The sequence below is a fragment of the Rhizobium sp. NPDC092011 genome, assembly GCF_044756305.1.
Taxonomy (GTDB): domain Bacteria; phylum Pseudomonadota; class Alphaproteobacteria; order Rhizobiales; family Rhizobiaceae; genus Rhizobium.
Genome location: NZ_JBIVSO010000017.1, coordinates 56,988 through 108,263 on the forward strand (window position 1 = coordinate 56,988; position 51,276 = coordinate 108,263).

Annotated in this window: 47 protein-coding genes and 2 pseudogenes (1 of these 49 cut by a window edge); 25 read left to right on the plus strand and 24 right to left on the minus strand. The window is 60.9% G+C overall.

Going from position 1 to position 51,276, the window contains the following annotated elements:
- Positions 1 to 147, minus strand: partial view of a type II toxin-antitoxin system VapB family antitoxin gene (locus tag ACIQJ2_RS33590; protein ID WP_400746710.1) — the 5' portion only. Its footprint begins 96 nt before the window's first position; 147 of the gene's 243 nt are visible here — the first part of the coding sequence; its start codon is at positions 145 to 147; its stop codon lies beyond the left edge, outside the window.
- An 802-nt stretch (positions 148 to 949) separates the two neighbouring features.
- Here ACIQJ2_RS33590 and ACIQJ2_RS33595 point away from each other — a divergent pair.
- Complete coding sequence (locus tag ACIQJ2_RS33595; RefSeq protein WP_400676212.1) at positions 950 to 1,108, plus strand: hypothetical protein; 159 nt, start codon at positions 950 to 952, stop codon at positions 1,106 to 1,108.
- Between the two features lie 156 nt (positions 1,109 to 1,264).
- Here ACIQJ2_RS33595 and ACIQJ2_RS33600 read toward each other — a convergent pair.
- A pseudogene (locus ACIQJ2_RS33600) lies at positions 1,265 to 3,212 on the minus strand (ABC transporter ATP-binding protein/permease).
- A gap of 269 nt (positions 3,213 to 3,481) precedes the next feature.
- Between ACIQJ2_RS33600 and ACIQJ2_RS33605 the strand changes: the two are divergent.
- Positions 3,482 to 3,727 carry a hypothetical protein gene (locus tag ACIQJ2_RS33605; protein ID WP_400676210.1) on the plus strand — a complete coding sequence of 82 codons (246 nt, stop codon included), beginning with the start codon at positions 3,482 to 3,484 and terminating at the stop codon, positions 3,725 to 3,727.
- A gap of 148 nt (positions 3,728 to 3,875) precedes the next feature.
- Here ACIQJ2_RS33605 and ACIQJ2_RS33610 read toward each other — a convergent pair whose 3' ends face one another.
- On the minus strand, positions 3,876 to 4,787 hold the full coding sequence (locus tag ACIQJ2_RS33610) for a 3'-5' exonuclease (RefSeq protein ID WP_400676208.1): 912 nt from the start codon (positions 4,785 to 4,787) through the stop codon (positions 3,876 to 3,878).
- A 336-nt stretch (positions 4,788 to 5,123) separates the two neighbouring features.
- Here ACIQJ2_RS33610 and ACIQJ2_RS33615 point away from each other — a divergent pair, with 336 nt between their 5' ends.
- From ACIQJ2_RS33615 to ACIQJ2_RS33630, 4 genes are all read left to right on the plus strand, one after another.
- Positions 5,124 to 5,630, plus strand: a complete 507-nt coding sequence (locus ACIQJ2_RS33615) for a hypothetical protein (RefSeq protein WP_400676206.1) — start codon at positions 5,124 to 5,126, stop codon at positions 5,628 to 5,630.
- Positions 5,631 to 6,234: 604 nt separating this feature from the next.
- On the plus strand, positions 6,235 to 6,429 hold the full coding sequence (locus ACIQJ2_RS33620; protein WP_400676205.1) for a hypothetical protein: 195 nt from the start codon (positions 6,235 to 6,237) through the stop codon (positions 6,427 to 6,429).
- An 89-nt stretch (positions 6,430 to 6,518) separates the two neighbouring features.
- A complete protein-coding gene (locus tag ACIQJ2_RS33625; RefSeq protein WP_400746712.1) occupies positions 6,519 to 6,959 on the plus strand; it encodes a hypothetical protein in 441 nt (146 codons plus the stop codon).
- Positions 6,960 to 7,007: 48 nt separating this feature from the next.
- Positions 7,008 to 7,742: a hypothetical protein gene (locus ACIQJ2_RS33630; RefSeq protein WP_400676201.1), complete on the plus strand. Its 735-nt coding sequence runs from the start codon at positions 7,008 to 7,010 to the stop codon at positions 7,740 to 7,742.
- Positions 7,743 to 8,112: 370 nt separating this feature from the next.
- Here the strand turns inward: ACIQJ2_RS33630 and ACIQJ2_RS33635 are convergent, their stop codons facing one another.
- From ACIQJ2_RS33635 to traA, 5 genes are all read right to left on the minus strand, one after another.
- On the minus strand, positions 8,113 to 9,006 hold the full coding sequence (locus tag ACIQJ2_RS33635) for an NAD-dependent epimerase/dehydratase family protein (protein WP_400676199.1): 894 nt from the start codon (positions 9,004 to 9,006) through the stop codon (positions 8,113 to 8,115).
- Positions 9,007 to 9,196: 190 nt separating this feature from the next.
- A complete protein-coding gene (locus ACIQJ2_RS33640; protein ID WP_400676197.1) occupies positions 9,197 to 9,811 on the minus strand; it encodes a TraH family protein in 615 nt (204 codons plus the stop codon).
- A gap of 17 nt (positions 9,812 to 9,828) precedes the next feature.
- Positions 9,829 to 10,992: a conjugal transfer protein TraB gene (locus ACIQJ2_RS33645; RefSeq protein ID WP_400676195.1), complete on the minus strand. Its 1,164-nt coding sequence runs from the start codon at positions 10,990 to 10,992 to the stop codon at positions 9,829 to 9,831.
- Positions 10,982 to 11,548, minus strand: coding sequence for a conjugative transfer signal peptidase TraF (traF, locus tag ACIQJ2_RS33650; RefSeq protein ID WP_400676193.1), 567 nt, complete (start codon positions 11,546 to 11,548; stop codon positions 10,982 to 10,984). The genes ACIQJ2_RS33645 and traF overlap by 11 nt, the downstream gene beginning before the upstream one ends.
- Positions 11,545 to 14,856, minus strand: coding sequence for a Ti-type conjugative transfer relaxase TraA (gene traA / locus ACIQJ2_RS33655; RefSeq protein WP_400676191.1), 3,312 nt, complete (start codon positions 14,854 to 14,856; stop codon positions 11,545 to 11,547). The genes traF and traA overlap by 4 nt, the downstream gene beginning before the upstream one ends.
- Before the next feature lie 251 nt (positions 14,857 to 15,107).
- Between traA and traC the strand changes: the two genes are divergently transcribed.
- The 4 genes from traC to ACIQJ2_RS33675 all read left to right on the plus strand — a co-directional run bounded on the left by traC (position 15,108) and on the right by ACIQJ2_RS33675 (position 17,891).
- Complete coding sequence (traC, locus tag ACIQJ2_RS33660; protein WP_400676189.1) at positions 15,108 to 15,410, plus strand: conjugal transfer protein TraC; 303 nt, start codon at positions 15,108 to 15,110, stop codon at positions 15,408 to 15,410.
- Positions 15,411 to 15,414: 4 nt separating this feature from the next.
- The gene (gene traD, locus ACIQJ2_RS33665; protein ID WP_400676187.1) at positions 15,415 to 15,630 is read left to right on the plus strand and encodes a conjugal transfer protein TraD; all 216 of its coding nucleotides are present in this window, start codon (positions 15,415 to 15,417) and stop codon (positions 15,628 to 15,630) included.
- On the plus strand, positions 15,623 to 17,539 hold the full coding sequence (gene traG / locus ACIQJ2_RS33670; protein WP_400676185.1) for a Ti-type conjugative transfer system protein TraG: 1,917 nt from the start codon (positions 15,623 to 15,625) through the stop codon (positions 17,537 to 17,539). Before traD ends, traG begins: the two co-directional genes overlap by 8 nt.
- A gap of 97 nt (positions 17,540 to 17,636) precedes the next feature.
- Positions 17,637 to 17,891: a WGR domain-containing protein gene (locus ACIQJ2_RS33675; RefSeq protein ID WP_400676183.1), complete on the plus strand. Its 255-nt coding sequence runs from the start codon at positions 17,637 to 17,639 to the stop codon at positions 17,889 to 17,891.
- Between the two features lie 299 nt (positions 17,892 to 18,190).
- Here the strand turns inward: ACIQJ2_RS33675 and ACIQJ2_RS33680 are convergent, their stop codons facing one another.
- Together ACIQJ2_RS33680 and ACIQJ2_RS33685 are read right to left on the minus strand one after the other, a co-directional pair.
- Positions 18,191 to 18,427 (minus strand): helix-turn-helix domain-containing protein, encoded by a 237-nt coding sequence (locus ACIQJ2_RS33680; RefSeq protein WP_400676181.1) that lies wholly within the window; start codon positions 18,425 to 18,427, stop codon positions 18,191 to 18,193.
- Between the two features lie 119 nt (positions 18,428 to 18,546).
- Entirely contained in the window at positions 18,547 to 19,314 is a 768-nt protein-coding gene (locus ACIQJ2_RS33685) for a GntR family transcriptional regulator (RefSeq protein ID WP_400676179.1), read from the minus strand.
- Positions 19,315 to 19,596: 282 nt separating this feature from the next.
- Here ACIQJ2_RS33685 and aepX point away from each other — a divergent pair, with 282 nt between their 5' ends.
- The 6 genes from aepX to ACIQJ2_RS33715 are packed head-to-tail and all read left to right on the plus strand — an operon-like array spanning position 19,597 to position 25,218.
- Positions 19,597 to 20,514: a phosphoenolpyruvate mutase gene (aepX, locus tag ACIQJ2_RS33690; RefSeq protein WP_400676177.1), complete on the plus strand. Its 918-nt coding sequence runs from the start codon at positions 19,597 to 19,599 to the stop codon at positions 20,512 to 20,514.
- A 53-nt stretch (positions 20,515 to 20,567) separates the two neighbouring features.
- Positions 20,568 to 21,788, plus strand: coding sequence for an aminotransferase class I/II-fold pyridoxal phosphate-dependent enzyme (locus ACIQJ2_RS33695; protein WP_400676175.1), 1,221 nt, complete (start codon positions 20,568 to 20,570; stop codon positions 21,786 to 21,788).
- A 12-nt stretch (positions 21,789 to 21,800) separates the two neighbouring features.
- On the plus strand, positions 21,801 to 22,604 hold the full coding sequence (locus ACIQJ2_RS33700; RefSeq protein WP_400676173.1) for a phosphocholine cytidylyltransferase family protein: 804 nt from the start codon (positions 21,801 to 21,803) through the stop codon (positions 22,602 to 22,604).
- Complete coding sequence (locus tag ACIQJ2_RS33705) at positions 22,601 to 23,215, plus strand: CDP-alcohol phosphatidyltransferase family protein (RefSeq protein WP_400676171.1); 615 nt, start codon at positions 22,601 to 22,603, stop codon at positions 23,213 to 23,215. The genes ACIQJ2_RS33700 and ACIQJ2_RS33705 overlap by 4 nt, the downstream gene beginning before the upstream one ends.
- Before the next feature lie 26 nt (positions 23,216 to 23,241).
- The gene (locus ACIQJ2_RS33710; protein ID WP_400676169.1) at positions 23,242 to 24,336 is read left to right on the plus strand and encodes a PLP-dependent aminotransferase family protein; all 1,095 of its coding nucleotides are present in this window, start codon (positions 23,242 to 23,244) and stop codon (positions 24,334 to 24,336) included.
- Between the two features lie 12 nt (positions 24,337 to 24,348).
- Positions 24,349 to 25,218, plus strand: coding sequence for a DMT family transporter (locus ACIQJ2_RS33715; protein ID WP_400676167.1), 870 nt, complete (start codon positions 24,349 to 24,351; stop codon positions 25,216 to 25,218).
- Here ACIQJ2_RS33715 and ACIQJ2_RS33720 read toward each other — a convergent pair.
- The 6 genes from ACIQJ2_RS33720 to ACIQJ2_RS33745 all read right to left on the minus strand — a co-directional run bounded on the left by ACIQJ2_RS33720 (position 25,180) and on the right by ACIQJ2_RS33745 (position 31,863).
- Positions 25,180 to 26,274 carry an aminotransferase class I/II-fold pyridoxal phosphate-dependent enzyme gene (locus tag ACIQJ2_RS33720; RefSeq protein WP_400676165.1) on the minus strand — a complete coding sequence of 365 codons (1,095 nt, stop codon included), beginning with the start codon at positions 26,272 to 26,274 and terminating at the stop codon, positions 25,180 to 25,182. The genes ACIQJ2_RS33715 and ACIQJ2_RS33720 overlap by 39 nt on opposite strands.
- Positions 26,275 to 26,334: 60 nt before the next feature.
- Positions 26,335 to 27,624, minus strand: a complete 1,290-nt coding sequence (locus tag ACIQJ2_RS33725; protein ID WP_400676163.1) for a M24 family metallopeptidase — start codon at positions 27,622 to 27,624, stop codon at positions 26,335 to 26,337.
- Complete coding sequence (locus tag ACIQJ2_RS33730; protein ID WP_400676161.1) at positions 27,617 to 28,828, minus strand: extracellular solute-binding protein; 1,212 nt, start codon at positions 28,826 to 28,828, stop codon at positions 27,617 to 27,619. The genes ACIQJ2_RS33725 and ACIQJ2_RS33730 overlap by 8 nt, the downstream gene beginning before the upstream one ends.
- Before the next feature lie 28 nt (positions 28,829 to 28,856).
- The gene (locus tag ACIQJ2_RS33735; protein WP_400676159.1) at positions 28,857 to 29,705 is read right to left on the minus strand and encodes a carbohydrate ABC transporter permease; all 849 of its coding nucleotides are present in this window, start codon (positions 29,703 to 29,705) and stop codon (positions 28,857 to 28,859) included.
- Positions 29,702 to 30,529, minus strand: a complete 828-nt coding sequence (locus tag ACIQJ2_RS33740; RefSeq protein ID WP_400676157.1) for a carbohydrate ABC transporter permease — start codon at positions 30,527 to 30,529, stop codon at positions 29,702 to 29,704. The genes ACIQJ2_RS33735 and ACIQJ2_RS33740 overlap by 4 nt, the downstream gene beginning before the upstream one ends.
- A gap of 158 nt (positions 30,530 to 30,687) precedes the next feature.
- Positions 30,688 to 31,863, minus strand: a complete 1,176-nt coding sequence (locus tag ACIQJ2_RS33745; RefSeq protein WP_400676155.1) for an ABC transporter ATP-binding protein — start codon at positions 31,861 to 31,863, stop codon at positions 30,688 to 30,690.
- Between the two features lie 283 nt (positions 31,864 to 32,146).
- Here ACIQJ2_RS33745 and ACIQJ2_RS33750 point away from each other — a divergent pair, with 283 nt between their 5' ends.
- On the plus strand, positions 32,147 to 33,055 hold the full coding sequence (locus tag ACIQJ2_RS33750; protein WP_246762313.1) for a LysR family transcriptional regulator: 909 nt from the start codon (positions 32,147 to 32,149) through the stop codon (positions 33,053 to 33,055).
- 93 nt (positions 33,056 to 33,148) lie between these two features.
- Here ACIQJ2_RS33750 and ACIQJ2_RS33755 read toward each other — a convergent pair whose 3' ends face one another.
- Complete coding sequence (locus ACIQJ2_RS33755; protein WP_400676153.1) at positions 33,149 to 33,460, minus strand: DUF736 domain-containing protein; 312 nt, start codon at positions 33,458 to 33,460, stop codon at positions 33,149 to 33,151.
- 456 nt (positions 33,461 to 33,916) lie between these two features.
- On the opposite strand from ACIQJ2_RS33755, the gene ACIQJ2_RS33760 reads away from it, so the two are divergent.
- Complete coding sequence (locus ACIQJ2_RS33760; protein ID WP_400676151.1) at positions 33,917 to 34,093, plus strand: hypothetical protein; 177 nt, start codon at positions 33,917 to 33,919, stop codon at positions 34,091 to 34,093.
- A 153-nt stretch (positions 34,094 to 34,246) separates the two neighbouring features.
- Here ACIQJ2_RS33760 and ACIQJ2_RS33765 read toward each other — a convergent pair whose 3' ends face one another.
- Complete coding sequence (locus ACIQJ2_RS33765; RefSeq protein ID WP_400676308.1) at positions 34,247 to 35,173, minus strand: ArdC family protein; 927 nt, start codon at positions 35,171 to 35,173, stop codon at positions 34,247 to 34,249.
- 273 nt (positions 35,174 to 35,446) lie between these two features.
- Positions 35,447 to 36,034, minus strand: coding sequence for a hypothetical protein (locus ACIQJ2_RS33770; protein WP_400676150.1), 588 nt, complete (start codon positions 36,032 to 36,034; stop codon positions 35,447 to 35,449).
- 489 nt (positions 36,035 to 36,523) lie between these two features.
- Between ACIQJ2_RS33770 and ACIQJ2_RS33775 the strand changes: the two genes are divergently transcribed.
- Complete coding sequence (locus ACIQJ2_RS33775; RefSeq protein WP_400676148.1) at positions 36,524 to 36,739, plus strand: hypothetical protein; 216 nt, start codon at positions 36,524 to 36,526, stop codon at positions 36,737 to 36,739.
- A 167-nt stretch (positions 36,740 to 36,906) separates the two neighbouring features.
- Here the strand turns inward: ACIQJ2_RS33775 and ACIQJ2_RS33780 are convergent, their stop codons facing one another.
- Positions 36,907 to 37,806: a LysR family transcriptional regulator gene (locus ACIQJ2_RS33780; protein WP_400676146.1), complete on the minus strand. Its 900-nt coding sequence runs from the start codon at positions 37,804 to 37,806 to the stop codon at positions 36,907 to 36,909.
- Positions 37,807 to 37,875: 69 nt separating this feature from the next.
- Here ACIQJ2_RS33780 and ACIQJ2_RS33785 point away from each other — a divergent pair, with 69 nt between their 5' ends.
- Positions 37,876 to 38,529: a nitroreductase family protein gene (locus tag ACIQJ2_RS33785; RefSeq protein WP_400676306.1), complete on the plus strand. Its 654-nt coding sequence runs from the start codon at positions 37,876 to 37,878 to the stop codon at positions 38,527 to 38,529.
- A complete protein-coding gene (locus ACIQJ2_RS33790; RefSeq protein WP_400676144.1) occupies positions 38,526 to 39,371 on the plus strand; it encodes an EamA family transporter in 846 nt (281 codons plus the stop codon). Before ACIQJ2_RS33785 ends, ACIQJ2_RS33790 begins: the two co-directional genes overlap by 4 nt.
- A 129-nt stretch (positions 39,372 to 39,500) precedes the next feature.
- On the opposite strand, the gene ACIQJ2_RS33795 is transcribed toward ACIQJ2_RS33790, so the two are convergent.
- From ACIQJ2_RS33795 to ACIQJ2_RS33805, 3 genes and pseudogenes are all read right to left on the minus strand, one after another.
- The gene (locus ACIQJ2_RS33795) at positions 39,501 to 39,932 is read right to left on the minus strand and encodes a L,D-transpeptidase (protein WP_234904948.1); all 432 of its coding nucleotides are present in this window, start codon (positions 39,930 to 39,932) and stop codon (positions 39,501 to 39,503) included.
- Positions 39,933 to 40,269: 337 nt separating this feature from the next.
- Positions 40,270 to 43,986 (minus strand): autotransporter outer membrane beta-barrel domain-containing protein, encoded by a 3,717-nt coding sequence (locus ACIQJ2_RS33800; RefSeq protein ID WP_400676141.1) that lies wholly within the window; start codon positions 43,984 to 43,986, stop codon positions 40,270 to 40,272.
- 176 nt (positions 43,987 to 44,162) lie between these two features.
- Positions 44,163 to 46,375 (minus strand): annotated as a pseudogene (locus tag ACIQJ2_RS33805) (Tn3 family transposase); the annotation flags it as partial.
- A gap of 260 nt (positions 46,376 to 46,635) precedes the next feature.
- Between ACIQJ2_RS33805 and ACIQJ2_RS33810 the strand changes: the two are divergent.
- Positions 46,636 to 46,782, plus strand: a complete 147-nt coding sequence (locus ACIQJ2_RS33810) for a hypothetical protein (RefSeq protein ID WP_400676140.1) — start codon at positions 46,636 to 46,638, stop codon at positions 46,780 to 46,782.
- A 122-nt stretch (positions 46,783 to 46,904) separates the two neighbouring features.
- Here ACIQJ2_RS33810 and ACIQJ2_RS33815 read toward each other — a convergent pair whose 3' ends face one another.
- A complete protein-coding gene (locus tag ACIQJ2_RS33815) occupies positions 46,905 to 48,653 on the minus strand; it encodes a ParB/RepB/Spo0J family partition protein (RefSeq protein WP_400676139.1) in 1,749 nt (582 codons plus the stop codon).
- A 355-nt stretch (positions 48,654 to 49,008) separates the two neighbouring features.
- Here ACIQJ2_RS33815 and ACIQJ2_RS33820 point away from each other — a divergent pair, with 355 nt between their 5' ends.
- The 3 genes from ACIQJ2_RS33820 (at position 49,009) to ACIQJ2_RS33830 (ending at position 51,012) form a co-directional block, all read left to right on the plus strand.
- Positions 49,009 to 49,275, plus strand: a complete 267-nt coding sequence (locus tag ACIQJ2_RS33820; RefSeq protein WP_400676137.1) for a type II toxin-antitoxin system ParD family antitoxin — start codon at positions 49,009 to 49,011, stop codon at positions 49,273 to 49,275.
- Positions 49,272 to 49,556, plus strand: coding sequence for a type II toxin-antitoxin system RelE/ParE family toxin (locus tag ACIQJ2_RS33825; RefSeq protein ID WP_400676135.1), 285 nt, complete (start codon positions 49,272 to 49,274; stop codon positions 49,554 to 49,556). The genes ACIQJ2_RS33820 and ACIQJ2_RS33825 overlap by 4 nt, the downstream gene beginning before the upstream one ends.
- Positions 49,557 to 49,827: 271 nt before the next feature.
- Positions 49,828 to 51,012, plus strand: coding sequence for an ATP-binding protein (locus ACIQJ2_RS33830; RefSeq protein WP_400676133.1), 1,185 nt, complete (start codon positions 49,828 to 49,830; stop codon positions 51,010 to 51,012).
- Positions 51,013 to 51,276 lie beyond the last annotated feature (264 nt).

Here is a 51,276-nt window from a genome sequence, read left to right on the forward strand (position 1 = left end):
GTGCTGTTTCAAGGGCATGGCTTCGTCAGCCCTCTCAATCTCGTGCTGTAACGCAAGCTTGATAGCCGCGGTCAAGTTGGAGGCACCACGTTTGCGCATAACGGCTTCCGCCAAAGTGCGAACTTCCTGATCTCTGATGCTGAGCATGTGACGTCCTCGCTGTCATGACGGCTTCCGTATATACGCACGGACGATTTTTGTCCATACGCAATGGGTGTTCCCGTTCGCCCTTTTTCCTGCACGAGCCGCCGTAGCAGGTCTTCGATACTGCGCTGGCCAAAGCGCAATAGTGCCTGCGTTCTTACCACCGCTCTCATGCTGCGAAGATGCCCAATGGCGTCGAAAGACAATAATCTAGGCCCTGTCGTAGCATCCCCGAGGCCGCCATCCGTACGGCGGCCTACATTCAGCGAGATCGCGGCCGAACGCGGGACCAGCATGATTTCGAGCAGGCGAAGCGGTCGTCGACTACTAAAACGAATCAAACGGGCAACTCTTGTAACGACAGCATCTTGGGTTCACGTCCCGTCAACGGCACGTAATTCAAAAGCTGCGGTCTGTTTCGAGACTGAGCTTGGCGAGCGCACACACGGTAGTTACTGCTCAGTTTCGTGACCTCGCAGCCGGATCTAATACATCGTTCTGTGATAATCGTAACGATCGCGGCTCTGGAGAGCTACTCTCCGGGGATCTGGGAGCGGATGAAGGCATCGGCCCGGGTCCAAGAGAGATACAGCGACGAACAGGAGGTCGAGCAGGGGATGATTGTCGGCGCGCTCGGAAACGTCCCGCCCAGGATGTCCTTTCTCATGGAAGCCGATGATCAATCCAGAGCGGAAGTGCGACTGAGCCTGGAGGTGAGCCGAACTGCCGGCGCGGACATCGATTAAGAAGACGCCAAATTATCGCCCCCCTCCAAAGAACGACTGACCGCTCTAGGAGCACGACAATGACAAAGCCGATTGCGCTTATCGGTTCGGGTTACCTCAGCACGCTGTCCGAACTCGGCGACCTTGGTCGCCGCCTTGCGCCAAGCGACGATGATGACGCCAACGAACGCGCCGTAGCCTGGAATCCTACCAACAGCACAGTCTTGGTGGCACGTTAGTCTTGGATTTCCGAAACCGGGGCGAATACCCATTGATCGAATATCCCGGGCGCCAGCCGCTGCAAAAATTGCATTGGTCCGCCATCTCCACCTGAAGTCGCCAGCTGATCAGTCTCAAGACCGCATCTCCTCACCGGAGCACAGATTGCCTTTTTGTCAGGGCCTTCGCTCATCCAGAAGGCGCAAGAGCAGGTTTCTTTTTCTCGGTCTGTGAACAAGATCAATATCACTGACAAGCTTTGCACCACCCTCGCGACGCTCCAAGGTGATCTTGCGGCTGTGGAAAGCTTCCAGTTCGGCTCTGTGCGCGACACTGATAATGGTGACCTTCGGCAATTCGCGGATGATCATCTCCATCAGCTTGTCCTGGCTGTTCTCATCAAGCGCTGACGTTGCTTCATCCAGCACGATGATATCGGGGGCCTGGAGAAGGAGGCGCGCGAATGCAAGCCTCTGCTTTTCGCCCCCCGACAGCGTTTGGTCCCATGGAAGATCGTCTTCGATTCTATCATTTAGATAGCCGAGGCCGACTTTCTCAACAGCGGCCTTTATTTCGTCGAGGGTCCAGTCGTCTGTCGAACGCGGATAGGCGACGGCTCGGCGAAGCGTCCCCGACGGAACGTAAGGCCGCTGCGGCAACATGAACAATCGGCTGTCGGGATGGACGTTGACGCTGCCATGACCCCACGGCCAGAGCCCGGAAATCGCCCGTATCAGCGTGCTTTTTCCCGAGCCAGACTCTCCGGAGACTAGCACACGTTCGCCGGAATCAATTTCAACCTCCGTTTCCCTGACCACGGAGGTGCCGTCATCGAGCGTCACGGATAGATCTTTGAGGCACAACATCGCCTCGCTTTCAGTTTCATTGTGTTTGATGCGTCCGAGGGTGTCGTTCATTTCCGCCCGCTCAAGACCATCGAGCGATGTCATAAGCGAGGCGACACGACGCGCGGATGCGTTCCAGTCAGCAAGGCGCGGATAGTTATCGACCAACCATCCGAATGCGCTCTGAACGATGGCGAAAGCAGAGGCGGCCTGCATGACTTGACCGAGCGTCATGCTGCCCTCGAGGAATTTCGGTGCGCACAGTAGGACCGGCACCACGGGCGCAATCAACATGGACAGCTGCGACACGAGCGTCGTCCGCATATATTGCCGCGCAAGCAGCTCCCACTGTTTTAGAACATTGCCGAAAGTCCGATCTAAGTCATTGCGCTCTTCTTCTTCCCCGCCGAGCAATGCGATGCTCTCACCGTTTTCGTGGACATGCGTCAGAGTGTAGCGATATTCTGCCTCCACCTGGTTCTTGACCTCGGAGACTTCGACGAAATGCCGGCCGATGACCGCCATGGAGGTGGAGGTAATAGCGGCGTAAAGGACGGCGGTGACGACGAGAAATCCTGGAATCGTGAAGACGGAACCGGCGATTTGGATAGTCAGGGCGCCGCCGATCGTCCAAAGCACCACGATGAAGGTCGCGGCTGACACAAATGCGGAAATAACGCCGGCGATGAAATCGACAGGGGATTCCGTGGCAATGCGCAAATCTTCCGAGAGACGAGCCTCGGGGTTTTTGTGGTCGTCACCGCCGATGAGGTTCAGTTGATAGTAGCGCGAGCCACCGTGCGATCAGAGCAGTCGCGAGCCAAAAGCGCCATCGCCTTTGGATCATCATACGAACATAGACTTGCACAGTGACGAGGACGACACTGCCGAGCACGAGCGGGGGGAACACCGCACTCAGAAAGTAGACGCTGTGGGCGTCGCGCTGCTCGATTGCGTCGAAAATCGCCCGGTTCCAGATATTGATCCCGTACTGGAAACAGACATTGAGCCCGATCAGGGCGAGCAGCCCTATAGAGCATGGCCATGCAAGCCGATCCCCCCGACGACTCCAATAGCCGCGCGCGCTTATCCAGAAACGGGCGAGCAGATATCGTTTGCGGGCCCGTTCGGTTTCCTCGGGGGTCCAGTTCAAGTCGGGTGCAACTATATTTTCCAGGGGCTCGACCTCGACAGTCGAACTCTCTTCTTGATGCGACCTGTCAGGCCCAGGCGACTTGGCGCCGTCGACCGATTTCGAACTGGATTTAGCGTCGGTCATAAGCACGAAACGGCCCATAATACTAAAAGTTTCACACGACGCATGTCCGGCGAGCAATCACTGATTTCTGGGAGAAGAGGCAATAGCGGCGGCGAGGCTGCCGTGACTTGCGGGCTCGCGCGCAAACGCGAAATTGAGGCCCTTATTTTGTCGTATCCAGTCAAGGATGAGCGCGGCCGCCAGCCGCGCTGAAAAGATAGAGCGGCGGTTCCACGTCCTCAGGGAACCGTCGATCGCGAATGGCGTTTCGATATTAGGAGGAATTCACCATGTGCCCGCAAACGCCGAATACAGCACCGATCTTCGCACCTGCGCTTGGGCTACCCAACCCAATCCAATATTTTCCAGAGCAATCACCTCGTCTTCCTGCTTCAGAGAGTGAAAAAGAGGCGTACGAAGAGGGAGTGAAGGCTGGCAAATGCGAGGCAGAGAATAGGAAGAACCCCTATCCCGAAGACAGCGGACAGGCGAAAGCTTACGAACACGGCTACCTCGACGGACAGAAAATCAGGTAAGCAGACATGCAGCCGGCCGAACAAAACCGCGACGGGACTCAGAAGTTCCCCACTTATGCAAAGCTTTCGGCGAAGTGATTATGACGCCGTCAGTGCAACCTATCTGCTTCGCCGCTAGCGCTGCCGTCGAAGCAAATCGACGCGCAACCTACTTTCGACTCCTGAACCGGTCGAATGCCGTAAGCCGCTGGACCGGCGGGTCAGCCTCATCCCAGCGATAGATATCGCTTCGCAGGAACCCTAGTTCCTTCTCCATCGCCTCCTCGCCGATTTCGATCCACCATGATTTTGGGCGGCCGTCGCTGCCATCAGACCAACGATAGCCCCTTGCCTTCAGGCAGTCCTTTTGATCGAAGGGCGCGTTTTCCGCAAAGATGCGCACCCGCGACTGCGTGCTTGCCTCATAAAGCTCGGCGAAGGGCGCGCGATCGCCATCGCCCCTGGAATGAGAAAGCACTTCCAGCAATGCGAAACAGTCGTCGACCGCGCGATGGCCGACATGGAAATAGCCACTCTGATTGATGAGATAGCCGAGCTTGGTGCCTTCATAACCTCTCAACGCCCATTCGATCTCCGAGTTTGAGCACGCCCAGGGCTTGCGGGCGAAGATCGGGGACAGAGCTTCACAGAAGGGGCGATCGAAGCCGGCATTGTGGGCGACGATCAAATCGGCAGGCTCGACCAGCGCCCGCACGACTGCCATGTCGATCATCTGCCCGCGAACCATCGCATCGGTAATGCCGGTCAGCCTGGTGATGTCTTCCGAGATCGGCGCGCTCGGCTGCTGCAGGCCGCCATAGACGGCGGTGACGTCGCCGACCTCGCCTTCCTCGCTAAAGGTGAAGCCGATCAAGCCGATTTCGATGACCTCGTCCTGCCGGGCGTCGAGCCCGGTCGTCTCCGTGTCGAGGATAATGCCCTTGAGCGGATAACCCGGCCTTGCTGCCGCGGCGATCTTGCGGGGCACAAGCTTTCGCAGGATCTGGTAGCGGCCGGTTGCCTCCAGCATGCGAACCATCTCCGCTTCGTCCGGCGTGGCTCCGGCTTTTTGCTGACGCACGCTCGCGGCCTCCGAAGAGCTCGGCGGTTGGTTTCCTGAAAACATGTCGAGTTGTGACGTCATTGCGCTTCCGACCAAAACCATGCGCAAAGTCTAGCGGGCGGGCCGCAGCGTGAAAACCCCATCGCCGGGCAGTCGGATCGATACCCACCGATATCGGCTGACAAACGTCGCAGGCCGCCTCACCTTGTCGCACACATATTTGCGATGGCTCACATTGTTGCCATCCTACGGCTATTCTGTAGAACGATCAGGCAGGCAGGGGCGGTATGGCTGAACGCCATGTCGCACTGCAAATTGGTTTGATGACGAAAACAAACAAAAGAGACGAGCACAATGACGAGTTTTCTGGAAAAATGGTCCGCCAAGAAGTCCGACAAGCCGAAGGCTGGTACACGCAGCGCCGTCGACGCGTTCCGCGCCAGAGTGGCCGAACAGAAGGCCTATCTGACCGAGTTTGAGAGTGACGCCGCCGGCTTCAACAAGTGGCGGTCGACCTGGTTCCAGCGCGCGCCCGGCGGCTTCGGCGTGACCATCGGCCGGGATTCGATCGATGCTGGACACGGACTAAGCTATGTCGTCGTTGAAACCACGACACAGGTTGCTGAGTTCCTCGACGACCTCGCGCAGCATGCCGACCAAGACGTTTCGTTTCAGAAGGCGCTCGAGGAAAACCGTTCGCGCCGGGCAGCACTTCTGAACAACGGCAAGGCTAAGACCAAGGCGCCCGAGGCGAAGGCTGCAACGCGGAAACCGGTGACCGTGAAGGCGACGCAGGCAAGCCAGGTGCCGGGCGAGGCGGCCGCCGAAGAGCCGAAGCGTGGGCGCAAGCCAAAGGCATAAAAATCGAACGCTGAGGGGCCTGCGGACGTGGGCCCCCTCTCTCCGAACGCTCTTTGAACTGCCGCGCCTGTCGACGGATAGGCTGCCGCGATAACGGAATTACAGCGACGGTATGGCCGCGCTTTGCGGTCTCCCTCGGGTCAACAAATGATCTCGATGTCCCGAAGACTTTGCTCCTCGCGTCGCTAAAGCCGTCGGCGACGTCAGGTGAGAACCTGAAATTCACCATCAAACGCCACGACGACAACCGCAGCATTTTTCGTTGTTGGAGAACAGCCGCGAGAGTTGGATTTGCATGTTCGCTTGACTTTGCGCGGTCCTCTGACACCGTGAAGTGTCGCCAGGATTTGGATGACCGTGACCGCAGACCGCTTTTGCGAATGTCTTCCGCATATCCGCTGGACGCCGATCGATCTGGCGAGCACGCTGCAATGCGACCTGTGACCCGTGGAGGCGCTGGGGCCGGAAATGTCGAAGGGCCGACTGGATTGGAGGCGTGCCGACCACCTATCGCGGGTGCGAGCTATCCTTGCGACGTCGCGTTAGGACCGCGAATGTGGGTTTGCGCGCTGCGAATTGTCGACGCGAAGCGGAGGGAGTTGAGATGAATGATGATTTTCGCCTAAGGCTCATCAAAATCAGGGAGGAAAAGATCGCGCATCGCGACGAGCTGCTTGAGATGAAGATGCGAGCCGGGATTGCGAAACAGGTCAACAGTGACATCGATATTGACGGTATGATCGCCCATGAACAACTCGCGATCGACAATCTCGACGACGCGATTGCGCGCCTGAACTGAAGGCGATCACTCGCCACCATTTGGCGAAATCTGGCCATCGACTTTCTCGCGACACCCGCTCATGATGGCGAGGAGCGGGGGAGGTGATGATGAGATTTGCTTTGGTGGTCGGTGCGGTGATTGCTGTCGTTTCTCCGACAGCGAGCCACGCCACTGAGAGGATGAAGCATTCTTCGGCGCACCGAATATGTTACGTGAAGCTTGGCGACGAGCCTGATCATCCATGTCAACGGCTGCTCTACATGCAGAACTTGCCGATCGGCGAGGAAACGGTCATTGCGCAAACAGACCGCGGCGACGTCAGCTTCAGTGGGAGGAAGACGGATTCAAGCACGATCTCGGTCGGGGGCGTTCACATGAGCCACCCGCTAAAGGGACAGGGAAAATGCAAACTGGCGATGACCGCTGTCGGCCGCCTTTCCAAGGTTGATTGTAAAGTCCGAACGGAAGAGGGACTTGCGGTTCTGAAATCGACTGGCGACGATCCAAATGATGTTGATCTCAAACTTGGTGGCCCCATTCGTCACTGAGGCGCCCCCAGGGCATGTAAAGTCCTGATCACAAAGGGAGAATTTGACGTGAGGAGGGCGCAACGGTCGGCTGTGAGGACACAGAAGGCAACCAGGAAGACTCGCAAGAAGAACGCCTCGCACCAGGCTGAGCTGACCTGGTTACATTTCGCCGTCATAATCGCCGCGCCTTGGATCATACTGTTCCTCTTCCCCAGGCATTGGCCGCCATTTCCCTGGGTAGTCGGCCCAATTGCCTGGCTGGCGACCATAGCGGCAGTGATCTCATTCCTGCACGCGCTGATTACGCGAAAAGGTCTGACGGCGGGCTCGTTGGGCAGTTGCATAGCCCTTGCGGCCTTTATCGTTGCCGGGACGGTGTATCTTCTGGCCCCACCGATAGGGCCGCTCGTGTCCGTGTTGCTGACGCAAGTCTCGGCAGCCGCTCTCGTCGTCATGTTGGCTGTCTTTTTGCGAACGATCCAGGTCGGCATGGATCCGCAAAGGCACCTGGAGTTTCGTCCTCTGATCCCCAACCTGGAGCTGTTCCGCCAGTGGATGATACGCGCTGTACCGCTGCTGGTCTTATGGGATGGTATGACGGTGATATTTTACAACACGCCTTGCAGGGGTGGCCGCTGTCAGGGTGGCGAGGCCCTGCTTGGGGTTCAGGGACCTTTCTCGAATATCTACTACGCGGCATATTTCGGGATTATGGCTTTCGCTCTGCCGATTGCGGCCGGCCTTCAGGCCCTGCGGCGCCTTGTGAAGCGTCCTGGCGATAACAATGAGACGTCCCAATGAGCGAAGAGCCGCATGGATATGTCGGACAACCCGAAACGGGGCGAGAACATGATGCAGAACCTCGGTCTCGGACGTCGCCGCCTACAGGACGTTGGAGCCTCCGCAGCCGGGGCAAACACAAAAACCGAGATCGTGAATGACCTCATGGCGGCGCGGATGATCCGGTAACGGCTGGCGAGTAGGCTCGGTCTCGGCCCCGGTTTGCGCTGGCCATCGGCCGAGGCCCGACTATGTCCGCCTCCACTCTACACGCCAGCGCCGGTTTCCACTCCTCAATGGTACGTTCAATATCCTGAGCAGATCGACCGTGCCTACCGCGCCGCCGAACGGCAAGTCGCGCCTTGAGCTTCCCGATCAGTTGATGGGCGCGTCACCCCTTCACGTAGCGCCGCCAGTCATGCTCTTCCTTGAAACCGAGAACCTCGCGAATCTTTCGGTTCGACAACAGACCCTCGAACTCACCGATCTCGCGGGTGAACGGAACATTCGGAAAGTGCTTTGCGGCCAGCTCGCGCGAGGGCGTGTTGGCGGAAACGGTATCATTCGCAGCGTTGAACACCTGAAAGCCGAGCCCGTTCTTTTCGATACAGAGATGGACGATCTGACCGAGGTCGCGAGCATCGATGTAACTCCACGCGATCCGCTTGCGGATGCTGCTGTCGGCGAAATAGTCGGGAAAACGCTCATACTCGTGCGGCTCTATGACGTTTCCGATGCGCAAAGCATAGATATCGATGCCGAAACGCTCGGCAAAAGCGCGAGCCGTCTTTTCATTAACGACCTTGGAGAGACCGTAGGAATCCATTGGATTGACGTCATAATCTTCCTCGAGCGGAAACTGATGAAAATCCCGATGCCCCTCGGCAAAACAGACCCCATAGGTCGTCTCGCTTGAGGCGATAATGATCTTCTTTATGCCGAGTTTTGCCGCCGCCTCGATAACGTTGTAGGTGCTCATCGTATTGATACGAAACGTCTCGTTGTCAGGTTTGAGCAGGATGCTAGGAATAGCGGCGAAGTGCACGACGGCGTCGAAAGGGTGTGCGCCAATGCCGCGGTCAAGATCGGCAAAATCACGATGCATGCTCAAGGCGTTGTAGACCTGCCCTGCGTCCGTCACATCGGCGTGAAGATTGGTGACGCCCGGGCTGTCGAGCGGCACGAGGTCGACATTGTGGACCTCATAGCCCGCGTCGACCAACCACGGAACAGTATGCCGCCCGGCCTTGCCGCTTCCTCCGGTAAACAAAATGCGCTTCGTCATGAAATTCCTCCCAATGATATCCATTGGTTACATAGGCCCACACTCCCGATTCGCAAGATAATCCTTGGCCAAATCCCGTCGCCGCGAAGCCACGCCAGGGCATGCAAGCCGGAAGGCGACTGGATCCCGTTCGTTCGGCGCGGCTTCCGCCGTTCGCTGGCAGCGGAAGGAAACTCGGCCGATTTTTCGTCTACTTACCCTCAATCCGGGAAAGATCGATCCGAATCCCAGATGTGCCAGGTTCATCCGCTTTCGACGATGGCTTGGAGCCGGTTGCATCCGGAGGACCATGGCCAGCCTCGTCTTCCCGCTCCCTTGGTGGCGGCGGTCCGAACGTTGCAGGTGGCCCCGGATCGGCGGCGCGGAATATGTTGATACCCTCGAACTCGCCGGTCTTCCAGGCGTAGATCGCGTCGGCGAGGATTTGCGGCCCGGCCTCGGTGCCTTTCGGACTGCCATACCATTTGGCGACGATCCGCAGGACCTTGGCGAAGATCACAGTGCCGCTTCGCAGGTTCGAACAGGGATCGAAGAGGTCGGGCTTCAGCACCGAGGGATCGGTCACGCCAATTCCGGCCGGCACTTGCGTAAGGCCGACGCGAATGATGGCCCTGCCTGCATATTGCCTTACGATCGCAATCGCCGCCTCCGCTGTTATCGCCTTCGGAACAAGGATCAGCCGACCGGCCTGCCTCACCGTGACCGCAAGCGGGTCAGCGGAGCCGGCGGCATCGACAAATCGCTCGACGATTGCGGGGGGCAGCGAGGGATCGGCGCATTCCTTGATCAGTGCTGCATCGAGCATGGCGGCTCCAACGGTGCTCAGGTGTTGAACGAAAAGACGAGCGGCTTTGAGAACAGTCTCGCCCAGGCGATCGTATTTGCCCGCTGTGTGGCGACGATCGCAGTGCCATCGGTCCACCAGCCATTTCCAACCGCGACGATGAGATCCGGGTCATGGAGCATGGACTGCAAAACCGGCCAGACGATCAGTTGCTCGTAGCAAATCAGCGGAGCGACCCGATGAGAGCCGACGGCGACGACCGGGTTCGCAAAGAAGTGAGCGTGGGCACTATCGCGGGCTCCCGACCACGCGCGCCATGGCTGCCACATCGATCCCGGGACCGGCATGCGCTCGCGATAGATGACCGCGCCGCGAGCGGCCGAAGCCTCGATCAGGACGTTGTCATAACCACCCGGGTCGACGATCGCAGCGCCGGCCACCACGACAAGACTTGTTCCCTGAAGGCCTTCCATCCACGCCCGTTCCGTGGTTGGCGTCCACAACCCCAACGCGGCTTCCGGCAGCACGACGATGCCCTTGCCATCCGGGGCCGCTGCCTTCACCATTGCAATGAGTTCACGATGGCGCCGAAGGCTGGCATCACGACCGAGTGATGCGCCGAGCTTGAGGTCGACACCATGCCAGCGATCGGGTAATGCGGGCGCGGTCCACGACGCGGCGGACCAGAGCCAGAAACCCGCAAGGGCCATGGCGACAGCTGGCCAAAGGCGGGTGACGAGGCCCGCAAGGCCGGCTGTCATGGCAAGAAGCCCCCACCAGCCCCATCCGGGAAACAGCACTCCCGCCGCGGTCACAGGATGCGCCCAACCGGTTATTCCGAAAGGAGGAACGCCCGTGAGGATCATGGCGGTCAAATAGCGAACCGGTCGTTGGGTCGAATGCTGTGTCCAGGCGACTGTATGTACACTGACAAAACTGATGCAGGCGCAGAGCCAGAGCATCACGCCGGCAAGGAGATCGGTGGTGTAATAATTTGCGGCGCCCTGGGGAAGCCCGCGTGAGGTCGCCAGGAAATAGGCGGAGGCGACGATTGCCGCCATCAGTCTCGTCCGCGCATGTGACCATAGAACCGGGAATGCCACCGCGATCGGCAGGAGCAAGACGTCACCGGACCAGCCGAAGACCCCCGCAATCCCGGCCGCCAGAACCAATAGCGGCGAAACAAGGGTGTCACGGCGCATCGGTCAGGATCTCCTCCGCAAGGCCGAGGATGCCCTCGACGGGCAACGGTCCGAAATATCGGGAATCGAAGGAACCGGGGAAAGATGAATAAACGAAGACACTGCCCGTCGGGACCGTCCCGCTCGCGGCGGGTCGAAGCCGACGCCCCTTGCCGTCGACAGGGCAAAGATCGGAGAAGACGAGCGCCTGGCCGTCGATGGTCACGGCGCTGCCGACATCAACCCGTTGGCCGGCAACGGCGACTACCCTTTTGATCAGCGGTGCGTAGTCCCCTTGGCATGGGCCGGAGCGGAAATATCCGCGCGCCTTGGCGTCCTGCGTTTCCGCCGACGGCCGCGGGCATATGAACACCAGATCTCCGACCGCAACGGGTCGGTCAAGCGGATAGATCCGCCAGAGGCCGAGCGGCTCGCTCGGCGTGAAATTGATCCGGTAACCGCGCCAATAGGCTGAGACCGCCAGCAGGCACATGATGGCAACGGCAGCCCACAGCCGAAAGGGGAACGGCATCCGAGCCGGCGCTTCGGCTGGTTCGGGTGAGGCGCCCGGCTTCATTTCAGCGATAACCTCGACGACTTGGTCTGGCCCACACGCTCCGCCTCGTGCGGTCTCATTGTGCTGCTCAGGTGCTGCGCAAGTTGCTGGGCTACGCGCATGCCCTCCCAGGCGGATCGGATCTCGTTCTTCTGTCCCGGCGACATCCCGGACGTGATGGCCTCGAAGATCGGTCCCTTGGCATGCCTTGCCGCGTCTGGCAGAAAGCAGCCCTCGCCGAAACGGGCGGAAACGGCTCGCGCAAATTCCAAGAGTTCGGCCCTCACCATCGTGTCGGAGGGCGCCGACTCAAGTCTTCCGGGCAGATCATGACGGTCGAGCGCGTCGCGCAGGCGCTCGAGCGCCAGTTTGGCATTGGCCGACAGCGCCGGGATCTCGATCAAAGCCCGTCTGCGCGCGTGTCGCTCCTCGACTTCATATCTTTGTCCGGCGTCCGCTCGCAATTGCACGAAGCGCTCAAGCGAACGGGCAAGTGCGGGAATGTTGGCAAGTGATGCCTCGCGATCCTGTCGGTCATTCCTTGCGGCAAACGGGCCGGTCTGCCCCTTGAGCATTCCGAAGGAGGCGGCCCCATTGGCGAGCCTGACGATCGTCGCGGCCGCGGTAGCCCTGTCCTTCAGCATCGCATCGACATCGACGGCTCGAAACGCCGCGTCCGGCCGGGCATAGACGAGACGGAACCGCGCAGAGACGTCCTCCCATTGTCGTTGCAGGACCCGATCCGCAGACAGCCGCTCCTCCACGGCCTGCTCGATCGGTTTCATCGTTATGGTCATGCCAGACACCATGGGCTCTGCTCGCTTGCTTGCACTCTGGTTCAATGACGGCCATTGCGATCTCCGCAAACCGAGCCTGGCTCCGGCTGCGCTCAGCCGCTTGCCAAGCTCTGTCAGCTCCGGGCGCTGTCGCACGGTCCACCGCAGCCGGTCGCGCAGGAGCGTTCGCGCAACATTGACAAGGTGGAGGCCTCGGGCCTCGGCAAAACGCAGAGCCTGGCGATAGAAGCTGCCGCCGGCGTAGTCGAGCGTCGTTTCCTTCGCATTCCTGCGTGAGAGGATCTGCTCGAGGCTGCCGGCCCGTGCAAAGGAGCGCTTGCCAAAATAGAGGCCGAGGTCCTCGCGATGACGGGTCATGGCGACATAGGTCAGATGCCGGTCAAGCGAGAGCGAGGCCAGCACCTTGACGCGATCGACGGTCGCGCCCTGGCTCTTGTGAATGGTCGTCGCGTAGCCGTGGTCGAGGTTGTTGTAGAAGCGCTGCTCTATCGTCACGTGGCGGCGATGATCGCCGGAACCGAGCTCTGCAACCAGACGCCCGGCTTGCGCCTGAACCACCTTCGCCAGCATGCCGTTCTTGACGCCGAGCGATGCCTCGTTTCTCAGGAAGACGATCTGATCGCCGGTTGCGAAGGAACGGGAGCCATCGGCGGTCTTGAACGAAAACCCTCTCGAAATTATCCCGCGTTCGATCAGCGTTTCGCGCGCCAGCTCGTTCAGCAGACGCACGTCACGGCGCAGATGCGCAAGGATGAGGCAGGTCTTTGCAGGGTCATGCTCGCGGCTCCAGTCTGCGATCAGATTGGAGATGGCTTGCTTCTTGTCTTGAGATTCCGACACCCGGCCATTGGCGCGGTAGGCGGAAATCGCCTTTCCAACGTGACCGCGGGCGAGATGGAGCGAGGCCTCACGCATCCATTCCTCACGCTGGCGGTAGATGGTCTCCAATTCAGCGTAACCGATGCGATCGGCAATCGCTCGAAAGGCAGCACCTGCCTCGATCGGTTGCAGCTGTTCCGGATCGCCGATGAGGACAAGCTTGGCGCCGGTCCTGGTCACGGCATCTACGAAGACGGCCATCTGCCGGGACGCCACCATGCCCGCCTCGTCGAGTACGAAGATTGTCCGGTCGTCGGGCCTGTCGCGACCCTGGCTCCAGCGCAGGTCCCAGGAGGAAAGTGTGCGAGAGGCGATGCCCGCCTCCTGCTCCAGTCCCTCGGCCGCCTTGCCGGCAAGGGCGCCGCCGACGACGCGGTAGCCGGCCGTCTCCCATGCCTCGCGCGCCGCCTTCATCATGACAGTCTTGCCGGCGCCGGCGCGGCCGATCACCGCGGCGATCCGGCCGGTTCCGGCAATATGTGCGATCGCCGTCTGCTGTTCGAGCGAAAGGTGCCGATGGCGCGACAATACCGCCTGCAGGACTGCGTCGCGCACGCCATGGGATGGCCGCTGCGACAGCCAGATCGCCTGATGGATCATTCCCGCCTCCAGCCGCAGCATGGCACGGGTCGTGTACTTCGCAGGCGTCCGGATGCCGGTCGCAAGGTCGATCCTCTCTCGGTCGAGACGCAATGCCTGCGGGCTTTGCAGGATCCGCGCCATCAACTCTCGGAAAAGGTTTGCATCGTCGACATGACGGGTGAGAACTCTTGCGACATCCCTGTCGTCAAACACGCTCTTCTCCCGTGTAATCAGGTCGAGCACGATCTCCGGGCGGCGGCAAATGCGGCTGCTATTATCGGCCCGGCATTCTTCCTGCAGTACAAGCTGACCGGGGGTTACCGAGCGGTCAGCCACCCCTTGCTTGCGGCGGATCGCCTTCGTCTCGACGCCAAGATGGAGGGTCGGTTGAAGATCGATCCCTTGTGCCTTGAAGGAGCGGCCATCGACGTGCAGGTCCAGCCCCGCCAATGCGAGATGGCGGTTCTGGCAGGCAAACCAGCCCTCGCGCAGGGCATCGAAGTCGCGCGCGCCGCCGGCCCAGAGTTCATAGAGAATCTTGCCGGCATGATTGCGCAACAAGGCGCTGTCCGGACCGATACGCGCAATCTTCTTTGGGCCGAAGCCTGCCTCCGTCACTGGCCGCAGCGTCGTCATCAGGTGGACGTGCGGATTGCCCGGCGGGTCGTGAAACACCCAGTCCGCCACCATGCCCCTGGCGGTGACGTGCTGCTGCACGAAGTCGCGCACAAGCGCGATGTTCTGCTGTGCGGTAAGCTCGCGAGGAAGGGCAATCGTCATGTCCTTGGCGAGCTGCGCATCCGAGCGTCGCTCGAATAGCTCGACCTTGTTCCAGAACGCTTCCACAGCGCCGGAGATAGAGCGATCTGATATCATCTGCCGCAGCCATTCAGGGGCGTCCGACGGGATAGAGAACTCCTCGTGCAGGAGGCCTTGCTTTCTCGTGTAGTCGACGGTCCGCGCTTCCCGCTCATAGTCCATCTTCGCGCAATGCCGGTAGGCGGCCGACAGGACGGCGCTGCGACCCAGGCTGCGGGCAACGATGCCGACAGAGAAATGCGGAACGGCCACGGCGGCGAAACTCCTCGAAACGGTAGAATTCGGCAGGCTCGAAAGTGCGGCGGCCCCGCCAGGGCAGACAGCATGACGTCGCGTCAGCGACGTATAATTGCGCCCTTCAAAGCCGCTCCTTCGGAACGGCCGGGATGATGCTCAAAGGCGTTGCCTTCGCCAACTCGCAATTCTGGCAGTGGATCACCACGCCGATCTCGACGAATTTCATGCCGATCGCGATTTGAACCGGCATGGAAGGAGCGACCGGAATGAAGAAGCCATCGGCAAAGATCCGCCAGGAGATCACCAAGCTGCAGGAGCAGCTGAAGCAGGTCGAGACGCGGGAGGCGGAGCGCATCGGCAGGCTTGCCCTGAAAGCCGGGCTCGGCGACATCGAAGTGGAGGATACCGACCTGATCGCCGCCTTCGAGGAGCTTGCGCAACGCTTTCGCGGCCAGACCCGCCGAGCGCCGCAGGCCGCAGAGCACGCGCATCGAGGCGACGCCGACAGCGGCAGGCAGGTTCAGGCGCTCACGCCTGGCGCGACTGATCGGAACGCTGCAGAGGCTTGAACGCATGGCACGCACGGCGACCACCGACGCCCGCAAGAAAGATGCGCGCGAGAAGATCGAGCTCGGCGGCCTGATCGTCAAGGCGGGGCTTCGTTACGAAAAACGCGCCCTGCTGTTTGGCGCCCTGCTTGAGCTGAAGGAAAAGCTGATGGACGGCGACAGCGAACGGGTCCGCCTGACCAAAAGGGGCGCCGAGGCATTGGGTCGCGACGATGGCTAGGCTACTCCTCATATGCGTGCCCGTGATCGCAATGACGGCGGCGACGCTCGGTCTCTCCGGCTTCGAGCCGTTCCTGGCGGAGCTCGGAAGGACTGAAACCGCAAAGCATTTCCTTGGCCGGGCTGGAATTGCTCTTCCTTACATGGCCGCATCCGTGGTCGGGATCACGTTCCTCCTGGCCAGTGCCGGCTCGACCAGGATCAAGGTGGCCGGATGGGGCGTTGCGGCGGGTGGTGCGCTTGCTGCGGCGATCGCGATCATTCGCGAGGCCCTGCGCGTTGGCTTGCTTTCCGCCGACATGCCGCAGGATCAAACGATCTACGCCTTTGTCGATGCCGCAACCCTGATCGGTGCGATCACCTCCACACTGGCCGCGTGCTTCGGATTGCGCGTTGCGCTGGTCGGGAATACCGCCTTTGTCAGTTCGGAAGCCAAACGGGTAAGCGGCCGGCGCGCCATCCACGGCTCCGCCAAATGGATGCGGATCGCAGACGCGATGCGGATGTTTCCCCAAACCGCCGGCATGGTCATCGGTGAGGCCTATCGCGTCGATCATGACGATGTTGCCGGCCTGGCGTTCCGCGCCGATCGCCGCGACAGCTGGGGCAAGGGCGGGCGATTGCCGCTTCTGTGTTTCGATGGATCCTTCGGCTCGTCGCATGGCATCGTCTTCGCAGGATCCGGCGGCTTTAAAACGACCTCGGTGACGGTCCCGACGGCGCTCGCCTGGCCCGGCACCCTGATCGTGCTCGACCCGTCGGGCGAGGTCGCGCCCATGGTCGCGGGCCGCAGGCGGATGCTCGGCCATGAGGTCTATGTGCTCGATCCGAAACATCCGACGACGGGTTTTAACGTGCTGGACTGGATCGGCCGGTTCGGCGACACCAAGGAGCAGGATATCGCCGCCATCGCCGCATGGCTTGTCCCCGATCGGGCCCAGGCGGGAAGCGGACGCGACGACTTCTTCAGGAGCTCGGCCCTGCAGTTGCTGACGTCGCTGATTGCCGATGTCTGCCTGTCGGATCGGGAGGGCAACGAGCAGACGCTCCGCCAGGTTCGCGCCAATCTGGCCGAGCCAGAACAGAAATTGCGCGGACGCTTGAAGGAGATTTACGAGAGCTCGTCGTCGGCGTTTCTTCGCCAGAACGTCGCCGCCTTCGTCGAGATGACGCCCGAGACCTTCTCGGGCGTCCACGCCAACGCGATCAAGGAAACGCACTGGCTGTCTTATCCAAACTATGCCGCAATGATCTCGGCTTCGAGCTTTTCAACCGACGAGATTGCCACAGGCGCGATCGACGTGTTCATCACCATCGATCTCAAGACGCTTGAGAACCATGCAGGTTTAGCCCGTGTGGTCATCGGATCGCTCCTCAACGCGATCTACAATCGACACGGCGCGTTCAGGGAGCGCACATTGTTCCTTCTCGACGAGGCAGCCAGGCTTGGCTATATGCGCATTCTCGAAACCGCCCGCGATGTCGGCCGTAAATACGGCATTACACTAATGATGCTGTTTCAGTCGATTGGCCAGATGCGGGAAAGCTATGGCGGCCGCGAAGCAGCCAGCAAGTGGTTTGAAAGCGCCAGCTGGATTTCCTTTGCCGCCATCAACGATCCCGAGACGGCCGACTATATTTCGCAGCGTTGCGGCATGACCACCGTCGAAACCGATCAGGTCAGCCACAGCTCGCAGGCACGGGGATCGTCTCGCACGCGCTCCAAACAGTTAAGCGCCAAACCGCTTATCCAGCCCCACGAGGTGCTGTTGATGCGAACGGATGAGCAGATCATTTTCACGGCGGGCAACCCGCCGCTTCGATGCGGGCGGGCCATTTGGTTTCGGCGCAGGGACATGGTCGGCCGCGTCGGCGCCAATCAATATCACGGGCGCAACGCCAGACGATGAGAGGTACACTTCACACTTCACCGAAATGAATCGGTTGCCGCGGATCGATTCACATCATTCGTTGGACGCAGAATCCTGAAGCGGCGATTCTGTCGGCATGATCAAACAACCATATCAGCTCTATATCGAGCGGACGGATGCCACGAAGAACATGGCCCGCTTCTACACCATGTCGATCGAGCCAACTTTGTTCGGTCAGGCTTGCCTCACCCGCAGCTGGGGTCGGATCGGCGCCTCGGGTCAGTCATTGACCCATCATTTCGATCGCGAGCAGGATGCCGTATTGCTGTTTCTCGATGTCTTGCGTCGCAAGCGCAGGCGTGGCTATCGTCCGCGCATGCCCGCGGCGTAGCAGAGCCCGCGGGCTTGGATAGAGCAAGTGTTGGGGCGCGCGCGGGCATAGTGGGCGCAATCCGCCGAATTTGAGCCCCAGCGCGATAGCAATACGCGCCGCTGAGCGCCGGTCTCGTTGTTTCCCGCGCCGGGGGGAGATTACGGAGCTCGATTGCGCGTTCGTCGAGACTTTCCATCAGCAAAGTCTCGACGGCGTTGGGAGGAAGATCGAATCTGTACGGACGCGCGAGCGTAAGGGCCGCTTCAAGACGGCGGTCGGCGAGCTGAAGCTTGCTTGTGCCGCAGCCGCGTGGCGATCTATGCGGACGCCGGTTTGATGTCCCTCACCAGAACCTCAACCTTCACGTCCAGGGCGTCGGCAAGTTTTGCCAGGATCCCGATGCTCGGATTTCGCGTACCTGCCTCGATGCCGATCAGATAGTGACGGGTGAGACCTGCCCGCGAAGACAGCTGCTCCTGCGTCAGCCCTCGCTTGTTGCGCAGCCTCGTCACGTTCAGGCCCACGACCGCGTGGATGTTGATGGCAGATGTCATGGACGGATGCTCGCTTGTGCGTCAGATGCCAGTCTCTATATTCGTCTCTTGCGTGGTGCTGCAACATCCGGCGTTGCCGCTGAAAAGCACATGCCGCTCGGCGTGGCGCACCGGGCTTGTCATGTCTGCCCACGAACGTCCTCACGCGCAGCCAGGACGGCCTCGAGGGTGAGGTCATCGATCGCAGCCTTGCGCAGCACGCTATGGAGATGATCGGGAATCAATGCGATCTCGGCGGCATTTTGCAGTTCGAGGATCGACGCCGCCTCCGCGATCGCTCCGCTGCCGAGCGCCGCTGCACATCGGTAGAGAGCATCCGCGACCTCTTGAAACCGGTCCGCCTGCGCAAGGTCGTGCGCTGTCAGAAAGCGCGCGGCCTCGATAAATCTGTCGACGAGACGCTGTAGGACGGCATTTTCGGACGCGCGCACGATCCACCGATAGAGCCGCTCACGCCATGCGATCCAGGCCGCTATGTCAGTCGCAACCAGCGGCACGGAGCGAGACGGCCGGCGTTTCGCCGGCGCCGGGCCAAGGTCGGCGGCCACGAGCTTGCTGCCATGCTTGAAAAGAGTGTGGGTCACAGCAATCATCGCCGCTTCATATTCGCCGGCCAGCTCGTCGAGCCGAGGCGGCCTGGAAAAGAACCCCCGCCCTGAAGGTGCCTGCAGGATGATCTCCTCATTCGCGAGCCGGATCAGCGCTTCCCTGACCGGGGTCGGGCTCACCTTCAGGGCAGCGGCGAGCGTGCGGATATTGAGGAAGGTCGAAGGCGGCACCCGGTGCATCAAAAGCACCGATTTGATCCGCTGATAGATGGCTCCGGCCTTGCTGCTGTCCGGTCTGAAGTCCGGCTCGCCAAATGGCGGGCGCCTTTCGTCCTGCATTCCAGGCAATCCCGATGAATGTCTCTTCGACCCCAAGACGCGCATACCGCCCCATGCGGCGGAATTCGAGTGGCGAATCTATCACCATCATCCGATCGGCACCCGCTATATCAATGAAATATTTAAAATATATCCTCGAGTTCTTGGCAGCACTCAACTTAAACCAAATATATTATCGAAACACCCGTAGTATTACAGCGATAAATCGTATGTATAAACCGCTTAAATGTTGATTTCCTACATCGACCGCCTGAGATTGGCGCCGATCAAGGAGAGCAACTCATGGTTCACCCGCAGCCCATATCTGTCGACAGCATTCAAACGCCAGGCAAGGATCGGGCGGGTGCGCTCCGAAATCTCCTGCAATCGGAGGAGCTGAGCTTTCTCATGGAGGCCCATGACGGCGTTTCGGCCGTGATTGCGAGGGGTGCGGGTTTCCGCGCACTCTGGGCGTCGAGCCTGACCATTTCGTCCGCGCTCGGCTACCGGGATGCCAGCGAGACCTCCTGGTCAAACGTCGCCGATATCGTCGAGCGCATGGCCGATGCAAGCGGCCTGCCGATCCTTGTCGATGGTGACACGGGGCATGGCAATTTCAACAATGCAAGGCTCTTTGCACGCAAACTGCAGCGCATCGGTGCCGCCGGCCTTTGCCTCGAGGACAAGCTCTTTCCGAAGACCAACAGCCTTGTCGGACATCGGCATCCACTCGCCGACGAACGCGAATTCTGCGGACGGGTGCGCGCGGTCAAGGAAGCGGCGGGAGACTTCGTGCTTGTCGCACGCACCGAAGCATTGATCGCCGGGCAGGGGATGGATGCCGCGCTATCGCGCGCGTCCGCCTATGTCGACGCCGGCGCCGATGCGATCCTGGTGCATTCGCGCAAGGCGGATGCCGATGAAATCCTTGACTTTGCCGGGCGCTGGCGCGAGGCAGTGCCGCTCGTCATCGTGCCAACCTCCTACTATGTGACCCCGGTTTCAGCCTATCGGCAAGCGGGTATCGCAGCCGTCATCTGGGCCAATCACAATCTGCGGGCTTCGATCGCGGCCATGAGACGGGTCAGCACCCGGCTTGCCAACGACGAAAGTTCTGTTGGCATCGAGCCTGAAATCGCAACCCTCGACGAACTCTTTGCGCTCTTTGGCTATGACGAGCTATCGGCGGCAGAGGAACGCTACCTGCCGATGCCTCCTTAAGCCTTCGATCACGCGCGAAAACCCTCCTTCACACCGTCTGCAGGGCAAAACCAATGTTAGCGGATAGGACCAGGCTGATAGCCGCTTCGGGCACGGCAAAGGCGCGGGCTGCCGCGAAAGCGGCAGGCATTTGCGGACAAGCAACGATCGACCTCACTGCCGGTGAAATCTGGAGCGATCTTTCACCGACGATCCGAGAGGGGGCGCTTGATGCCGTAAGAAGCGGTCTAAACAGATATAGCGATACGATCGGATCGCTCGACCTGCGCCTCGAACTGGCGCGCAAGGTGTCGCACGACACGGGCCAAACCTACGGATGCGACGAGATTGCGGTGACGACCGGCGCCAAGCAGGCGCTTTTCAATGCGGCGATGGTGCTCCTCAACCCGGGTGACGAGGTCATCATTCCCGCGCCCTATTGGAGCACATTTCCGGCGCAGGCTTTGCTTGCCGGCGCAAGGCCTGTCCATGTCGATACGAAACCAACGGGGTTTGTCGCCCACGCCCGCGAGATCGAAGCTGCGGTCACGGACGCCACCCGTGCGATCGTCGTCAACACGCCCAACAATCCGACAGGTGCCGTTTACGACTCCGCGACCCTTTCTGCGATCGCTGACCTTGCGCTTCGCCGTGACCTGTGGATCATTTTCGATGAATGCTACGGCACATTTGTCCATAACGGCCTGACGCATTACTCGATCGTCGCGCTTGTGCCCGAGATGCGCTCGAGGACCGTGATCGTCAACGGGTTTTCCAAGAGCCTTGCGCTAACCGGATGGCGGATCGGCTATCTCGCCGCACCGAAGGCGGTTGTTGCCGCAGTCGCGGCGCTGCAGAGCCACACGACGTCGAACCCGAATGTCATCGCTCAGCAGGCGGTTCTGCGCCACCTCATCCATGATGACGGATCCTTTGAGACGCAGTTGCAGGCTAAGCTAGAGGCGGCGCGCGAAATCGGACTTGAGGAGCTCGCCCGATTGACGCGCATCGCGCCGCCGCGCGCCGATGGCGGATTTTATTTCTATCTCGACCTAGCGCCGCTCCTTGAGACGACGAACGGGACAATCTCCAGTCAAATGGCGCGAGCTGCGGTCGACGGGTTGCTGGCAAGGGCCGGCGTCGCAGCCGTGACAGGGCATGCCTTTGGCGACCCGACAGGCCTTAGGCTGTCATACGGGGTCGACGCACATCTGGTGAAGGAGGGCTGTGCGCGTCTCGTCACCCAAATCGAGCGCTTCGAGGAGGTTTCGATCTCCGAGGCGACCAACTCCTGAAAGGCGCGTGTCATGACGGCATTCGAGACACTGACGAAGGCGATCATTCTAGCTGCCGGCAGGGGTACCCGCCTGCAGCTGCTCACCGAGCTACGCCCGAAACCGCTGGTGGAAGTGAACGGCGTTTCGATCCTCTGCAATGCGCTCGCGCAATTGCAGGCCGTCGGCGTCACCGAGGTGACGATCGTCGTCGGCTATCGCAAGCATGCCATCCAGTATGCCATTGGCGCCCATTACGGCGCGATGGCGGTACGCTATATCGAATCCGAGCGCTTTGCCGAAACAGGCAGCGCCTATTCCCTCTGGCTTGCGCGCAGTGAACTCCTGTCCGGCAGCCTTTTCCTTCTCGAGGGAGACATTGTCTTCGAACGGGCGGTTCTCGACCGCCTGGTATCCGATCCGGCCACGGACGTTGCGGCAGTAGCCATCTTCGATCATCGCATGCAGGGATCCGCGGTGCTGCTCGATGGCGAGCGGCGTATCATCGAGCTGAGGACCGGGCAGACCGCCGCCGACCTTCATGAGGACCGGCCGGTTCTCTTCAAGACCATCAACCTGTTTCGGTTCGGCGCCGCGACCCTTCGCGACCATCTGTTGCCAGAGCTCGATGCGCAGCATGCCGCCGGCGGGACCAACCTTTATCTCGAACAGATCCTGCAGCAGCTCATTGAGCAAGGCAGGCTCGACCTTACCGCTGTGCACTGTGGCGATCTCAAATGGTACGAGATCGACAGTCCCGACGACCTGTCGATCGCCGAGGCGATTTTCGGGACCCATGAGAGGTCGCAACGGAACGACGGGAAGGGGTGCCGATGATCTCCTTTCTTCGCGATCCGGCCAACGCGATCACAGTGGCCGGGATCGCCCTTTCCGCCGCAGCACTCCAGGCGATCCTTGCCGGCAGGATTGAACTTGCAGTCGCGCTTGCGCTCTGGTCGATGCTGGCAGACCAGCTTGACGGCGTCGTCGCGCGACGAACCCGAGATCGCGGTCCCGACATCGCCTCCGTGGGCAAAGGGCTCGACGGCTTCAACGACCTACTCTATGGGGCGGTGGTCCCGGCGCTGGCGCTGATCCAGGCAACCGGCTGGCTGCCTGCGGCCTATCCGATCGGTGCGCTTCTCGTCGTCGTCGGTGCACTCCGGCTTTCCAACTTCAGCGTCTTCGGATTGCAAAGCGGTCGGTTTGAAGGCGTACCGCTCTCCTATGACGTGCCCTTATTGGCGCTCTTGCTTCTGGGCAGGCCGTGGCTCCCCGCTGCGAGTTTCGGCGCCATCGTGACCAGTGGATTTGCCGTCCTCGCCGTTCTCCACATCGCACCCGTTTCCGTACCGGCGCCGCGCGGTCGCAGCTATGCGGTAGTCGTGCTCACGGCCGCCGTCCTATCCGTCGCGCTCGTCGCAAGGAGCTTATCGTCGCCACGCTGAGCAACAGCCATCAAGGGAGACTTGTCATGTCTGATCGCATCATAGACCTCTCGCGCGCCGTTCCGCCAATCGTCGAAAGGCTCGAAGCCTCGCTCGCCGACAGCCTCGCAAGCCGGCTGAACAGCAAGGATGCCGGCGGATTGCTGCGGACGAACCGACCCCGGGGGACCGAGGAGGACCGGCTCGCGGGTGCCGGTTGGATCTCGCAGCGTCTCGGCTTCATGCCCGCAATCGGCCGCATGATCGTCACCAACGGGACGCTCAACATCCTGTTCCTCCTGCTGAACCACCTCGTCGGCCGTCAGGGGACGCTTCTCACGGAAGAGATGACCTATCCCAACATGCAGGCGCTGTCGGGCATCCTCGGTTTTAAGATAGAGGGCATTCGCATGGACCGCGACGGGCTCGACCCTGCCGCTCTGGCGCAGGCGTGCCGCGCAAATCCCGGGATCAAGGTCCTCTATACGATCCCGACATTGCAAAATCCGACGGCGACGGTGATGCCGCTCGAGCGCCGGATGGAGATCTGCACGGTCGCCCGTGAACATGACGTTGTCGTCATCGAGGACGATGCGCAGGCACTGCTGCTCGAGGATGGGCCGCCGCCGCTTTCAACCATCGCGCCGGAGCGCTGCTGGTATGTCATGGGCCTCGCAAAGACGGTCGTGATGGGCATGCGGGTTGCCTACGTCATGGCGCCAAGTGTTGAAGATGCCGAGGCGATCATGACGCGGTTTGGCAGGATGTCGATGTGGTTCGTAGCCGCCCTGCAGGCCGAGCTTGCACAGGCGCTGATCACAACCGGTATCGCGGCCGAGGCAACCAAGGAAATCCGTAGGATAGCGACCGAAAGGCGCGCCATCGTCGGCGAAATCCTGAACCGTCCGGCACTGCTGGAGAGACCCGGCGGCCTGCATGTCTGGATCCCGACCGCGACGGACGCCGAGGAGATCGCGGCCGCCGCCTGCTCGGCCGGAATACTGATCCGTCCCGGCATTCAATTTGCCGCCAGCCCTCAAGCCACACCGGCAATGTCTGGCCTGCGCCTGTCTTTTTGCGAGGTGCGACAAGAGGCAGACCTGCGTCTTGCTGTTTCCCGCCTTGCTTATTTGCTGCGGTAGGAGGCTTGCTCGATGCTTCGGCGTGAAGTGGGTGGGCTTGCCTGGCTCGTCCTGTCGGGGGCGAGCTTCGTCGCCATGTCCTCACTGATGAAGTTGCCGACACTTGACCTGCCGACGTTTGAGGTCGTGTTTTTCCGAAGCACAGTCGCTTGTCTGGTCTATCTCTTGGTGTTGAAGGAATGCCGCACGGCAATTCCCCGGCTTCTCCGCTCGCACCGCCTTATCTGGCGCTCGCTCTTCGGCTTTGCGAGCTTTGGCTGCTATGCGGCCTGTCTCGCGAACATGCGGCTCTCCGACGTCTCCGGCCTGTTCTACACGACCCCCATCTGGTCTTTCCTTCTCGGCTTAATCGTCCTGAAAGAACGACCAGAACGGTTATTGGTCACTGCGCTCCTCCTAGGCTTTTGCGGCATGCTGCTGGTCGTCAGACCCTCCCTGCAGCTTGCAACTCCATGGCTTCTCCTCGCTGTTCTTGGAGCCGGACTCGGCAGCCTCGCAACCATGTCGGTGCGGCTCCTTGTCGTCGATGAGCGCCCGGCCGCGATTGCCGCCGGCTTCATGGCATGGAGTACGATCATGGCCGCGCCGCTTGCGTTCACGAACTGGACCTGGCCGAGCCCGCCTGCGCTCACCCTTCTCGCCGCAATCGGCACGTTTGCCGCCATTTCCCAGCTGAGCCTGACTGAAGGATATCGACGCGCGCGCCTTGTCAGCGGCACGGCGTTCGATTTCGTGCGTCTGCCCATGAGCGTCGCCGTCGGGATCGAGGCTTTCGGGGAACAGCATGGTGGCACGACTTTTCTCGGGCTTGCTCTGGTCGCAGCTGGATCACTTCTTTCAGTGCTAGGTGCCAGCGGGGGGAGAGAGCGCGCCCGAGAGTAGCGTAAGCCCGACAATAAGATCCTCGCGTGAGACATCGGCAAGAGAGACGCGAATGCCAGGCAGGTCTCTATCGCCGTCGACCGAATATTCCGAGGCGCTGCGCACGAGGACGCCGGCGTTGAATGCGGCGGCCCTTGCCTCGTCCCCGCGCACACCCGGATACGAAAGCCAGATGTGCAGGCCGTGCCCGCTCTTGAGGATGGTTGAGGGCAGGAGCCGCGCGGCGACCTCTTGCCGATGCTGCGCCTCGCGCTGGACGGCATCGGTAAGCGCAAATGCGGCACCGCTCTCGATGTGGTGGAGAAGAAGAGCCGCCGACACCGCCGATACATACCAGAAGGCCATGTCCTCAAACGTCGCGATGGTCTCGTGCAGGATCGCCGCGCTCGGCGCCACGACATAGGCGATCCGCAACCCGACGGCGAGGCATTTCGACAGGCCGGTAACCGACCACGTGATGTCGGGCGCAATAGATCCAATCGGCGCCGGCGCATCTCTTGGGATGAGGCCCTGCGCCTCGTCCTCGATGATGGCGACGCCGTGGCGGCGAGCGATGTTTGCAACGACTTGGCGCCGTTCGGCGGACATGATGCTCGCGCTCGGATTCTGTACTGTCGGAATACAATAAAGCACGCTTGGGCGATGCAGCCTGCAGGCCGCCTCGAACGCATCCGGCAAGAGACCGTCCTCGTCAAGAGCGACCGAGACGAGATTGAGGCCGAGCATGGCGGCAACGTCGCGGATCTGACGATAGGTCATTGCTTCCACCAGAACCGTGCCGCCACGCGGGACGAGTGCTGAAAGCAGAAGCAGAAGCGCATTCTGCGTTCCATTGGCAAGCAGGATGCGATCCGGATCGATCTGCTTGCCGTAGCGCGCGGCAAGGAAAGCTGCGGCGGCATGCCGATCGCGCTCGGTGCCGAGCCTGCGATGCTGGCGCAGCTCGGTGGAGGGCTGCCAGCGCTCGCGCAATCCGGCGAGCGTCTGAGACACACCCTCGTCAATCTCAGACAGAAGAGGCGAGGTGACGCGCCTGAGGTCTATCGGCTTTTGCATGTCGGTTTCCTGATTTTTGTGCGACGGTGCCCGTGGTTCGACGACCTGGACCATGGCGGCTCAAATCGCGATGAAGGCGGGGTCCTTGAGCGAACGCGACAAAGCCACGGGACCGTTTTCGCGAAGAACGAACTGCCGTTCCAGTTTCACGCCTTCGCCGCCGGATCTGAGACCGGCATAGCTGCCGACGCACAGAACCATCCCCTCTTCGAGCACGCCGTCATGGATCGGCGGTTCGGCAAAGCCCGGCCTGCCGCCGATTGCCGGAAACTCGCCGGTCGCCATACCATTGCCATGGGCGATGCGATGGAACTGATGATACTCTTCCGGCAGGCGCATGGCGCCTGCGGCGATCTCGCAAAGCGGCGTGCCGACAGCCAGGAGGCTGCTATTGTGCTCGATCTGATCGTAAGCGCGTCGATAGAGCTCGCGCTGGGCTGGCGACGCCCGATCGCGGCCGCAGACAAAGGCGCCCGAGAGGTCGGCGCCGTAGCCGAGTGGTCCGATCAAATCGCAATCGAAGCTGACCAGTTCCCCTGACGCAATCAGCTTGACGCTTGCCTCCTGATACCAGGGATTGGTGCGGGTGCCGGAACTTAGAAGGCGCGTATCGATGTATTCGCCACCCTGCTCGATGTTGGTATGATGCAGGATCGACCATAGGGCGTTTTCCGACATGCCGGGTTGGAGCGCCGAGCGCATGCGGTCGATACCGAGTTCGCAGACGGCGATCGATTGTCTGATCGCACCGATCTCGTCCTCGCTCTTGATCCGCCTTGCGTGTTCCATCAATGCCTGGGCGTCGATTGGCTCAAGACCGCATTCCTGCAAGGCGGCAAGCCCGAGCGCATCGCAGCGATCGACCGCGAGCAGACGTCGATCACCTTCGCCCCGCCAGTCCGTCATGATGCCGGCAATCTCCCGGGCGAAGTCGCGCGCGTGATCCTGCGCATGCGCTCCGGCATAATAGTAGAACCAGGGCCGGGACCGCCGTATTTCGTCGATGGCGACAAGTCCGGCAGCCGGCTCCGGCCGTCCGCCGATTTCGAAGAGGATCAACGGCCCGCTGCGCAGGATCAGGCAATAGCGCGCTGCGTTGCGCATGGCCCAGATCTGCATGTTCCGTGCGCCGCTCGCATAGCGGATATTGACGGGATCGAAGAGGAGCAGCGCATCGCAGTCGCGAGCCTCCATAGCATTGCGCACCCGTGCCAGCCTATTGCGGCACATCCTGTCAAAGTCGATGGCAATGACGCTGGACCGATCGGCAATCGTCTCCGCGTGGCCAGGAAATGAGGGTTCCGGGTTCGCCGCTCCGGCCACGCCCACGCACATCTGAAAATCAGCCATTGCGCACCGCCGTGACGATACGCGAAAGCGTCTGCTTCGCGGTTGTCTTGAGAGCCGCCTGGTCGGCGAGCGCGTCCTGGACCGCCTTGTCGGCACGAGCGGGATTGTCGACGGGAAAGCTCGCCCAGGGACCGAGAACGGCAAACGACGGCGCGATCGCCTGGAAATGTGGCGTCGCCGCCAGCGCGGCCTTGACCGTTGGATCGCTTCCGAAGACGGCGAGTCCCGGGATGAACCCGGTCTTGTTCATGATTTCCATCTGCACCTCGCGCGACAGCAGCGAGCGAATGATGCGCCAGGCATCCGCCTGCCTTGAAGGTTCCGCGGTCATGATGGCAAGCGAGCCGCCGGAGGGCGGGATGCGCGCCTGGCCATTGTTCTTCAGGGGGAATGGTGCGACATCGAGATCGAACTTGCCCCTTGCCTGTTCCTCAAAGAAGCGCAGCCGGCTCGTCGTGTCGACGTGAACCGCAAGTGCACCGGACGAGAAGGCCTGCCTTGCCTGCGAGGCGGTCAGCACGTCGCCCTTTCGCAGCTTGGCAAAGGCGCCGAGGATCTCCATCGCCTCCAACCCTTCGGCCGTGTCGAAGGCGATGTCGGTGCCAGGTCCATCGACAATCCTGCCGCCGAGGCTCTCGATCAGGGCCATGAAGGTCCAGCTGCCGTCGGTCGCGAAATTGAAAAATCCGCTGCGGCTCGGCGATGGCGAGGTTGCTGCCAGAGCCAGAACGTCATCCCAGCTCGCCGGCTGCCTATCGCTTGCGGCCACGAGCGATCGATTGATATAGACGACCGGCACCGAGCAGGTGAAGGGGATGCCGAACTGGCGGCCTTCGATGCGGCCGATCGGTGAGGCGATATGGTCGCTCGCCGCACCCGCAAGGGCGACGACGTCGCCGCGGCGCGCCAGCATGGCGATATTGTTGTGTGCATGCAGACCGATGTCCGGCCCGTTGCCGACGAGCTTGTCGCGCAGCGACTGCTGCAGCGTCTCGGTATAGTCGCGCGTCCAGGCGATCTCGACCCGCAGCGCGGGATCGGTCCGCGCGAGTCCGGCAAGCCCGATCGCGAATATGTCGCGATAAAGGGCCGCCGTATCGGCCGTTAGCCGGATAGGCGTGTTTGAAGCGGCCATGGCTTTGGTTGCGATGGCCGTAGCGGAAAGGGCGGCGGCAGCCAGAATGGAGCGACGGGTGATCGGCATCGGAAAGATCCTTGCTTGAGGGTGAATTCTATTTGACGGCGCCGGCGGTCAGGCCGTCGATGAACCAGCGTTGCGCGAGGAGAAAGGCGACCAGAAGCGGTGAAACGACGATGGTTGCAGCCGCCATCAGCGCGCCATAGTCGCTTCCCGCCTCCTCGTTTTTGAAGGCGACGACGCCGAGCGATGGCGGCATCAGCTCCTGGCTGTGCACGGCGATCAATGGCCAGAACAGGTCGTTCCAGTGCGCCACGATCGAGAAGATCGAAAAGGCGACAAGGGCCGGAAGCGCCATCGGCACCATGATGCGCCAGACGATGGCGGCTTCGGAAAGACCGTCCAGCCGCGCCGCATGGACGATGTCGTCGGGTATCGTCCTGAAGAACTGACGAAAGAGAAAGATCCCGAAGGGCGAGACCGCATAGGGCAAGATCAGCGCCGCGTAGGAATCGAGGATGCCGAGCCTCGCCGCAAGAATGAACAGCGGCAGGAAGAGGACCTGATGCGGCAGGATCAGGCCGACGAGAACCAGCGCGAAGATGAGGTCGCGACCGTAGAAGCGCAGCTTCGAGAGCGCATAGGCGCAAGGCGCCGCAACGACGATCTGCAATGCGAGAATGGAGCCACAGACGATCACGCCGTTCAGCATGTAGCGGGCGAGCGGCGTCGCCGTCAGCGCCCGCCGATAATTGCCGATGAACGAAAGGTCGCGCGGCAGCAGGGAAATGCCGTCGGTAAACATGTCCTGTGGCGATTTGGCCGACAGGATCAGCATCCAGAGAAAGGGCGCAAGCACCATGAGGCCGGTTACGATAAGAACGGCATGCCGGGCGATGGCGGCCAGTTTCCCGGCCGGGAAATGATTTGCTGCAAGGCTCATTGATAGTGGACCTTCCTGTCCATGAAACGGGCCTGGGTGAGCGTCAGCGCGACGACGAGGCCAAGGAAGATCATGGCGATCGCCGCTCCCTGACCGGCGCGCAGATAGTCGAAACTCTCGCGGTAGAGCGTGTAAAGAAGCATTTCGGACGCATGGCCCGGGCCACCCTTGGTCAGGATCTGGACGATATCGAAGACCTGGAGCGCCCTGAGCGCGACGACGATCACCACGAACATCGTCACCGGGGCGAGCATTGGCAGCGTCACGGTGCATAGCCGGTCGAGCCACCCGTCGGCGCCATCGATCTGGGCTGCGTCATAGAGTTCGCCCGGAATGGATTTCAGGCCGGCCATGAACAGTACCATGGCATAGCCCAGCCCCTGCCAGATGCCGATTGCCGCGAGAACCGGCAACACGGTTCTGTCGTCGTTCAACCAGTTTACCGCCGAAAATCCGAGCGATGTCAGTATGTGATTGACGAGCCCGACGCTCGGATTGAGGAGCGCATCCCAGGCGATCGCCATGGCCGACAGCGTCGCCATGAAGGGCAGGAAATGGATGGCGCGGTAAATCGCGCGAAAGCTTGGCCGGCTCTCGATCAGCAAGGCGATGACGAGCCCGAGGCCGGCCGTGCCCGGCAGGACGATCGCCACATAGGTAACGGTATTGGCAAGGGACGCCCGAAAGCCCGGGTCGGACAGGACGCCGGCGAAATTCGATAGTCCGACGAAGGCAAGCTGCGTCGATCCGAAACGCCAGTCCGAAACCGAAATGACGAGGACGGCGAGGGTCGGCAGGCCATAGAGGACAAGAAGCAAGAGCACGGCGGGGGCTGCGAGGGCAAAGGCGGACGCCGTATGGCGAGGGTCGTGTCGGATCGGTCTCGGTCTCGCGAGCAGAGCTCCGGTCGCGGAAGGGGAGGGGGAGGGGGAGGGCGAAGCCGGCTGGCGACGGAAAGATCTTCGGGTGATTCTGCGGATGGTCACGCCATTTGCCTTTCCATGATCTGCCTTGCCGTCTTCGCCCCGTCCATCGCGTCGACGCGCTGCCCGCTTCCATTGAAGAGAAGCGTGGAGGATGCATCGACCGACAGATGGAGTATCTGCCCAAGGGCGAGCCCGGAGAAAGTGGATGCCGGCGTGCGGGCAACAAGCAGCGGTGCGACGCCGGCGATCTCGACATGGAGGAAGAGGTCGGAGCCCATATGCTCGATCATTCTGAGCCATCCGGTGAAAGCGCTGCCGGCGCTATCACCGGCCAGTCCAATCGCCTCGGCGCGGATGCCGACCGACATCGCTTCGCCGGGCGCGCAGCCCGTTGAGAGCTGCAGCGCCGTGCCGGCGACGAGAACTCGCCCGTTTTCACCGGTCACGCCTGGCAGCATATTGATCTTGGGCGAGCCGATGAACTCCGCGACGCGGCGATCGACGGGACGCATATAAATCTCCTGCGGCGAGCCAAGCTGAAGCAGTTCCCCGTCCGCCATGACGGCAACGCGATCTGAGAGTGTCATGGCTTCGGCCTGATCATGCGTCACGTAGACAAAGGTGATGCCGAGCTCTTCATGCAGTTGCTTGATCTCGGCGCGCATGCCGACGCGCAGTTTGGCATCCAGATTAGAGAGCGGCTCGTCCATCAAGAAGGCAGCCGGCCGGCGCACCATCGCCCGGCCGAGCGCCACGCGTTGCCGCTGGCCGCCCGACAGCTGACCCGGCTTTCGGTCGATGAGGCGATCGATGCCGAGAGCCGCAGCGATCGCCGCCACCTCCCGATCGATTTCCGAGCGAATGGCCGATGTCCCGGGCAAAAGGCGCCCGACAAACGGCAGCCGCTGCCAGAGAGACAGGCGGCGCATTGTCAGCGGCAGCGCCATGTTGCGGGCGACCGTCATGTGCGGATAGAGCGCATAGGACTGGAAGACCATAGCGACGTCGCGCTCTTTCGGCGGGATCGCATCGACGATCCTGCCGCCGATCGAAACCGTTCCGCTATCCTGGCGTTCCAGTCCGGCAAGGATACGCAGCAAGGTCGACTTGCCGCAACCGGACGGGCCGAGAATGGTCAGGAACTCGCCGCCGGCGATCGCAAGCGACACGTCGCGCAGGCATTGCGCCGGGCCGAAATTTTTCACGATACTGTTCAACTCTATGGCAGTCATTTTCCGTCCGGTCCCATTTCTTCCCGCTCATTGTGCGCATGCCGCTCGGTTTGAATATTCCAGCGGCGATGCGGTTCACCCAAGGATCGGCGGTAGATGATCCCCTTTATTTTCAAGAGCTTGTGACCGCCGAAGATCATACGGTCCGCACCTTGGATGACGATGGGATAGTGCCCGGCGGCGACAGCCGATTGACAAATATCGCAAAATGCGATTGTACATTATAATTTACATATGGAATTTAATATATGTTAGAGGACGGGAACCGTTCCCGCGCACCACCTTGACCGCCGACAATCAGGATGTCCCACTCAACGCCATTCGCGCTTTCGTCGCGATCGCCCGCGAGCGCAGTGTGTCGAAGGCGGCACGCGCGCTGTCGACGACGCAGAGCTCGATCAGCCGCCACCTGCTCGTTCTCGAGGAGTATCTCGGAGCGAGCCTGTTTGAGCGGCGCGGACGGATGAGCGATCTGTCAGACTATGGGCGGCTCTTTGCGGGTGCGGTCAGCGAGCCGCTGGAGACGATCTGCTTCACCGCCCATCGCATGCGCCGCAAGAATCTCGCAGACGTCAACCGCCTCGTCCTGCGCACCTCGCTCGCGACCTTTGCGACCCATATCCTCGTTCCACATCTGGACGCGTTCTCAAGGGACATGGGAGGGGCGACCGTCGACGTCGTCACCTCGCTTGCAACACCAGGCGCCTCAGATCGCTTCGATGTGCTCCTGACGCGTGACCTTTCGATCGTCGAGCCCTCGGATCATTGGGAGATCCACCAGGAACAGCTCGTCCTGGTTGGAGCGCCGGCCCATCTTCGTGGCAAAGCGAACGGACAGTTCCGCTCATTGCCGATCCTGTCGATCACCTCGCGGCCGGATATTTTGCCGACATGGCTTCGCGCCATGGGTTTGGCGAACAGGGATATCATTGCCGGCGCCCGCGTCGAGCACCATTACCTCGCTTTACCGGCCGTTCTCTCCGGAAAATGCCTGCTTGTGGCGCCGGAGATCCTCGTCGGTCACTATGTCCGCGACGGCATGCTCGAGGTGGTCGACGATAGCCGGACGCCGAGCGGCATGCACTATCGCGCCTATGCGCTCGATCGCAGCGCCAATCCCGAGCTTGCCCGCGCTTTCTGCCGCTGGCTCGCGCGCCTGTGCCGGACGATGCCGGGCGGCGAGTTGCGCTGACGCCCGTAGGGTCTTCCCGTCACCTCCCCATTTGGACGAGGGATACGGCTGCAGAAGATTGGCCCCCGCCTTTCGGCGGGGGCCGCCGCCTCGTCAATCCCTGGCGGGGCGGGACCAGATCAGCTGGTAGCCAGCCTCGCCCTCGACCTCGGTGAGGGTCGCGTAGATCGGGGCGGGGAAGCTCGGATCGTCGAGCTTGATCGACAGATAGTCGCGCTGCGTCTGCTCCGATGTCTTCTGCCAGGCGGCGCCGAGCTCGACGGTGCCGGCGTAGATCCGGAAATGCGGCCCCTTGTCTGAAGGGCTTTCGATGCGGGAGATGCGGGCCTTGACGTTGAGAGCCAGCGTGCGGATCGAGCCGCTGAAGCCATTTTCGGTGGAGGTGAACGTGCCGATGGTTGCCATTGTCTTTAAGTCCTTTTCGCTTATCGGGCCGCGCCCATCGCGGCCTCGATGGCTGTCGAACAGACCGGGGACGATCGGACCGCACCTAACAGGCCGCAATGCAATGGAGGGCGGCAAGTCGCAATTTTGTTAGAGGGCGAGGAATGGCGGCGGAGCCGACAGGGGTTAAGAAAATTGCGGCTTGCCGTTGCGGGAAGACGATCGAGGCGAAGCCGCTCCTTGGTCAGACAAGCCCCATCGAGACCGCGCATGGGTCGCCGGCAAGGCGATGAAAAAAGGAGGAAGAGAATGGCGCCTATCGAGTCCAGTTTGCGGCCCGATCCATGGTCCGGCGGCAGCTCACCCCTCAAAAATCAGGGGAAGACGCGCATCCTCGCGGAATTTCCGGCCGGGCTCGCTTGCGATCGGCCCTCCGCACGGTATCGTCGCGCTCGCTCATCGCCGCCGGGAGGACATATGGCAAAGCAGGCAAAACCGTTCATCGTCGAGATCAAGCCGTCGCGGAAGGTGAGACCAGCCGATCGAAAGACATCGATCTGGGGAGAGGTCGATTTGCGAACCGAACCAGACATGCCGCTCGCTGCAGAGCCTGTCGAGGCGCCGGCCGCCCTTGTTCAGGACGACCGATCCTGATCGGCTCATGACGACCGTCAAGCCCGAACGGATTTTGATCCTGACGGCAAAGGGACCCAATTGGGGCAGTCAACCGCCGTCCGTAGGCAACGCTTCACGGTATAGGCAGATTGAATTGGATCAATCCGCATGAGGCCGTGTCCCTTTGCAGCGTCATGCTGCCCTCTGCTCCTCGGCGACACCCGGCTGCAGTGCCTCGAGGAAATTCACGGCTTTCTGGGCATGAGCCGCCGCTTGAAAGATCGCGCGCTTGTCGTTCTTGAGGACAGTAAGCCACGATGCCAGATAGCTTGCGTGATCGGGCCTTGGCTCGAGCTCGGGGACAATGCCGAGACCCGCGCAGAGAAAGCAGCTGCCGAGTTCGGCAATCAATTCTTCTCGGGCGCGCTCGGTCTTGTCTTTGCAATAGCGGGATAGATCGCGCCCGACCCGATGACCCGGCGCCGTCCAATGCGTTACCTCGTGGCTGAGTATCGCATAATAGCTTGCGACATCCCTGAAGGTTTCGAAGGGCGGCATCTGGACCAGGTCCGGCCCTGGGGCATAGAAGGCCTGATTTCCGCCATGGCGGATGACGGCACCTGTATTGCGAAAGAACCGGTCGGCGCGGTCGATCCGTCCGACAGGATCGGCAACGGGTGCGGGCCGGCGATAGTAGTGCTCGGGCAGCCTGTCGATCTGTTCGACATTGAAGACCGAATAGGCCTTGAGGAAGGGAATGTCCCGGTCGACTTCACCGCCCTCGCCATCGGCCTCAGACTTCGTAAACCGGCTGGCAAATACGACCGTCGATCCGGACTCGCCCTTGCGAACAGTCGCGCCGAGCTCGCGCGCTTGCTTGAATGTCATCCATATCGGCGAAGCAAAGCCACGCGATATCTGCTCCGCCCAGAGGAGAAGAATGTTCATGCCCGAATAGGGCTGGCCGCTATGACGCAGCGGTCGCGAGATGCGGCCATTCATGTTCTCCGCGTTCCACGGCTTTACCCAGGGGCGCACGCCCTGTCCGAGATCCTCGACGATACGCTCCGTGATGCGCGTGTAGATGTCGGCCCGATCCGTACTTGCCTTCTTGCTCATCATTTCATTCTCCATGTCCGGGACCGCGCCCATCGCGGTCCGTCACGGAGGTCCGAAGTCAGGGGCTGATCGGGTGGCCATGCACCGGAACGGCCGCAACAGCGTGGAGGACGGCGAAGCCGTTGCATGGGCGTCCGGCCCCTGCAGGACCACCGACCGGGACGGGCGGCGATGGGCGCGCGTCACTTTCCCTTCAATAGGAGAAAAGGCCGGCGCCGTTGGCGCCAGCCGAGACGAGAAGAGAATGGGCGGGGCGACGCCCCGCCGACTCCGTCATCCCAACGCCGCCATCTGCGCTTCGGCGGCCTCGCGATTGAGGGATGCAGCCGGGTTCTCGATCGGACGATCGAAGGGTTTCCAGGTCTCGCCGACGATCCGCTCGTAGGCGGCCACGGCGCCCTCGGCTGCCATTCTGAGCGCGTGGGACTGGACGCCCATGTCGGCCGCAAACTCCCGCTTGCGCTGGGCGGCGCTGTCATAGCCGACCGGACCATCGAGATCCTCATCGCGCGCATCGTTGGATGCCTTGGCGGTGGCGTCGCGCGCCTCGGTGACCGCGCGGGAGTAGAATTGGCCGGCCCCATGCGCCGATCCGACGAAGGCCCCGACGATCCGCTGCAGATGGATTTGCATGGCCTTCTCGCCAAGTCCTTCCGAGAGGCTGTCGGCGGTCTCGATGATCAGCCGCTCGTGCAGACCGCGGATGCCATCGCCGTCGACGGCTGCCGTGCCGAAGCTCTCGGCGATCTTGAGCGCCTGGGTCGCGTCGGGGCAGGAGAGGCGGACCATTTCGAGGGTGGCGCCCTTTCTAAGTTGCGAGGTTCTTGCGTTCGAGCGGTTCGGGGTGGCGGGCTTGGTCATGTCAGTTCCTTTCCTGGCTGCCGAAGCGGTTCCGGCCCGTGCCGGTCTGCCCTTCGGTGCGGACGATCAGGAACCGGCAAGGGACGGGCGGCTTCATAGGTCCGAGCCGGCCGAACCAGCAGGGCAGGCTTGGCGGGTGAGCGGGCCCCGGCCTGCGCAAGCCGCGAGTTTGTCCTCGCGCAGAGAGGCTGGAGCGGCCGGCCCGCGGCGCGAAAGCGGCCTTGAAACGACCGGCCGCCGGTTCAGACCGCAGCGAACAAGAAGGGCAGTCCGGCTCGGGTCCGATACCATCCCAAGCCGAGAGAAAGCGACATGGCCATGCCCGCCATGTTTACCAAGACCGTGAACCGGAGAAGACGCCCGCGGGCAACCACGTCTCGACCAGGACGGCGATTGCTTTCGACGGTGGCTTCGAGGCGAGGGGGTTGATCATGCCCCATTCGCCTGGCGTCGCCGGAACATGAAGGAGGACGGTCCATCATATGCAGCGTGGCGGGCCTCATTGATGACGAAGCCGAACGGGCCGCGCGCGGCATATTCATCGCTTGGCACCAGGAACCGGCGCTCCAAGCCACCAGGGACTCGGCCTCCGCCGACCATGGCCACGACCTCGGTCATCCCGGCGTGCTGCTCCGACCGGATCGCGGACATGATGATGAAGTCAGCCGCATGACGTTGATCGAACGCCGGGCGGGCGTAGCATGAGAAGGAGGCAGGCGGGCGTGGCGAGTTTATGGGGAGTGTTTCAGCCGGTCTTTCGCGGCTCGGCTTTGTGCGAGGTGAGAGCCGTCGCCGTCCGATCGTCAAACCGGACAGTCAACTGCTATTCAGGGCATTTTGTAAATTGGCGTCTCGAAAAGCATCTGCCAATCTTACGCGTATGACGTTTGCCCAAACTGGCGAACGAGGAAATCGAGAAAGACACGGATTTTCGGCGTGACGTGCTGACGTGAGGGATAGACGGCGTAGTGTGTAATCTCCGCCGTCGTCCAGTCCGTCAGTGCCTCTTGCAATCGCCCCTCCTGAATGTCCTTCTCGATATAGGGAAGCGGGATCAGGCTGACGCCGATGCCTGCACGCAGCGCATCCCGTACAGCGAGGCTGGAAGATACCGAATAGCGTGCTTTGACCGGAATGCGCTCGGCCTTACCATCCTTTGTGAACTCCCAGACATCGGCATTGCTTCCATAGGGAAAGCGGATGTGCTGTAGAGCCGTCAGATCGGAAGGCGTCTGTGGCTTTCCGTGAGCATCGAAATAGGCGGGCGCAGCGCACAACACATGCGGCATCACCCCGAGCTTCCTCGCAATCAGGCTTGAATCTTCAAGACTGCTGTAGCCCCGAATGGCGAGATCGAACCCCTCGTGGACAATATCCACGCGGCGGTCATCGAGATGAAGTTCAAGATTCAGACCGGGATAGCGCGAGAGGAATTCCGGCACCGCTTCTGACAGGCGAACGAGCGCAACGGTCATCGGCGCGCTGACCCGTAGCGTGCCGACAGGCGACGACTTCGCGGGAGAAAGCGCCGCTTCCGCTTCGATCAAGGCATCCAGTCCCCGCGTGACATGTTCGAGGTAGGTTTTGCCTTCTTCAGTCAGCGCCATGCGCCGCGTGGTCCGGTTGATCAGGCGAACGCCCAGATGCGCTTCCAGCTCCGCCACGTTCTTGCTCACCGCAGGGGGCGACAGACCGAGCTTCCGGCCCGCCTCGGCAAAGCTGCCCAACCCAGCCACATGCCGAAACACCTGCAAAGCCGTGTATCGATCCATCTCATTCTTCTCCCATGGCTATGAATGTCTTTCAATATTACTCTATTCTATCCGAACAGAGAATTCTCTATCTCCATCCAACGAAACTTAGCCGGGAGATACCCAATGCCCCATCCGACAATTGACCTGATCGAGCGACGCGTTTCCGCCAACCTCTTCGATCCGTCCCATTCCCTGACGAACATTGAGATCGAGGACCTTGTGCGGCTCGCGACGCGCGCTCCTACGGCCTTCAATCTTCAGAACTGGCGTTTCATTGCCGTCCGGACGCCGGAGGCCAAAGCCAGACTGCGTGACCTTGCCCATGGTCAGGTCAAGGTTTCCGACGCCGCCGTTACCTTCATCATTTGCGGTCAGTCGCCTGATCACGAAAGCCTTGGCGAGCGACTGCGGCCATTTGTCGAAAGCGGCCTGATGCCGGAAGCGATGGCTTCAGGATGGCGGGAAACTGTCCGCGCCAAATATGCCGCCGATCCTGAAGCCACCCGCGATGAAGCAATCCGTTCGGCAACGCTCGGGACGGCAACATTGATATACGCAGCCGAAGCCATAGGGCTCGTGTCAGGTCCGATGGTCGGGTTCGACGCAGCCGCCGTTTCTCATGAGTTCGGGCTCGCCAAGGGCGAGATTCCCGTCATGCTTCTTCCTGTCGGTCGCGCGGCACCGGGCAACTGGCCCCAGAAGCCGCGCCGTCCGCTTTCGGAGGTCCTCCAGATATCATGAAACAGAACCTTTCAGACCTTTCGCTGACGGCCATCGCGCCGATCGTCTGGGGCAGCACCTATATCGTTTCGACCGAATTCCTCGCGGGATTTTCGCCGATGACGGTCGCGATGCTGCGTGCGTTGCCGGCAGGTTTGCTCCTGCTGGCGATCGTACGCCAATTGCCCGCTGGCATCTGGTGGTTGCGCTCCTTCATCCTCGGTGCGCTCAACATCTCGATCTTCCTCAGTATGTTGTTCGTCGCCGCTTACAGACTTCCCGGCGGCGTCGCCGGCACCGTGCTCTCGGCTCAACCACTGATTGTCGTCATTCTGGCTTCGCTTCTGTTGCCCGGTCGGCTTCGCTCGCTGGCAGTCGTGGGAGCATTGATCGGCATGATCGGTGTGGCATTGCTTGTCTTGACCCCGAACGCTACGCTCGACCCCATCGGCATCGCGGCCGGTCTGGCTGGTGCTACCTCCATGGCCATGGGCGTCACTCTTGCGCGCAAGTGGCAGCCACCCGTGTCGCCGCTCACTTTCACGTCCTGGCAGTTGACCACGGGTGGGCTGCTGCTGGTTCCTGTTGTCGTGCTGTTCGATGGCTCAATTCCAGTGCCAACGATCTCTAATCTGATGGGGCTTATCTGGCTGGGGCTAATCGGCGCAGCTTTGACCTATGCCCTCTGGTTCCGCGGGATTGGACGGTTGGCACCTACGGCTGTGTCCTCGCTCCTGTTCCTGAGCCCCCTGACGGCGGTTCTGCTGGGATGGGTGTTTCTCGGACAGTCTCTGACGGTGTTGCAGATCACCGGTATCGCCCTCGTTATCAGCAGCATCTGGCTCAGCCAACGCTCAAGCTGATCCACCTTTGAGCGCCGCCCTCATGAAAGGGGTCAGAACAAGAACTGTTCCGCCAGACACGCTAAGGCCGAACGAACAATGAAAATACTCACGCTGCCGGAATTTACGGACAATGCGGGTTGTTCTGTGTCACAGGACTTGAACGGTGGCGCCGACCTGCACCTTTTCGTATAGCTCGATGATGTCTTCGTTGAGCATGCGAATGCAGCCCGAGGAGGCCTCCGTGCCAATGGTCCACGGTTCATTCGTACCGTGAATGCGGTACAGCGTATCGCGACCGTTGACGAACAGATATAGCGCGCGTGCGCCTAGCGGATTAGCTGGTCCGGGCTCTATGCGTTTTGGTAACCCTGGTGTTTCAGCGTGCATATCGTCGGTTGGATGCCATGCCGGCCATTTGGCCTTTCGCTCGATCGTTGCCATCCCGCGCCAGCTATACCCACTTTTGCCAACAGCTATACCGTAGCGCCTGACGGTGCCTTGGGACTCGACAAAATACAGATGCTTGTTGTGAGGATCGACAATGATCGATCCGGGCGTGGCATCCACCTGTTTAGCCATCGTGACCGGCTGCAGATCTCTTGCGAATTTGCTACGATTTACGGGACGAACTGGAAACAGCTCGGACGCGTATGGACCTTCTGCGGGCAACGAAGACACGGGGCCGCTTACAGTGCTGCAACCATGCACCGCCAGCAACCCGAGTATGAAACTCCGCCGTGAGATGGCAGAACAACTAAGCGATTTCGCAAGCGGGATCGTTATCATGGGAGAGATCCAAGAATTGTCTGGCTATGTGACTCAGATTTCGCGGAATTGTTATCATCACGATTGACGGCCAGATAACGAGACGCTCCCGGCATCTGGTCGAAGCCGGGAGCGGTTCTTGCGAGTGCGATCAAAACCTCACGCGCAGTCCGAGCGTTCCACCGACGTCGTAACTGTCGGCAAATTTCTTTAGGCTGGTGTCGGCAGACACTTCGCCATAGACCGTGTATTTATCGTTGGCCCAGCTGTAAGTGCCACCAAAACCAATTCCACCGGTCAGCCGATCGGCGCGACTGTCAAACTTCGTGCCCGATACATCTACTCGTGTTCCGTCGAGGAACTCGTTGGTCAGATTGGCGATGCTATAGAACTGCGCTCGGCTCGTCTGACCGTCATCGTCCTTCCAGCTGCGCTCGTGCCCGAGGGCCAGACCCAGGCGACCCTTCAGGCTGTCACCCTTGTCGAGCGACACGCGGGCACCGTAGGGATCAGTGAAGCTGTCGAAATCGACTGACGACCAGGTCAGCTGTGCCTGTGGCGTGAGGGTCCAATTCTCGTTGAGAGCGATGCGCTTGCCGGTTTCGAGGCTCATAGCATAACCAAAACCATCGTTGCCGTCGGCAAGTCCTCGACGCAGCGTATCGGAGTAGAGATTGCTGTCGTACCAGGTAACCTGGCCTTGCGCGTCGAGATAGAAGCCGTTATTGCCGTACCAGGTCAGCGTGCCGCCGAAGCCATAGCCTGTGGTGTCGATATTGCCGTTGCCGAAGATCGATGAGACATCGGTGGAAACCTGGCCATAGTGAACGGTTATGCCGCCGATGAGCTTGCCAGCATCGCTTTCATAGAGCTGACCGTCCACACCTGCCTGCAGATTCCACATATCGTAGTCATAGTCTGACTGGCTCGTGGTGACATCGGGCTGCTGTCTACCATGCAACCCTTCGATGCGACCCCAGACGCCCGAGCCGCCAACGATCGTTGTGGAGCCATCCTGATAATAGGCGTTCTGGTCCTGAGTCGGCGTGCATCTGAAGTTCCGTGCTGGATCCTTACAGAACACGGTCTCGGCCGGAGCCTGTTCCCTCCAGTACCGATTGCCGGTGCGCTGAGCAAGCGTCGGCAAGCGATTAAGGACCTGTAGTGCGTTCGGATAAGTCTCATAAACCGGCACGCCTGGTTGATAACGGGGCGTTTCGGGACCGGTAGGCACGATCGGATCGATCAACACTGAGCGTAGATACCAGTCATTTGCGGCATAGCTATCCCCATAGACATCCATACCACTGGAGGTGGGGCTACGGTGGAGTGTATAGGCATATGCGCCTGCCACCTTGGCGTTCTGGCCATCGTTCGTCACGTAATCGCCATTACCAAGGAAGAACGCATTCGGGGTCGTGGTGCCGCCATTGATGGCGTTGACAACCTTAATACCGTCAGTGGTCGCAGCCCCGCCACCATTGATGTTGTTAATGACAAGTCCGGTTTGGCCAGTTGCTGTGCCGTGATCGATCACGATCTGGTCGGACGGCGAGGCATCGCCGCCCAGGTAAGTATTCAAGACAACCGTACCGGCTGCGCCCCCGGCGCCTCCAACGAAATTAGAGGTCGTCAGTGTCTTATAGGCGCCGTTCACAGGCGGTGCAAAGACGATCAGGCCTGCATTCTCGGTGGTGCTGCCAGCGGTGTTGTTGACAGTGGAACTAGCTATCATGTTCCAAGTGCTCGTGACATCGACAGTCATGTTGTCGGCGTTCAACGCAGCCCCGGTCAATGTACTCCCGTTCAGTGTCGCGCTGGCCCTGGCGGTTCCCTCTCCCACCACATTGCCGGTCAGCGCCATGTTGGTGAAATTGCCGCTGGTGGTGCCGCCAACGGCATGTACCACGATGCCGCTGCCTGTTGTGGGAGCGACACCGGTCAGATTGGCAACGACATTGCCGGCCGTTCCGGTGATCAGATCCCCCGTCGCGCTCAGGGAGCCGCCTGCCATCATCACCGTGCCATCTCCGGTGCCAAGAATACCCGACGAGCCGGTTCCATTCGCCGTCACGGCAGTGCCGGTCGTGTTGATCTGGCCGCCACCGTTGACGGAAAGGCCCGAAGCGGCCTGCGTTGTGACGGACGAGGCCGTCAGCTTGACATTGCTGTTCGCACCTTCCGACAGCGCACCGAAGGCGCCGGCACCGCTAGTGTTGACGGTAGCATTCGTGGCGTCGACGACACCGCCCTGCATCGCGTGCAAGCCCATGGCGCCGACACCCGAAGTGGTGACCGCCGGACCGCCGTTCGCACTGCTCGTCAACGTGACCGTGCTGCCGGGGCCGGTCGCCCGGATACCATCGGCAGTGAAATTGGCGGTCGGCGCGCCACCGGTCGTGATCGTGCCGCCGGCAACCGTGGCGGTGCCCCCGGCATTGGCAGCGACACCGATGGCACCGTCACCGGTGGTTGTGAGCTTGTTGTCCGTGATCGTAAGCGTGCTGCCGACCCCAATCGCCTCTGCGCCGTTGGACTCCTTGCCGATCTCACTCGCGAGGTAATGGCCGCCGGACGTATCGAAACCTGGCTTATACCCGGTGGTGATCTCGCCGCCGATTACACTCATCGTGCCGCCGCCAGTGGCACGGACACCGGCGCTGGACGGGCCGGTCGTTCGGACGATGGCATTGCTAATGGCGACCTTGCTGGCCGTTCCGTTCCCATCCGTCCCATCCGCAATCGCGCCGGTGGAGCCGGTCTCATAGGTAAAAACGCCGTAGCCCTTGAAATCGATAAAAGCCCCGCCCTGGGCCACCGCGCCGGCGCTCGCCGCTCCATAGGTGGTCACGCTGCCGCCCTGGTCAATCGTGATCTTGCTGCCGGTCCCCTGGGCGAGGAGAGCCACGGAATTGCTGATGAGCGTTCCATGATAATTGCCGGTTACAACCGCGCCGCCATGGATGGTGGCCGCTCCCCCGTCGGCAACCGACATCCCGGCACTGTTATTGCCATAGGTGTTGATGTAGCTAGCGTTGGTGACGATCGTGCTGCCGGCACCGGAAACGAAGGCACCTGCCGTATCCTCGCCGCTAACGAAACCGCTCACACCGGTGAGGGTGATCTGGCCCCCTGACTCAGCGACGAAGGCAGAGCTGCCCATGCCATAAGTCAAAACCCCGGACTGCTGGGCATTGATGCCGGTAATTTCAACCGTGCCACCATTGGATGCATAAGCGCCATATGCATTGTTGCCGGTTGTGACCACAATCTGTTGCCCGGTATTCGGCGGCAGCGTCACTCCGTTAGAGTCAACATTCACATCGCTGCCAGTTCCGGTTGCGAAGATGCCGTAGCTGCCATCGGCCCCTGTGGTGACGAGCACACCATGTCCGTTAATCTTGCCGCCGCCATCGGCATAGAGCCCGTGACTGCCCGCGCCAGTCGTATTGACATTCGCGGTGTTGTACCCTCCGCTGCCATCCGGCGCGCCGTTCAAATTGATCGTTCCGCCGCCGCTCGCGTGAGCGCCGGAGCCGGTACCGCTCGCGTCCAATTCAACGACGTTTCCCGTGTAGACCCCAGTGCCGGAGGCGCCGACCACATCCGTGCCATCATTGCTCGATCGAGTTGGAGTGCCTGGCGTGCCTAAATCCGTGCAACTACCCGAGGCGATGCTCACAGGCGCATCCGGTGCCGGTGCGCACTGCGCGAATGCCTGCGTGGAGGGCAGTAACACGGTCACAGCAGCCACCAGAATGTAGCGATGGTTGTAGACCGAGCTTAGCAGCGCCTTTTTGAGGGAGTTAACGGCGGAGGTGTCAAGACTGCGAATACAAATTGGCTTTTCCGTATGGTCAGATTTCATTTGCCCCCCATAAGCGCTTGATAACGGTTTTTCCGCGAATCGATAATCGTCATCCGACAACTAATTGGATGCTACAAACGTTATAGTTGAACGTCCAGCTACAACGTGTAATTACTCTGACCCCAAGCGTCGATAGTGCTGGGGCACGGTAGAAAAGCTAGAATAAGTCGCAATCCTCAGGCGGCGCGGAGAATTTGCCCTGGAAGCCGCAAAGGCCTGAAGCCCTCTGGCATCTGTTGCTCGGTGTCCCAGGAATAGATGCCGGTGAGATTGATATGCTCCCAACTGAGCGGTGAGACATGCTTCAGCAGTTCGTTGGGAATGTTACGGTCCCGTTGGCGCAGGTGGGTCGTGGCCCGGCTGAGATAGACGATGTTCCAATGCACGATAGCACTGACGACCAGGTTGAGGCCGGAAGCTCGGAACGCTTGACTGTCAAAGGAGCGATCACGGATTTCGCCGCGCTCGTGGAAAAAGACGGCGCGCTTGAGCTTGTGAGCGGCCTCGCCCTTGTTGAGCCCGCCTGACAACGCCGGCGCAGCGTCGGGCTGGAATACCATTCGATCATGAACAGGGTGCGCTCGATACGGCCGAGCTCGCGGAGTGCCTTGGCCAGATCGCTGGATTTCGATGAGGCCGACAACCGCTTGAGGATCGCTGATGGCGCGACGGTGTGCGTGGTGATCGAGGCGGCAAGGCGCAGGAGCTCGTCCCAGTGTTCCATGATGAGCGTGGTGTTGATCGGCGCGCCAATATGATTCGCCAATGTCGGATAAGCATCGGCCTTCTCGAAGGTGTGGAATTTTCTGTCCTTGATATTGCGGAGGCGTGGAGCGAGGCGCTTGCCGATCAGGCAGAACAGCGCAAAGACATGATCGCTCGCCCCGCCGGTATCAGTGAACAGCTCCTCGATTTCCAGAACGGTATCGTGGTCAAACAGACCGTCGAGCACATAGACGGCCTCGCTTTCAGTCGGGCTGATCGGCAGGATGCTGTAATAGCCGTATTGATCGGAAAGGCCGCTGTAGAATTTCGTGCCAGGCTCGCTGCCATAGTGGAGATTGATGTCGCCGCGTCTGGCGGCGCGGTCGCTGGCGCGGAAGAACTGCCCATCGGATGACGCTTTCGTACCGTCACCCCAGATTTGTGAATGCGGATGGCGCGTATGGGCATCGGTCACGCAGGCTTGCGCCGCCCGGTAGGTTTCCGAGCGGGCGTGGAAGCTACGCATCCAGCCAATCTGGTGGGCGCTGATCCCCTTGGATGCTCCCGCCATTCGTTTCGGGCCGAGATTCGTGCCATCGGCAAGCACGCCGGCCAGCATGGCGGCGATGCTTTGCGGCACATCTCCCGTCCGAACATGGGTGAACTGGTCGGCAAATCCGGTCCATTCATGCACTTCCCGCAAGAGATCGGGTATCTCGACCAGAGGATACATTTCCGTGATTTCGGCATTGACGGCTTCTGCTGCAGCTGGCACATCGCTGGCAAGCGGCGTCACGATCAACGTGCCATTCTCCATCCTCACACCATCGAGCTTCCCGAAACGGGCGCGCCAGGCCAGTTGTTTGAGATTAGCATCCATCATCTGCCGAACCTCGGAAAGCCAGGCAGCGCAGTCGGCCTGGACACCGAGCCCGAGTTGATCTTGCTCCTTCAGGGCGACAAAAGCTGGCTTTGGCATAAGATGTTCGTCGATCGGCCGGAACGAGCGGCTGCCTTCGACCCAGATATCCCCCGAACGCAGCCGGTCACGCAAATGCGTGAGCGTTGCAATCTCGTAAAGTCTCCGATCCGCCTTTCCATCCTCAAAGACCAGCTTCTTCTCGGTTGCGCCAAGATGACCGACCCGCACCCGATCCGGCAGAACACGGCGCCCTTCGACATAAAGTGCTTTCAGGGTTGCGACCGCAGCAAGCAGCGGATTGTGCCGACGGCGCGAATGGAACGTAAATGTCTGAAGGAAGGCTCCTGCAAACTTGCGGATATTCCCATGTTGCTCAGCCGCCAGAACTAGCGGCGGAGTGTCGGCGCTCTCCACCATCGCCTCAAGGCCGGGTTTGATCTGAAGCAGCCGATGCCAGCCGACTTGTCGATTGACCGTCGCAAGCGCGTCTTCATCGGCATCATTGGCGGCCTGCAGGGCGACGATCGTATCGAGGAACAACCGCAGAGCTTTGGATGTCTCAATGCGCGCGTTCATGTTCCGCTGCATTTTCCGGTTATTCGCCTGGGAAAACAGCCGGCCCATCAACTTGATGAACATCATCACCGCATCGTCGGTGAGCTTCTGGCCAAGCTTGATGACCTGCGCCACGACCGTCGCGCGCCGACGGCTGGCGCCGAAGTCTCCGGCAAGCCAGGCAGGCGTTGCATCGCCCTCACGGATCGGTCAGGCTCGCCAAGGTGTTTTCCCTTCTCAGCAACTGGGATCGGTCGAGGAAATACGGATCGGCGCTCGGAATATGGAGGCCGTCGACTACACCATAAGTGGCGCCCAGTTTGCCAAAGCCGCCCCCAGTACGCAAGCCGGAGAAACCGTGATGCTTCAATGTCCTTGAGCGTGGTCCAGCGTAACTTTTGCAGGGCAAGTTGGATGGTTGCTGACATGCGGGCCGGTATCCGGTTCAGCTTTGCCAGATCGTGATTGTGACCGGCAGTCTCCGCGACACGCGCCCGAAAATCGGCTTCGTCAGCGACCCGGCCGTCATGCCCGATGAAGTCGGCCCTCGTCAGATCCGCGAGCGGCCGACGGACGGCGACGGCGCTCGCCAGATAGGCAATCCCGCTTGGTGAAGTGACCATGGCAAGGACCAGGTCATCGATGCGAGCGACAGGCAAGCCGTCCGCGCTGGTTGCAAACTCCACCCCCGAAAAATCGGGGGCGGGTCCAACCATGTTCGACTGAACGGCGGCATTCATGCTGCAGCCCTCTGATCGACGTCATCGTCATTCGCTTCGGGAGCAGGCGGAACCGGCGGATCGCCTGCGACCGTGTCGGTCGGATCCTCTTCTACTTGGTCGTCCGATGGGTCATCCCGATCGCCGTCTCCACCATTCAGAGATCCAGTGCCGGTGGCGTCAATGGCAGCGCCTGCCCGTATCCAGTCGACCAACTCGTCTGACGGCGGCGCAAAGCGCGCCGACGCATGGACAAAGTGCTCCGTGGCGCAATGCTCGACGAACGCCGCGCGGGTTTCTCGAACTTTCGGCCGCGGCTGGACGGATGCCCCCGCGCAGGAAGCTTCCAAAGCCTGCCGGGACAAGCACAGGAGGAACTCTTCCGAGCCCATATTCGGCAGGAACTCATCTGCGCCGATCGCCTCGCCGGCGATGCGGGCGATCATGCCGCTGTTCGACATGCCACGCCGGCACGAAAGGACATCGATCAGCACAGAGCGGACCGCCCCACGCAGGCGATCCTGGTCGAAGGATAGCTTGCCGTCCTCGTCGAACAGCTCGACCGCATGGCGCATGAACTGCTTGGCGCCGTAGAACGTGCCATCTGCACCGGAGTCCACACGAACATTCTGCCCGGCGAAGGCCAGCACCATCAGGGCCATCAGCATGCTATCCTCGATTGGCGCGCGGACGAGCGCATCATGGAGAGCGTCGGTGCGGAAGTCGCCGATCATGTCATGACCCTTCTGTGTGACTTCAGGGCGGGCCTGCGGCGTGGCGACCAGGTCAGCGCCTTCGCCACCTTCACCGGATCCGCCGCCGGCGTCCTTTGACTTTGCTGTTTCCGGCATTCGGTAATGCACCGTCTGGATCTTGCCGTCACGATCGAGATAGAGCGCCGTCTGGTCGGATTTCGATGGCTTGCCGTAGACCTGGTTTGCCTTCTTCGGCAATTCCGGCTGACCCCAGCTGTTGACCTCGACGATGCCGCCCCGCTTCGGCAGATTGGCTGTCATCCATTCGTGCTGGGCGCCGAGGAAGCCCTCGACATTGGTGGTGTAGCGACCATCCTGGTCGGCTGGAGCAAAGAGATCATCGACCCATTCGATCCCGTAGGCCTGGGCCAGATCATCGCCGAAGCTCGCATCCCGTGCATACATGCGCTTCTTGGTCAGCGCATTGGCAATCTGCCACCAGGGTGCGGTCTCACCCTTTTTCGGCTTGTGTGCCTTCCAGACTTCCTTTTGGTCGACCTGGCCGGCGGCGGCGATAATGCGCAGTTGCTGCTCCGATGGCATATCACCTAGCGCCATCTGTTCAAGCATAGCAGGCAGAACATTGGCGAGCAGGCGCAGCTTGCGGATCTGCCGGACGGGGAGGGCGAGAGCGACCGCGATCGCTTCCTCGGTCCAGCCGAGAGCAACGAGGCGTTCGATGCCGCGCCATTGATCGACCGGATTCAAAGCCTCGCGGACGCTGTTCTCGACCATCGAGCGCATCGCGCCGTTGTCGTTGGCGGCATCAGCGACAAGGACTTCGATTTCTTCAAGACCGGCCGCAATGGCGAGCCGGACGCGACGATGGCCGGCATCGATGATATAGCCGTTCCCGCCATCGGTTTGCGGCGCAACCACCGGCGGCTGGACAATGCCGACGGCCTTGATCGTCGCGAGCATGAGCGCGTCGGCCTGCGGCGAGGATTTCGATTGGCGCATACGGTCGGGATTTTCCGTCAGCGCGCGGGGATCCACCTTGATGACGTGCATTGGTAACTGTCCTTTCGGGAGGTTTCCGGACCGGCGCCTCGCCAGCCCTTCCTGTCTTCTTTTTTCTCGAAGACACTTCCCGAACCGCGGAGCGGGCGGGCCGGTGCAACTGCGTCCGAGCGGCCCTGGCCGTCAGGTCGAGCGTGGCGGAGCCTTGCGAGAACGGCGGGCAGGGTTGCGCAAGGGGCGGTTGAGCGAAACGGCGCCGGAACGGACGATCCGCGACAAGGGTTTCCTGTCTTCTTTCAACCTTCCCAATTCCATCTCACACATTCGGAATCTGGATAATCTCGAGCATTGATAATAGTTGATAAGCGACCTCTCTTGCGCTCCGTCACGTTCAATGGAGTATCAAATGATCAGCGCCGATCTGGGAAAGCAGCTCGAAAGTTATATTCAGCAGCTCGTCGAAACGGGTCGTTATGGCTCGAAAAGCGAAGTGCTGAGGGAAGGTGTGCGACTGGTCCAGGACCGCGAGACCCGTCTTGCCGCACTGGACGCGTCAGTCACGCGCGGTATCGCCGATGCCGACGCCGGCCGAACGAAGCCAGCGAGCGATGTTTTCGACCGGCTTGAGGCAAAATACGGCGCCATGGCCGAACAGGCCGAAAAATCGGCATGATTCTCGCGTTCTCCAACGAGGCGGAAAACGATCTTGAGCAGATCGCCGACCAAATCGCGCGGGACACCCCCCGACGCACGCTTTCATTCGTCCGGGAGCTGCGCAGCAAATGTGAAGATCTCATCGATAGTCCAGACGGCTTCGCCTTCGTCCCTCGCCACGAACGGCACGGTATCCGCCGGCGCGTTCACGGCAATTATCTGATCTTTTATCGCGTCGAAAGCGCAAATGTAGCCAGCATCCCTATACTGCATGGTGGCGCCCCTCTGCTCGGTGATTGAGCTCGAACTGTTCCGCGACCTCTTCCTCTTCGTCCTTTATTTTCCGGCTTTCCCTACCTGCAATGCCCCAATTCTTCCAGATCTGGCAGCATCTAATTCCGGATTGGACGATCACATATTCCGGATTGGACGAGCTTGAGTTCCGGATTGGACGGGTGTAGCTTCCCGAGCGGCCGAAGCTTGCATGACAATGGAGGGCCGATCAAAAATGCATGCGCGCGACGACGACCGACTATATCCCAGGGGAGTGGCCTCACGCGTACAAATCGCGATGAGCGACACTCCGGTCGTCCTTGTGAACGGGCCGCGGCAATGCGGCAAGACCACACTTGTGCGTTCGACCTTCGGCCACGAAAGGGCATACTTTACCCTTGACGATGAGACGACCTTGGCATCCGCGAAGACGGATCCGGTCGGTTTTATCCGACAAATCGATTCAGCGATCCTCGATGAAATCCAGCGGGCCCCCGAATTGCTGCGAGCCATCAAAAACACGGTGGATGAGGATCGTCGCCCCGGCCGCTTCCTTCTGACTGGCTCGGCAAACATCCTGGCCCTCCCCACAGTGTCGGACAGCCTTGCTGGCAGAATGGAAGTCGTAACGCTTCTGCCCTTGGGGCAATCGGAAATCCGCAGAGAGAAGAGCAACTTCCTCGACAAGGCATTTGCCGGGGATATCGCCGTCCCCAAGCATCAGCTGCTCGGACAGGAGCTGGTCGAACATGTGCTGATCGGTGGTTATCCGGATATGGTCGCGCGGACCGAGCCTCGTCGCCGCTCAGCGTGGGCGAGAGAGTATATCCGCGCGATCGTGGAGCGGGACGTTCGCGAAATCGCCGACGTTGAACGCCTCGATCAAATGCCCCAGCTTCTTCGCGCACTTGCACATCATTCCGGCCAGCTGCTCAATTTCGCGCAGCTGGCTGGGCAGGTCGGCCTCGATGACAAGACCGCGCGTCGCTACATTGGACTCTTCGAGAACCTGTTCCTTGTTCGCCGCATCGAACCATGGTTTCGCAATCCGCTAAAGCGCCTCGTGAAAACTCCCAAGCTATTTGTCCTGGATAGCGGGCTTCTGGCAGCGTTGACGGGATTGACGTCAGATCGGATCGCCAGAGATCGGTCGTTGTTTGGCGCATCGCTTGAGACCTTTGTCGCAAACGAGGTGTTCCGGCTCGCTACGTGGAGCGACACACAAATGACCTTCCATCACTATCGGGACAAGGATCAGGACGAGGTCGATATCGTTCTGGAAGACGAAGCCGGCGATATCATCGGCCTGGAAGTCAAAGCTTCCGCCACTATTGCGACCCATGACTTCAAGGGGCTTCGCAAGGTTGCAGCCGCAACGGGTCATTCCTTCAAGGCGGGATACGTGTTCTACGACGGGGACAGGATCCTGCCGTTTGGCGAGAGAATGGCGGCCATACCGCTCTCCTGTCTGTGGAATGACTAGCCGCCGGCGATCCGGTCGAGGCTTCGAATTGTCGATCGACCGTGGGGGCAAAAAGAAAGGGCCGACGGAAAACCGCGGCCCATGAAGTGTGGAGATCTTTAACCTCCAGAGGGGAACAGCTGCTGCGACGGAACTGGGTGTTGATTTGCACTGAAAGCTGACCCGGGATTGGAGTGAACCCTTCGGGCTGGACCAGCGAGGCGCTTCAAACTAAGCCGCCTGCTGGGCGAGTTGGGTTTCAAAATCCGCTGGCGACATGTAGCC

What these genes read in the sequence shown, in the direction of transcription:
- ACIQJ2_RS33735 (WP_400676159.1), bottom strand. Translation starts at nt 29,705, where the DNA reads ATGAGCCTTGCAGCAAATCATTTCCCGGCCGGGAAACTGGCCGCCATC.
- ACIQJ2_RS33680 (WP_400676181.1), bottom strand. Translation starts at nt 18,427, where the DNA reads ATGACATCTGCCATCAACATCCACGCGGTCGTGGGCCTGAACGTGACG.
- ACIQJ2_RS33730 (WP_400676161.1), bottom strand. Translation starts at nt 28,828, where the DNA reads ATGCCGATCACCCGTCGCTCCATTCTGGCTGCCGCCGCCCTTTCCGCT.
- ACIQJ2_RS33635 (WP_400676199.1), bottom strand. Translation starts at nt 9,006, where the DNA reads ATGACGAAGCGCATTTTGTTTACCGGAGGAAGCGGCAAGGCCGGGCGG.
- ACIQJ2_RS33640 (WP_400676197.1), bottom strand. Translation starts at nt 9,811, where the DNA reads ATGCTCGATGCAGCACTGATCAAGGAATGCGCCGATCCCTCGCTGCCC.
- ACIQJ2_RS33765 (WP_400676308.1), bottom strand. Translation starts at nt 35,173, where the DNA reads ATGAGCAAGAAGGCAAGTACGGATCGGGCCGACATCTACACGCGCATC.
- ACIQJ2_RS33780 (WP_400676146.1), bottom strand. Translation starts at nt 37,806, where the DNA reads ATGGATCGATACACGGCTTTGCAGGTGTTTCGGCATGTGGCTGGGTTG.
- ACIQJ2_RS33815 (WP_400676139.1), bottom strand. Translation starts at nt 48,653, where the DNA reads ATGCACGTCATCAAGGTGGATCCCCGCGCGCTGACGGAAAATCCCGAC.
- ACIQJ2_RS33620 (WP_400676205.1), top strand. Translation starts at nt 6,235, where the DNA reads ATGAATGATGATTTTCGCCTAAGGCTCATCAAAATCAGGGAGGAAAAG.
- ACIQJ2_RS33790 (WP_400676144.1), top strand. Translation starts at nt 38,526, where the DNA reads ATGAAACAGAACCTTTCAGACCTTTCGCTGACGGCCATCGCGCCGATC.
- traF (WP_400676193.1), bottom strand. Translation starts at nt 11,548, where the DNA reads ATGAAGCCGGGCGCCTCACCCGAACCAGCCGAAGCGCCGGCTCGGATG.
- ACIQJ2_RS33830 (WP_400676133.1), top strand. Translation starts at nt 49,828, where the DNA reads ATGAGCGACACTCCGGTCGTCCTTGTGAACGGGCCGCGGCAATGCGGC.
- ACIQJ2_RS33685 (WP_400676179.1), bottom strand. Translation starts at nt 19,314, where the DNA reads ATGCAGGACGAAAGGCGCCCGCCATTTGGCGAGCCGGACTTCAGACCG.
- ACIQJ2_RS33605 (WP_400676210.1), top strand. Translation starts at nt 3,482, where the DNA reads ATGTGCCCGCAAACGCCGAATACAGCACCGATCTTCGCACCTGCGCTT.
- ACIQJ2_RS33720 (WP_400676165.1), bottom strand. Translation starts at nt 26,274, where the DNA reads ATGCAAAAGCCGATAGACCTCAGGCGCGTCACCTCGCCTCTTCTGTCT.
- ACIQJ2_RS33820 (WP_400676137.1), top strand. Translation starts at nt 49,009, where the DNA reads ATGATCAGCGCCGATCTGGGAAAGCAGCTCGAAAGTTATATTCAGCAG.
- ACIQJ2_RS33625 (WP_400746712.1), top strand. Translation starts at nt 6,519, where the DNA reads ATGAGATTTGCTTTGGTGGTCGGTGCGGTGATTGCTGTCGTTTCTCCG.
- ACIQJ2_RS33800 (WP_400676141.1), bottom strand. Translation starts at nt 43,986, where the DNA reads ATGAAATCTGACCATACGGAAAAGCCAATTTGTATTCGCAGTCTTGAC.
- ACIQJ2_RS33760 (WP_400676151.1), top strand. Translation starts at nt 33,917, where the DNA reads ATGGCAAAGCAGGCAAAACCGTTCATCGTCGAGATCAAGCCGTCGCGG.
- ACIQJ2_RS33645 (WP_400676195.1), bottom strand. Translation starts at nt 10,992, where the DNA reads ATGCGCCGTGACACCCTTGTTTCGCCGCTATTGGTTCTGGCGGCCGGG.
- ACIQJ2_RS33675 (WP_400676183.1), top strand. Translation starts at nt 17,637, where the DNA reads ATGATCAAACAACCATATCAGCTCTATATCGAGCGGACGGATGCCACG.
- ACIQJ2_RS33700 (WP_400676173.1), top strand. Translation starts at nt 21,801, where the DNA reads ATGACGGCATTCGAGACACTGACGAAGGCGATCATTCTAGCTGCCGGC.
- ACIQJ2_RS33725 (WP_400676163.1), bottom strand. Translation starts at nt 27,624, where the DNA reads ATGGCTGATTTTCAGATGTGCGTGGGCGTGGCCGGAGCGGCGAACCCG.
- ACIQJ2_RS33705 (WP_400676171.1), top strand. Translation starts at nt 22,601, where the DNA reads ATGATCTCCTTTCTTCGCGATCCGGCCAACGCGATCACAGTGGCCGGG.
- ACIQJ2_RS33695 (WP_400676175.1), top strand. Translation starts at nt 20,568, where the DNA reads ATGTTAGCGGATAGGACCAGGCTGATAGCCGCTTCGGGCACGGCAAAG.
- ACIQJ2_RS33710 (WP_400676169.1), top strand. Translation starts at nt 23,242, where the DNA reads ATGTCTGATCGCATCATAGACCTCTCGCGCGCCGTTCCGCCAATCGTC.
- traC (WP_400676189.1), top strand. Translation starts at nt 15,108, where the DNA reads ATGAAGAAGCCATCGGCAAAGATCCGCCAGGAGATCACCAAGCTGCAG.
- ACIQJ2_RS33825 (WP_400676135.1), top strand. Translation starts at nt 49,272, where the DNA reads ATGATTCTCGCGTTCTCCAACGAGGCGGAAAACGATCTTGAGCAGATC.
- ACIQJ2_RS33615 (WP_400676206.1), top strand. Translation starts at nt 5,124, where the DNA reads ATGACGAGTTTTCTGGAAAAATGGTCCGCCAAGAAGTCCGACAAGCCG.
- traG (WP_400676185.1), top strand. Translation starts at nt 15,623, where the DNA reads ATGGCTAGGCTACTCCTCATATGCGTGCCCGTGATCGCAATGACGGCG.
- ACIQJ2_RS33595 (WP_400676212.1), top strand. Translation starts at nt 950, where the DNA reads ATGACAAAGCCGATTGCGCTTATCGGTTCGGGTTACCTCAGCACGCTG.
- ACIQJ2_RS33795 (WP_234904948.1), bottom strand. Translation starts at nt 39,932, where the DNA reads ATGGCTAAACAGGTGGATGCCACGCCCGGATCGATCATTGTCGATCCT.
- ACIQJ2_RS33745 (WP_400676155.1), bottom strand. Translation starts at nt 31,863, where the DNA reads ATGACTGCCATAGAGTTGAACAGTATCGTGAAAAATTTCGGCCCGGCG.
- ACIQJ2_RS33755 (WP_400676153.1), bottom strand. Translation starts at nt 33,460, where the DNA reads ATGGCAACCATCGGCACGTTCACCTCCACCGAAAATGGCTTCAGCGGC.
- aepX (WP_400676177.1), top strand. Translation starts at nt 19,597, where the DNA reads ATGGTTCACCCGCAGCCCATATCTGTCGACAGCATTCAAACGCCAGGC.
- ACIQJ2_RS33770 (WP_400676150.1), bottom strand. Translation starts at nt 36,034, where the DNA reads ATGACCAAGCCCGCCACCCCGAACCGCTCGAACGCAAGAACCTCGCAA.
- traD (WP_400676187.1), top strand. Translation starts at nt 15,415, where the DNA reads ATGGCACGCACGGCGACCACCGACGCCCGCAAGAAAGATGCGCGCGAG.
- ACIQJ2_RS33715 (WP_400676167.1), top strand. Translation starts at nt 24,349, where the DNA reads ATGCTTCGGCGTGAAGTGGGTGGGCTTGCCTGGCTCGTCCTGTCGGGG.